A 57,671-nucleotide genomic window follows, 5' to 3' on the forward strand; every position below is an offset into this window, starting at 1 on the left:
GATAATCGCCCCGGCGACACCGCCGACCGCGGCCCCCTTGCCGTCTCCGACTAAAGCACCGACGCCTGCACCAACCAGAGCGCCAGTAACAGTATTTTTCTTCTTGTCGTCCGCTTGAACGGCTGTGGCCAACGCCAAAGCACATGCCACCGCTAGGCTAAGTGATCTGAAATCAATACCTGAATTCGTCATTTCGGAACCCTCCTGTGAAATGACCTCTAAGGTTATTCAGTCAGCCTAGCTGGGCACATCGCTCAAGGCAACAATTCGGTTTGTGGTCAAACTTCCTCGATCTCCGAGATCCCCTCAAGCGATTTGAGGGCACCTTTGATCTGGGGATTGATCGCATAGTTTCGTCCCAGATCCAATTCGACCTCACCCGGCAAACCGGGATCAAGCAGGCAGACGTAAACTGGGCCTTTGGCAGCCCTTTTGGCGTTGCTATCTGCGTCTTCCAACACTTTCGCCATGCTTGGCAAAACCTTTGAATCTTCCACAAATACACGCAGGCCTGTGGCCCCAGCCTCGGCGACCACCACGTCGACCGGACCAACTGACCGACCCAACAGCTTGAGCTGATCCGCCTCCATCGTCGCTTCGGCGGTCAGCACCACCTGCGCGCCGGTTTCCAGAAACTCTCGGGATTTCTCTAGTGTTTCTGAAAATAGCGTGACCTCGAATGCTCCGGTGGGGTCAGAGAGCTGAGCAAATGCGAACCGATTGCCACGCGCCGACTTTCGCTCTTGCCGTCCGGCGACGACACCGGCCATCTTTGCAATAAACGGACCAGAGCGCGCCTTTTCAGTCACCTGATCTAGTGTCAGCACCTGTTTTCGCTTCAATGCAGGCATATAATCATCCAGCGGATGGCCGGACAGATAGAACCCGATGGCCTTGAATTCTTCGCTCAATCTCTCGGCGGGCAGCCAATCTGGTGCGGGTGACAGCCGAGGTTCGGGCAGGTCATCTCCTGCTTCACCAAACAGCGACACCTGGTTTGAGTTTTTCTGATCGTGGATGGCGGCTGAATATTGCACCAGCGGGTCCAGGCTTTCAAACACGCGACGGCGGTTCTTGTCGAGTTCATCGAACGCACCGGCACGCGCCAGCATCTCTAGCGGGCGCTTGCCGACTTTTTTCAGATCAACACGGCGAGCAAAATCGAAGAGGTTCACAAATGGCTTATCCGCGCGCCCATCGACGACGAGGTTCATCGCCTCAACACCCACGTTTTTCAGCGCACCCAGCGCATAGACCAGATGTCCTTCCACCACGTCAAACGTCGCCTGGGATCGGTTCACGCAGGGCGGCACATAGGGCAGTTCCAGTCCCTTTCGGACCTCTTCGAAATAGACAGCCAGCTTGTCGGTCAGATGGATATCGCAGTTCATGACGCCCGCCATGAACTCGACCGGATGGTTGGCCTTCAGCCAGCCGGTCTGGTAGCTGACGACCGCATAGGCGGCAGCGTGGGATTTGTTGAAACCATAGTTGGCGAACTTTTCCAGCAGGTCGAAGACCTCGGAGGCCTTCTTGGCGTCAACCCCATTCTCGCCCGCACCCTTTTCGAATTTGGGGCGTTCGGCGTCCATCGCCTCTTTAATCTTCTTGCCCATAGCACGCCGCAGAAGGTCGGCACCGCCTAGGCTGTACCCCGCCATGACCTGCGCGATCTGCATCACCTGTTCCTGATAGACGATGATGCCTTGGGTTTCCTCAAGGATATGGTCGATCAGAGGATGTACGGATTCGATCTTGCGCAGCCCGTTCTTGACCTCGCAATAGGTCGGGATGTTCTCCATCGGGCCGGGACGATAGAGCGCCACAAGGGCCACGATGTCCTCAATGCAGGTGGGTTTCATACGCTTGAGCGCATCCATCATGCCCGAGGATTCCACCTGGAACACCGCCACGGTCTTGGCCGCCGAATAGAGCTTGTATGTCGCCTCATCATCCAGCGGGATGGCGTTGATCTGGTTCTCGGCACCTTCGGCGGGTTCATAGAGTTCAGTGCCATCGGCAGCGATATGCAAATCCCGCCCAGACTTGAAGATCAAATCCATAGCATTCTGGATCACAGTCAGCGTTTTCAGGCCCAGAAAGTCGAATTTTACTAACCCGGCCTGTTCTACCCATTTCATGTTGAACTGGGTCGCGGGCATGTCCGAGCGCGGATCCTGATAGATCGGCACCAGTGCATCCAAAGGACGGTCGCCAATCACCACACCAGCCGCGTGGGTTGAGGCGTTGCGCAGCAATCCTTCGACCTGCTGGCCGTAAGTTAAAAGCCGGTCGACAACTTCTTCGCTGCGTGCCTCTTCCCGTAGGCGCGGTTCATCCTTCAATGCCTTTTCAATGGAAACGGGTTTAACGCCTTCGACCGGGATCATCTTGGAAAGTCGATCCACCTGCCCGTAGGGCATTTGCAGGACCCGCCCGATATCACGCACGGCAGCTTTCGACAGGAGTGCACCGAAGGTGATAATCTGACCTACCTTGTCGCGCCCGTATTTCTGCTGCACATAGCGGATCACCTCTTCGCGGCGGTCCATGCAGAAATCGATATCAAAGTCTGGCATCGAGACCCGCTCGGGGTTCAGGAACCGTTCGAACAGCAGCGAATAACGTAGTGGGTCAAGGTCGGTAATCGTCAGCGCATAGGCCACCAGCGAGCCCGCACCCGAGCCACGTCCCGGGCCAACCGGGATGTCTTCATCCTTTGCCCATTGGATAAAGTCGGCAACGATCAGGAAATAGCCGGGGAACCCCATGCCTTCAATGATGTCGAGTTCGAAATCCAGACGCTCTTGATATTCTTCCGGTGTCACCGCATGCGGGATCACCGCCAGACGCTTCTGCAGGCCCTCATTCGCAATGCGGCGCAATTCTGCCACTTCGTCATCAGCAAATTTTGGCAGGATCGGATCGCGGCGATAGGCCATAAACGCGCAGCGCTTGGCGATCTCAATCGTGTTTTCAATCGCCTCGGGCAGATCGGCAAACAGGGTCGCCATCTCTTGCTGCGACTTGAAATAGTGCTGTGCGGTCAGGCGGCGGCGGCCTTCCTGCTGGTCAACATAGGCACCTTCGGCGATACAGATCAGCGCGTCATGCGCCTCATACATGTCCGTGGTCGGGAAATAGACGTCGTTTGTGGCGACCAGCGGCAGGTTCTTGGCATAAGCCATCTCGACATGGCCGCGCTCGGTCAGGCGTTCGGCCTCGGGCTGACCATCTTCACCTGGGTGACGCTGCAGTTCGACATATAGCCTGTCTGGGAACATCGCGGCCAGTCGATCCATCAGAGCCTCGGCCGCTGGGCGCTGGCCTTGTTGCAACGACATCCCAACCGGCCCATCTGGCCCACCCGTCAAGCAGATCAAGCCGTCCGAGTGCTTTGACAATTCGTCTAATGTAACCTGCGGCAACTGCCCGCCCTTGTCCACGTAAAGGCACGAGCTGAGCTTCATCAGGTTTTCATAACCGACCTCGGATTGTGCCAGAAGAAGCAAGGGCGCAGGCGCCTTCGGCTTCTCACCCGGCTGTGCTTGTACGTAGGTCAGATCAACTTGACAGCCCATAATCGGCTGAATGCCCGCCCCGCTGGCGGTCACGGCGAACTCCAGCGCCGAGAACATGGAATTGGTGTCGGTCACCGCAACGGCGGGCATTTCCATCTTCTCGCAAAGACCCGGCAGCTTTTTTAGCCGCACGGCACCTTCAAGCAGAGAATATTCGGTGTGAACGCGGAGGTGAATGAATCGGGGATGGCTGCTCATTCCTGCAAGCTATCCCAGCAAACAGGGATGCAAAAGCAGGAACCCACCCCATGGATTCGGCAAAATAATCGCGCGGATTATTCGGATATTTCTGAAGGTGCTTCTGAACTCCCGCAAGCCCGATCCAAGAAAATACTTTAATTTCAGAGCACTGAACGATAGATAGATGCGGCAATTGACCACAATTCGCGCCATATGATGTATCACAGAGACAGTTTTTCTTGCCAGATCGCACAGCCTGTTTCTAACATCAGATGGCAAGCTACACGCCCGCCACTCTTTCTACGTCGCATCGAAGGAGAGCATCCAAAGGGCGCAACTGGGTAACGCGACGGGTTTCACTCATGAATATCACGTTTCTTCTGAACGGAGAGACAGTGGAGCTGGAGGATATCGATCCGACGGCGACCTTGCTGGATTGGTTGCGCGAGGATCGCGGCCTTACCGGCACCAAAGAGGGCTGCAACGAAGGTGATTGCGGAGCCTGCACTGTCATGGTGTCCGATGAGGACGGTGCCAAGGCGGTGAATTCCTGCATCATGTTCCTGCCGCAACTTCACGGTAAAGCGGTGCGCACTGTCGAAGGCGCGAGCGGCCCAGATGGAGACGCTCACCCGGTTCAGAAGACAATGGTGGATCTGCATGGCTCTCAATGCGGGTTCTGTACGCCTGGCTTTGTGATGTCGATGGTGGCAAGTCACACCAATGGCGCGACGGATCACGACACTCAACTGGCCGGTAACCTGTGTCGCTGCACGGGCTATGCACCAATCATCCGGGCGGCTGAGGCCGCCGAAGCACATCCAGTTCCCGTGTGGGTCAAAGATAAGCCGGTGTCTATCCAGTCGACCCCTGCCAGGTTGCCTGGTTCGTCGGATGAACTCGCCAAGATTTACTCTGAAAATCCAGATGCTACTTTAGTTGCCGGGGCAACGGATGTCGGACTTTGGGTCACGAAGCAGCTGCGCGACCTTGATCCCGTAATCTTTCTTAATCGTTGTGAAGATCTGAAAGAGATCACGATCAACGATGAAGAAATCCGCTTTGGCGCAATGGTCGACATGAACCGCATGGGCGATGCGCTTGCCGATCTGCATCCGTCTTATGCAGAAATGGTTCGGCGCTATGCCAGCGTTCAGGTCCGAAACGCGGCAACAGTTGGTGGCAACATCGCCAATGGCTCGCCCATCGGAGATAACCCTCCTGCCCTTATTGCTTTGGGAGCAACACTGCACCTGCGCAAGGGTGACGCCCGCCGGTCAATCCTTTTGGAAGAGTTCTTCATTGACTACGGCAAACAAGATCGCGCGCCGGGCGAGTTTGTCGAGGCCGTCAGCTTCCCGCGTCAGGCTGATCGGTTGAAGTGCTACAAACTCAGCAAACGGTTCGATCAGGATATCTCGGCCGTTTGTGGGTGTTTCAACATCACCGTAACCAACGGCACAGTCGAACAGGTTCGCGTTGCTTTTGGCGGCATGGCTGGAACTCCAAAACGTGCAACGGCAGTCGAGGCTGCGCTAACCGGCCAGCCATGGACGCGCGAAACAATTAACGCCGCATTGCCTGCTTTTGCGGAAGATTACGCGCCGATGACCGATATGCGGGCCTCGGCCACGTATCGTCTGGAAACAGCCAAGGCGATGCTTGTCAGATACTACAACGAAGATCAGGGCAAACTGTCCAATGTACTGGAGGTGTCGGCATGAGTGTCGCCAAATCCCTTCCGCACGACACTGGACCACTGCATGTGGCCGGTACAGCGCGCTATGTCGACGACATCCCGACACCAAAGGGATCGTTGCACCTGGCGTTCGGACTAAGCCCGATCGCCAAAGGTAAAATCAGCGCCATGGATCTGTCTGCCGTAAAGGCTGCTGACGGTGTGGAGACGGTGATCACCGCTGATGACCTGCCCTTTGCAAACGACGTATCCCCATCAATCCACGACGAGCCGCTTTTGTCGGATGGAACGGTGCACTATATCGGTCAACCGGTATTTCTGGTCGTCGCCACCAGCCATCTGGCTGCCAGAAAAGCGGCCCGGCTGGGCAAGATCGACTATGCCGAGGAAGCACCGATTCTGACAGTCGAGGAGGCCCTTGCCGCTGACAGCCGATTCGAGGACGGCCCGCGTATCTACGCCAAGGGCGATGCAGAGGCCGCCATCGCAGGTGCGGCTCATATCGTCGAAGATACGTTTGAGATCGGTGGGCAGGAACATTTCTATCTGGAAAGTCAGGCAGCCCTGGCAGTGCCGAATGAAGGCGCGGATATGCTAGTGCATAGTTCGACTCAGCACCCGACCGAGATACAGCACAAGGTAGCCGATGCACTGGGTGTTCCCATGCACGCAGTCCGGGTTGAAACACGGCGGATGGGCGGAGGTTTTGGCGGCAAGGAGAGCCAAGGCAACGCTTTGGCCGTCGCCTGCGCCATCGCCGCACGTGCGACTGGCAAGGCCTGCAAGATGCGCTATGATCGTGATGACGATATGACGATCACGGGCAAGCGCCATGGCTTCCGGATTTCGTATAAAGCCGGGTTCGATGAAAACGGACATATTCAGGGCGTTTCCTTTTTACACTATGCCTTGTGCGGTTGGGCGCAGGATCTGTCTCTTCCGGTTGCAGATCGCGCCATGCTGCATGCGGACAATTCCTATTTGCTGCCAAATGCCCGGATCGAAAGCCATCGGCTGAAGACCAACATCCAGTCTGCCACGGCCTATCGTGGGTTTGGCGGCCCGCAAGGGATCGTTGGGATTGAACGTGTGATGGACCACGCGTCGCATGTTATGGGGCTGGACCCGATCGAGCTGCGCCGCCGGAACTACTATGAACCGGCGCATGAGGTGGCCGATCCCCCGGTTGCTCAGAAACCTCTGGGCCATCCTGACCCGCATGACGACCTCACCAGCCGAGGCGCGGTCGAGATGGGCGATGCACCGGTTCGCCCGGTACCCGCAGGCGGCAACACCACGCCTTATGGGATGGAAGTCAGCGATTGCGAACTGCATGGCATGACAACAGCTTTGCTGAAGTCTAGCGACTATGCCGCCCGTAAGCAGGCGGTTGACGCGTGGAATGCCGAGAATAGCGTGATCAAGAAGGGAATCGGTTTTTCCCCGGTGAAGTTTGGCATTTCCTTTACACTGACCCACCTGAACCAAGCCGGTGCGCTGGTGCATGTTTATCAGGACGGCTCGGTCCACCTGAACCACGGTGGCACTGAGATGGGCCAGGGGTTGTTCCAGAAGGTCGCTCAGGTTGCAGCGTCGCGTTTTGGCATACCACTTGAGCTGGTGAAAATTACCGCCACCGATACGGCCAAGGTACCGAATACATCTGCCACCGCGGCCTCGTCAGGAAGTGACCTGAACGGCATGGCGGTCAAAGCAGCCTGCGACACCATCCGTGACAGGATGGCGGATTATCTGGCGGAACGACATCAGGCCGACCCCACGATCGTGACATTTGCGGACGGGCAAGTTTCAGTAGGCGAAGAAAGCTATAGCTTCGCCGAAGCCGCAGCGTTGGCCTATCAGGGGCGCATCAGCCTGTCCGCAACCGGATTCTATAAAACTCCGAAGGTCGAATGGGACCGGATCAAAGGCCATGGGCGCCCCTTCTTTTACTTTGCCTATGGCGCAGCCATCACTGAGGTGGCTGTCGATACACTGACCGGTGAAAACCGTATCTTGCGCACCGATATCCTGCATGATGCGGGCGCGTCCCTGAACCCGGCGTTGGATATCGGGCAGGTCGAGGGTGCTTATGTTCAGGGCGCGGGCTGGCTGACGACAGAAGAACTGGTCTGGGACGGCAAAGGCAGTCTACGCACGCACGCACCATCCACCTACAAGATACCGGCCTGTTCTGACCGACCCGATATTTTCAATGTCGCGCTTTGGGATGGAGAGAATCGTGAGGACACGATCTATCGTTCGAAAGCGGTTGGCGAGCCACCCTTCAATCTTGGCATATCAGCTTGGTTGGCCCTATCGAACGCGGTGGCCGCATGTGGAACCAGCTATCCCGCGCTGAATGCGCCTGCCACCGCAGAAGAAGTCTGGCGTGGAATTCAAAGGGTAAAGGGAGATACCTGATGGGATTTGACAGGGAGGCTTTGAGGGAGGCGGTCAAAACCCACGGCAAGGTGGTTCGGGTCGTCATTGCCGGGATCAAGGGATCATCACCGCGCGAAGTTGGCGCTTCGATGCTTGTATGGAAAGATGAGCAAAGCGGCACCATCGGCGGCGGCACGCTGGAATATCAGGCCGCTGAAGCTGCGCGTCGCCAATCCAAACCGTCACGGCTGAGCCAGCATGCACTTGGCCCTGATTTGGGCCAATGCTGCGGCGGAGCGGTTTCGCTGCTTTCGGAAATATATGACAGCGCTTCTTTAACGCATATTGAAGGTACGGTCGTCGCACGACCTGTGACCCAGGAATGCGAAAAAGATGACCCGCTGGATACTCAGGTTCAGCCTATGGCGGTTAAACGCGTATTAGCGCGGTCTCGCGCTCAAGGCGTCGCACCCGAACCTCAGCTGATCGAGGGATGGATGATCGAACCCATCCACGAACCCACCCGCAACATCTGGATTTGGGGGGCAGGCCATGTTGGCCGTTCTCTGGTGGATGTTCTTTCCCCTCTGCCCGATCTTGCAATCACATGGGTTGATACCGGTCCCGAGCGTTTTCCCAGCAGCATTCCGTCGGGGGTGACTGCCGTGCCGGCGGCCAAGCCAGCAGAACTGGTGCGACATGCACCGCCTGAGGCCGAGCATTTGGTGCTTACCTATTCACACAATCTGGACCTGGAACTGTGCAACAGGTTGCTTTTGCACGATTTCCGTTTTGCCGGGCTGATTGGTTCAGCTACTAAATGGGCGCGATTCCGATCGCGGCTGGCGGCGCTGGGACATCTGCCCGCACGTATAGGCCGGATTACCTGCCCGATTGGCGACCCCGATCTGGGCAAACACCCGCAGATGATCGCCGTTGGGGTCGCAGCGCAACTTCTGCGCCCGGCCCGGCAGAATGAACTGAAGAAGGACCTGAGCGCGTGACCACTCCACTTCTAAGTCTTCAAGGGCTGACCAAAGCCTATCCCGGCGTCGTGGCCAATGATCAGGTGTCTTTCGACATCGGTGAGGGCGAGGTTCACGCCTTGCTGGGCGAGAACGGCGCGGGCAAATCAACGCTGGTCAAGATGATCTATGGCCTGGTGAAGCCCGACAGTGGTTCGATGCTACTGCGTGGCCAGACTTTTGCACCGCCTGAACCACGAGCGGCGCGCTCTGACGGAATCGCGATGGTGTTCCAGCACTTTTCACTATTCGATGCCCTGAACGTCGCTGAAAACATCGCGCTTGGTATGGAAAACCCTCCTGCGATGGGTGATCTGGCGTCCCGCATCCGCGAAGTGTCGGAAACCTATGGCCTGCCGCTGGACCCCTATCGTACTGTGGGTGACCTGTCTGCAGGAGAGCGTCAGCGGGTCGAGATCATCCGTTGCCTGCTGCAAGACCCCAAGCTGTTGATTATGGATGAACCAACATCGGTTCTAACCCCTCAGGAAGTCGATATCCTTTTTGAAACGCTGAATAAATTGCGCTCCGAAGGCACCTCGATCCTGTATATCTCACACAAGCTTGAAGAAATCAGAACGCTGTGTGACCACGCCACGATACTACGTCTGGGCAAGAATGTAGGCGAGTGTGTGCCCGCCGAAACCTCCGCCCGCGACATGGCCGAAATGATGGTCGGCTCGACGTTGCAAACACCAGAACGATCCGGTCGGGAGTTTGGCGAAGTTGCGCTGGATGTAAGTGGCCTTTCGGTGCCATCGCCTTCAGAATTTGGCACAGCGTTGCGCAATGTTCACATGACCGTCCGCAAGGGCGAAGTTCTGGGCATCGGTGGCGTTGCCGGAAACGGTCAGGACGAATTGCTGGGTGTTCTGTCAGGAGAGATTTCAACTGCTGCAGATGCGATCAAGTTCAATGGTCAAGCGATTGGCAAGCTCGGTCCGACGGCCCGGCGGAAACTTGGTGTGCTGACAGCCCCCGAAGAACGGCTGGGCCACGCAGCTGCCCCTGATATGAGTCTGACTGAAAATGCCCTGCTGACCGGATCGATCCGCGAAGGGTTGGAAAGCAATGGCTTTCTAAAGTGGAACGAAACCAAAGAGTTCGCCGAGAAGATCATCAGCGCTTTCGACGTTCGGACACCTGGGCCTGAGAATGCAGCACGATCGCTCTCGGGTGGGAACCTGCAAAAGTTCGTTATCGGTCGCGAGGTGTTGCAGAACCCCGATGTGTTGGTAGTGAACCAGCCAACTTGGGGTGTGGACGCCGCTGCCGCTGCCTCGATAAGGCAAGCGATCCTGGATCTTGCGGCCAAGGGAACGGCAGTGATCTGTATTTCCCAAGACCTTGATGAGCTTATGGAAATCTCGGACAGCTTTGCCGCGTTAAACGAAGGGCGTCTGAGTGCGCCGCGTGAAACCACCGGCCTGACGGTTGATGAGATTGGCCTGATGATGGGCGGAGCACATGGCATGGAGGTGGCGCATGTCTGACGCGTTAAACTGCCTTCTACGAGAATATTTTCAAAAAGATGAAGAAAGCGGGGGGATAATCGGGTGATTGTGCTGGAGAAACGGCCTCAGCCATCCAAGGCTTGGTCATATGCGACCCCCTTGGTGGCGGTGTTGGCCACGATGGTTTTTGGCGGATTGCTGTTCGCTATACTGGGCAAAAATCCGGTTGAGGCGATCGGAACGATTTTCTGGGAACCGCTGTTTGGCGAGTTTGCATTCTACTACCGCCCTCAACTGTTGGTCAAAGGTGCGCCTTTGGTGCTGATTGCGATTGGCCTGTCTTTGGGTTTTCGCGCAGGTATCTGGAATATCGGTGCCGAGGGTCAATATATCATGGGAGCCATCTTCGGGGCGGGTGCTGGACTGGCATTCTATCCGATGGATGCGTTCTTCATCTTTCCCATCATGGTGATCGCAGGCGCGTTTGGCGGCTGGCTATGGGCAATGATTCCGGCCTTTCTTAAGGTTCGGTTCGGAACCAACGAAATCCTCGTCTCTCTGATGCTGGTCTATGTGGCCGAGCAGTTTTTGGCCTCGGTTTCGCTGGGTCTGCTCAAGAACCCCGAAGGGTTTGGCTTTCCCGGATCGCGCAACCTGCAAAGTTATGAAAGTGCACACAATGCGGAACTGATCGCAGGTTCAGGTATGCACTGGGGTGTAGTTGCGGCATTTATTGCAGTGATTTTCTCATATGTTCTGCTGAACCGGCACATGCTGGGCTTTCACATTCGTCTGACGGGTGAGGCGCCTCGTGCAGCCAAATTTGCAGGCGTGAACCCAGCACGTTTGATCCTGTTCTGTCTTGGCCTGTCAGGTGCACTTGCCGGTCTGGCAGGTATGTTCGAGGTCTCGGGCCCGTCGGGCGTGGTCAGCATCGACTTTAACGTCGGCTATGGCTTCACCGCGATCATCGTGGCCTTTCTGGGCCGTCTGCATCCGGTGGGGATTCTGCTGGCAGGCGGGCTGATGGCGCTGACCTATATCGGTGGTGAAATTGCGCAGTCTCAACTAGGCCTGCCTGCCGCCGCGATACAGGTGTTTCAGGGAATGCTGCTGTTCTTCTTGTTGGCATTCGATCTTTTGACAAATTACCGCATCCGTGCGGCACGTAGCGAGGTGGCATAATGGACCTTGGTGAGATTAACCCCGTCCTTTTGGTCGCTTCGCTGATGGTGGCCGCAACGCCACTGCTTCTGGCCGCGATTGGTGAACTGGTCGTCGAAAAGGCGGGCGTTCTGAACCTCGGCGTCGAGGGTATGATGATCGTAGGCGCGATCAGTGGTTTTGCGATCTCGGTTGAGACCGGTTCACCCTGGCTGGGCTTTATCGCGGCAGCGATCGGAGGCGCGGTGCTATCGCTGCTATTCGTGCTGTTGACGCAGTTTGCGCTGGCCAATCAGGTCGCCAGCGGTCTTGCCCTGACATTGTTCGGATTGGGCTTCAGCGCGCTCATGGGGCAGAGCTATGTGGGCATCAAACCCCCCAGCATGGGCGATATACATATCCCACTGCTCAGCGACATTCCGGTCGCCGGTCCGATCCTGTTCCAACACGATCCGATCCTCTATGTCGGCATCGCGATAATCGCCGCCGTCTGGGCCACGCTCAAATACACCCGTGTTGGACTTATCCTGCGTGCTGTGGGTGAAAACCATGACGCCGCCCACGCGCTTGGCTACAAAGTCATCAAGATCCGCATCATGGCGATCCTGTTTGGCGGGGCCTGCGCAGGACTTGGCGGTGCCTATATCAGCCTGATCCGAGTCCCTCAGTGGACCGAGGGTATGACCGCCGGTGTTGGTTGGATCGCTCTTGCACTGGTGGTGTTCGCCAGTTGGAAACCATGGCGTGTTCTGCTGGGTGCCTATTTGTTCGGCGGAATCACTGTGTTGCAACTGAATTTACAGGCGGCGGGCGTTGCCATCCCGGTCGAGTATCTGGCAATGTCGCCCTACATTATCACGATCCTTGTGCTTGTGATCCTTTCGGCCGACAAGAGCAGCGCACCTGCCTCACTGGGCCGTACATTCCATGCCTCGCTCTAGGGGCTAACTAAACCAACTTGGGGAGTAACACATGAAATTCACTACACTTTTGGCAAGCGCCGCCATGGCGCTGGGTCTGGCCACCGGTGCCATGGCCCAAGACAAGACCAAAGTCGGGTTCGTCTATGTCGGCCCGGTGGGCGACGGTGGCTGGACCTATGAACACAACAAGGGTCGCCTGGCAGTCGAGGAAGAGTTCGGCGACAAAGTTGAGACTGTGTTTGTTGAATCGGTCCCGGAAGGCCCAGACGCCGAACGCGTGATGACTCAGATGGCGCTGGAAGGTGCTGACCTGATCTTCACCACCTCATTCGGATACATGGACCCGACGATCAACGTGGCCAAGAAATTCCCGAATGTGAAGTTCGAGCACGCGACCGGTTACAAAACGGCAGACAACGTCTCGGTCTACTCGGCGCGTTTCTACGAAGGTCGCGCTGTTCAGGGGCACATCGCGGGCAACATGACAAAGTCCAACATCATTGGCTACATCGGGTCGTACCCGATCCCCGAAGTGATCCGTGGTATCAATTCGGCCTATTTGCACGCCAAAAAGGTGAACCCGGATGTCGAGTTCAAAATCGTCTGGGCCTACACATGGTTTGATCCCGCCAAAGAGGCTGACGCCGCCAAGGTTCTGATCGAACAGGGCGCGGACGTTATTCTGCAGCACACCGACTCGACCGCACCGCAAGCTGCTGCGCAGGAAGCTGGCAATGTGGTAACCTTCGGTCAGGCCTCTGACATGAGCGAATACGCCCCCTTCCCGCGTGTGTCATCGATCATCGATGATTGGGCACCCTACTACATCGCGCGGACACAGGCGGTCATGGATGGCACCTGGGAGAGTGTAAATACCTGGGACGGCATCCGGGAAGGAATGGTCGCAATCGGTGAGATTTCCGACGCGGTACCGGCTGATGTCAAAGAAGAGGCGCTGGCCCTGAAAGCCGCGATGGCGGCAGGTGAATATCACCCCTTCACCGGCCCGATCAACAAACAGGACGGCAGCGCTTGGCTGGCTGAAGGCGAAGTTGCTGATGACGGCACGCTGGCCGGGATGAACTTTTACATCAAGGGGCTGGAAGGCGACATTCCGCAGTAAAGTCTAAACCAGCAAGATAAGATCAAGGCTCGCAGAATCCTGCGGGCCTTTTTTGGTCATCCGTTCAAGCAGACACCATCTGGAAGAAATGGGCTTTCAGCGGTATCGCCGACGGCTCTGAACCAAAACGTACACGCATATTGTGTGCGAGATCACTGGCAATTTCATTATGGTCTCCATCGCGTTCGAGAACCTCAAAATAGGCTGGGCTGCCAAGCATCAGACCCAGCGCAAAATTATCAAAACTCGCAACAGTTGAGGCATGTTCGACGTATTCGTGGCGTGGCTCGACAAACCCTGCTTGCGCAACCTCATCCAGAATCGCGGCAGCATCGTGTAGCGAGAACGGGACTTTCATGAAACCGGGAGGATGACCATCAAATGCAGCAGACAATGTTTCGATGACCAGTTCGGAATATGGGTTCTCAGCGTTCGTGCCCCAGGTCGAAAACAAATAAATGCCACCCGGTTTCAACACCCGGAGCGCTTCGGCATAGGCTTTGGCACGATCGGGGAAGAACATATGACCGAACTGGCAGATGACCGCGTCGAAACTTGCGTCATCGAATGGAAGCTCCTGCGCATCTGCAGTTTGAAAACTCACGTTATCCGTCTCGATGAACTTAGTGCGTGCAATATCAAGCATCGGTTCGTTGAGGTCTGTGACCACAATATGCCCATCTTCCAACGCACTAGACACATGCCGGGTCACGATCCCTGTGCCTGCAGCGAGTTCTAACACCTGTCTGGGCGAAACGGCCGCTGTTTTCTGCGCCATAATGCGGGCCATATGATCGAATATCACCGGCCCCATCTCTCGATCGTAATATCCCGGGATATCTCCTACAAATGCAGAATTTGTATCAACCATCGTAACCTCCATGCACCGATAAAATCCCCAGCCTATCATGGTCAACTGAGGATATGCTGAGGCATCGTAGCACAGACTGCGCAAGTTCAGCGACATAACCACGTTGAACACATGGCTGTCAGGGACAGGGTCATACACGAAGGATTGGTTTAGGATCCGGTATTAGTGTCCAGTCAAAACCAGAGTGTTCACCGGCATCAGGATCAACCGCAACCGCAAGCCCGCAGCGTGGACAACACCGATGGTGTCGACCACATGCAGGAACGACTTTTCCCAGAACCCAAGATTTTCGTCTTCCAGCTTGGCGTGGTTATCCGTGTAGACATTGGCCAGACAGTTGCTTCCCGGCGGCACATCATCGGCCATGCTTTCATAAAGCGGCTCGAGATAGACGAGGATCGAGCCTGGCTTGGTATTGGTCTGGACGTCACGCAATTCATCGGTTGGCCTGATCTGACCTGAAGGGATCACATCCTGTACCTCGACGACGACGACGGGGATCACTGTGAAGGGTTTTGTCATGCACCCGATTTCACCGATCATGCCTGGTTTGATCACTTGCGCTGAAAGCTGGTTGAACGCAGCCTGAAACCGGTCGTGCCCCGAAGAAGACGGCACAAGGATGCCTGCCGGCCGCAATAACGGGCTCACGTAATCGCCGACCTGCAGCCCAAATTGTTCGATGCGACCGGTGACACCTGCGCTGATTATGGTCTTGTCCAGCTCAGTCAATGCCGCGTCAAGCTGAGCATTCGCACTGGCAAGCTGGGCAGGGATCAGTTCCTCGATCTGCTGCACCACTGCAGCGCGCTTGGAAGTGGCAGCCGTGACTTGCGCCTCACGCTCGGCAACCAAATTTTCAAGCCGGTCGATCTCGGCCAGGCGCACGGCACTGGACCCTTCGTCGCGCAGTGTAGTATTCCGCTCGAGATCTTCAAGCGCCTGATCCAATGCCGCGCGTGCACCCGCAATGCCTGCCTCGGCCTCGGCCAGATCGGTTTGCGCCACTTTCAAAGAAGCTTGAACCTGAGCGATTTGCGCATGAGCAGCTTCAACCTGTGCTGTTTGCGTGAAATCCTCAATCCGGAAAATCGGCTGCCCTGCTGTCACCTGCTCATTGTTGCGCACATAAACTTCGGAAACGCGGCCGCCGAGCTGTGGAAGGATCGTGACCGTCCGGAAGTACGAGGCTGCCGTTTTGCTGGCCGGATGGAAATAAAACAAAGTGGTGATCACCGTCAGTGCCAGAATAGCGCAGGTCGTTAACCCCCAACGCAGTTCATACCACATAGTGAACAGAGTAATCTCATGTCCGATCCGTTTGCCTTGAACAAAGCGGCGGAACAGATAGTCGGGAAGCACGGTGATCAGTGCGCACAGCATCGTCTCAATCATGGTTCAGTGCCCCTGCGCTGCCGGTTCTGAGGGTTCGGGCTCAATATCCGGTTCGGGCGGATCAGGAACCACGGCTTTATCCTGCCCCGGTGCCAGGGATCGGATGGCATCTGCAATCGACCGTAACGGAGCAGCAAAATCGGGGAACTGAAAACCCGCGACAAGAATTGCCGCAATCCAGAATATTCCGTTGTGGGTAAACAAAGCCAACAGCGCGAGTATTCCAACCAGCTGAAACTGTGGATGGTTATTCTCATGCGCCATTTTTTCCGGGATCGAATGCAGCGTAAAATACGCAACCCCGATCAGGACCACCAAACCGACGGTGAAAATGACCATAAAGGTAAAGAGGTAGTCGCTACCGTCCGCCTGCGTTACATAAGAGGGTATATGCCCCGTTGCCATCGGGTGAATGTCTGCCGAGTTCACGTCCGCCTCCGAATCTTGCTTTGATTGCACTAAGAGCAGGCTGATCGCTTGCGATCAAGTTTCCTGTGCATGGTGCTTGCTTCTTTTCGTTTGAAGGCACGCGTGCCATGGTCAGCACAGGTCACGGGTATATTATGCGTCACACTGATCATCCCCCGGCCGGAAGCGAAAGAACACGTATGATTGATTTCCTGATAATCGGCGGCGGTATCGCCGGGTTAAGCGTGGGTGCCCGCCTGTCCAAGCACGGCACCGTCACGGTGTTAGAAGCAGAGGATGCGTTGGGCTATCACACCTCAGGTCGGTCCGCCGCCCTGTTTGAAAAGGGATATGGTCCGCCGTCCGTCAAAGCTCTGAACGAAAAGAGCGCTGCTTTCTTTGAAGTCAATGAATACCTGACACCGCGAGGATTGATGCTGGTGGGTGCCAAGGATCAACAAGAGTTGTTCCTGAAGGAAGCTCAAGACCTTGGAGTTCAGCAAATTTCTCTGGACGAGGCCACAAAGCAAATCCCGATCCTGAATGCCGACACCGTAGGACATGTTGCCATCAGCAATACTGCCTTTGACATAGATACGGACCGGATGTTGCAGGATTATGCACGGATCATCCGACGCAACGGTGGATCAGTCCTGACCCGAGAGAAGGTCGGCAGCATTCGCAAGTCCGGTCACTGGGTCGTTGAAGCCTCTGACACCTTTGAAGCCCGCAACTTGGTAAATGCCGCTGGCGCATGGGTGGACGAAGTGGCGCAAATGGCAGAAATCCAGCCAATCGGTATTACTCCATTTCGTCGATCCATGGCCCGCCTACCATCGCCTGGAGGGCATGATGTGAAAAACTGGCCCATGATGCTGGGGGTCGCTGAAACCTGGTATGCCAAACCCGATGCCGGAAAGTTACTCGTTTCACCTTGCGAGACCGACCCGACCTCACCCCATGATGCCTATGCCGACGACATGGTTCTAGCAGAAGGTTTGGCACGGTACGAGGCCATGGTGACAGAACCGGTGACACGTGTTGAAACAAACTGGGCCGGGCTGCGCAGTTTTGTATCGGACGGCACTTTGGTTCTGGGGCCAGATCCCACAGACCGAACCTTTATCTGGACTGCCGCGCAGGGCGGATACGGGTTTCAGACTGCCCCGGCTGCCTCGCAACTTGTGGCAGATCTTGTAACAGGTACTGAACCATCACTTGATGCCACAACTGTGCAAGTGCTGAAGCCCGAAAGGTTGCGCAGATGACACCGCGCCAACTGCCCCCCAATGCAAGCGTCGCCACAGAAGGTGAAGACGGCATGCTTGTCGCCCCAACAGCAAGCCGAAACGCGGCGGTGCTTTGTGATCTGATAGCGCGTGTTGCCCCATCATCGGGCCGCACGTTGGAACTGGCCAGTGGCACAGGTCAGCATGTATCGGCCTTTGCCCGGCGGATGCCCGGACTTCATTGGCAACCCAGCGAAGTCAACTTGGAACGGCGCGCCAGTATTGATGCCTATTCGAAAGGGCTGGGAAACACTTCCCCTGCACTTCATCTGGATGCAACCGCGGCAGGTTGGCACAAAACCATAGCAAGGCAAGATTTGGTTGTGCTGGTCAACCTCTTACATCTGATCAGCTTACCCGAGGCTGAAACCTTGATTGCCGAAGCCGCGCGCGTTTTGAACTTGGGCGGGCGTTTGGTGCTATATGGCCCTTTCAAACGTGATGGGCGCTTGACCAGCGAAGGCGACCAGAGATTTCACGACGCATTGGTTCAACAGGACCCCGAGATTGGGTATAAGGATGACACCCAGATAATGGCGCTGTTCTCTGAAAATGACCTCGATCTGGTCGAGGTCGTTCAGATGCCCGCGAACAACTTGGCATTCATAGGCCAAAAGGCAGCAATCTGATCAGGATCAAAGCCGGTCCCCTTCTTATGCATCATATGCAATTTATCATATGTTTTAAGAAGGATGTTGTAATGAGCTGGCACGAAGCACTGGACGGGACCCGCAAAAGCCTGCGCAATCTCAACGGCGCCATTCCCAATACCGCCCGAGCCTTTGGTGCCTTGGGGAATTCGGTCAAAGAAACTGGGATCCTGGACTACAAAACCAAGGAATTCATCGCGTTAGGCATGTCGATCGCCGTTCGGTGCGAGCCTTGCATCACCCTGCATACCGAGGCGTTGATCAAAACAGGCGCCACTCGCGATGAGGTTTCGGATGTGTTGGCGATGGCGGTGCAGATGGGCGGCGGGCCATCTATGATGTATGCGGCGAAAGCCCTAGACTGCTTTGATGAATTGAACTCATAAAAAAAAAGCCCACCAGAGGCGGGCTTTTTGGGGAAGGCGGTACAGGTTTGTGCCGCCTTTCTAAGTTACTAGCCGTCCTTACGGATGGTTTCATTCTTCGGATCGTAGGGGCTGTCGCATGTGACGACCGCATCCCACAGTTTGTCCTGAATTTTGACCTGAAGCTTAGTACCTTCGACCGCCAGTTCGGGCTTCACATAGCCCATGCCGATGGACTTCTCGAAGGCCACCGAATAGCCACCCGAGGTCAGACGACCGACGCGCTCGCCTTCCGGCGTGTACAGCGCCTCGCGGCCCCATGGATCGGCATCGTCCGGCCCGTCGATCAGCAGAGTGCAGCATTTCACGCGTACGCCGGTCTCTTCCAGCTTGGCCTTGCCGTAGAAGTCTTTCGACAGATCAACAAAGCGTGGCAGGTCAGCTTCCAGAGGGGTTGCGTCACGGCCCAGTTCTGTACCAAACGCGCGATAGGATTTCTCCTGACGCAGCCAGTTCTGGGCGCGCGCGCCGACCAGCTTCATACCGTGCTTCTCACCGGCTTTTTCCAGCAGGTCGAACAGGTAATTCTGCATCTCGATCGGGTGGTGCAGTTCCCAACCCAGTTCACCGGTATAGGCCACACGGATCGCGTTCACGGGGCACATGCCGAGTTCGATCTGACGGGCCGACAACCACGGGAAGCGCTTGTTGGACAGTGCAGTTTCCGGATCGGCGTCCTTGATGACCTCCTTCAGCACGTCACGCGACTTGGGTCCGGCGATGGCGAATACGCCCCACTGGGTGGTCACGTCCTGGATCTCGATATAACCAAACTCCTCCATCTTGTCCTCGGCCGCCTTGCGCAGATAGTCGGCGTCGTACTCGGTCCAGGCACCGGCAGAGACGATGTAGTAGTTGTTCTCGCCGTTGCGGACGATGGTGTATTCGGTGCGGGTGGTGCCGTGCGAAGTCAGCGCGTAGGTCAGGTTGATGCGACCAACTTTGGGCAGCTTGTTGCAGGTGAACCAGTCCAGGAACTGGGTCGCACCGGGGCCTTTGACGACATGCTTGGTAAAGGCCGACGCGTCGATCAGGCCAACGCCTTCTCGGATCGCCTCGGCTTCTTCGACGGCATACTGCCACCAGCCACCACGACGGAACGAGCGGCTTTCCTTGTCGAAGTTGTCTGGCGCCTCGAGCGGGCCGAAATAGTTCGGACGTTCCCAGCCGTTGACCCAGCCAAACTGAGCGCCACGGGCTTTCTGCCGGTCATAAGCCGGAACAGTACGCAGTGGACGGCAGGCTTCACGCTCTTCATCCGGGTGGTGCAGGATGTAGACGTGCTCATAGCACTCTTCGTTCTTGCGCGCCGCAAATTCGGTGGTCATCCAGTTGGACGAGTAACGCTTGGGGTCCAGCGAAGCCATGTCGATCTCGGCTTCGCCATCGACCATCATCTGTGCCAGATAATAGCCGGTGCCGCCCGCGGCGGTGATGCCGAAGCTGAAGCCTTCAGCCAGCCACATGTTGCGCAGGCCCGGAGCCGGACCAACCAGCGGGTTGCCGTCAGGGGTGTAGCAGATTGGACCATTGAAATCGTCTTTCAAACCGGATTCGGCGCAGGAGGGAACACGCTCTGCCATCGCCATGTACTGATCGGCAATCCGGTCCAGATCCAGCGGGAACAGGTCAGCGCGAAAGCTGTCCGGCACGCCATGTTCGAACTGCGCAGGAGCGCCATGTTCGTAGATACCCAGAATCCAGCCGCCGCGTTCTTCGCGGGCATATGACTCGTTGTCGGCATCGCGCACAACCGGATGCTCGGGGTTGCCCGCTTCGCGCCATTTGACCAGTTCAGGGTCTTTGTCCATGACGATGAAGGTATGCTCGACCGGGATGGCAGGCATCTTGATGCCCAACATCTTGGCAGTGCGCTGCGCGTGGTTGCCTGATGCGGTCACCACATGCTCGGCAGTGATCACAACCTGCTCATCTGAAGGAACGAGGTTGCCGCCCTTCTCGACCATCTTGGTGCAGGTGACTTCCCAGTGGGTGCCGTTCCAATGGAACGCATCGGCCTGCATCTTGCGAACAATGTCGACACCGCGTTGACGAGCACCCTTGGCCATCGCCTGCGTCACGTCGGCAGGGTTAATATAGCCGTCCTCGGTGTGATAAATTGCACCCTTCAGGTCCGAGGTTTCGATCAGCGGCCAGCGCTCTTTGATTTGGTCAGGGGTAAGCCATTCGTAGGCAACATCACAGGTCTCGGCTGTGGACGCATAGAGCATGTATTCGTCCATACGCTCTTGCGTCTGTGCCATGCGCAGGTTGCCCACCACAGCGAAACCGGCATTTAGCCCGGTTTCTTCCTCAAGCGTCTTGTAGAAATCGACCGAGTATTTGTGGATATGGGTCGTGGCATAAGACATGTTGAACAACGGCAACAGGCCCGCCGCGTGCCAGGTGGAACCGGATGTCAGTTCGTCCCGCTCGATCAGCATCACATCATCCCAGCCTGCCTTGGCCAGGTGATAGGCAATCGAGGTTCCGACGGCGCCGCCGCCAACAACCAGTGCTTTGACTTGGGTTTTCATAGCCGGGTGTCTCCCCTTGGAATCTGTTGACACCATATGGCGCATTTGTGGCGCCCGGCGCGACATTCATCCGACCAGTGATAATAGAAAAACGACCCGCAATTGATGCAGGTTCGTTATTCGGGCGTGACAATCCGATCAGTTTTTACCGAAGGTGCAGCGTTTAGAGCTTCCACTCATTGCGCAGGAAGATCCTTCGTTTCCCTTTCTAACACGGACGTCTGAGCGTCCTGCGTTTGCTGCAGTAGCGACGGCGCCGCCGCCAAATGCCCCAAAACCGGGGATTTTCTGTAGCAATCCATTGATAAAACCGCCACCCGAGTCAGTCGGGCTGGCGTCGGCTTGACGTTGATCCGAATGCAATATCAACTCAAGCGCCTTTCCATAGGCCATCTGTAAATTGTCCTGATTTTCAAAGACTTTGCCGCCAGTGATATCGGCCAGACCTTCTGCGTTGAAATCCGTCGCTGTAAGCGTGTTCAACATCACAGTTCCGATATCCATGTTCTCGAGTTTCTGCTGTGTCACCTTGTCCTGCATAGCCACCATTTTCCCATAGAGGTCCAGCATTTTTCCTGCCATTTCAGGCTGTTCCTCCAGTGGAACATAAATACCCTGCCCCGTCGCAACCGAGGGAAATTCCAATAGTGCATTCAGCCCGGCCAAATCGACTGAATTCAAAAACTGCCGGATCGTGGCATCGCTTGCATTGGTATGCAGACGCAGCACAACTTCTTCATCAAATCCGATGCGACCTTTGATCTTACGGATGTCGCTTTCTTGAACATCGCCAGAAAGACCCTCGGTCACTTCCGCAAACGCCACGCCATCAATGACGGCATATCCGTTAGAAAACTGCATCGCGTTCATAAAGTCGGCCTGTCGCCCCAGTGCCAGACCAACCAGAGTATTGCGTGCTTTCTTAGGCTTCAAAGTGATGTCGAACCAGACGATTTCACCATCTTTTTCATAAACATAACCGGACTCTGCCAGCTTACGTATCAGACCCTCGCGCCCCTCATTCGTGAGGCGCTGTAATTCAGCCTGACCGGAAATAGAGCTGATCATGGGCGAGATTTCATACCCCGACAGAACCGCCTGAACCGGCTTGCTATCGGCATCTATCAGATCATAGCGGCTCCAACCTTTGGGGGGAGATGGCAAAAAGGATTTTGCGCCCGCATCCCAGCTTTTCTTGCGCGCACGTTCGGCCTGCTTGGCGACCTGCTCGGCCTTATACAAGCCGAAACGATCATTGATCGTTTCGATATAACCTGCAAAGGACAATGTATCGTCGTGCTTTTTATCCTGCTGGTAATAGTCAAGACCCGCGATAACAATCGCCGCGATCAGCAAAAATCCAATGAACCGCAAGGCGCCCATAAGTCAACCTCAGAATCAATTAGTGCTCTGAAGAGATTCAATCCTATGAAATTTGGGCGTGGATATGACCGATCCTTGGAATTATCTGTCCGTCGACATACAGCTTATATACTAAAGAATCTTCCCCGGATTCATGATGTTATCAGGATCCAGCGCCGATTTTATCGCCGCCATATAGGCCGTGGCTGCACCCAGTTCCTTCACCAGATAAGGGCGTTTTCCTTGCCCTATTCCGTGCTCCCCAGTGCAGGTGCCTTCCATCGAAATAGCCATATCGTTCAGCCATCCAACGAAATCCTCAGCGCCCGCGACTTCAGCCGGGTTGTCCATATCGATCAACAACAGAGTATGGAAGTTTCCGTCTCCGACGTGACCCACAATCGGGGCCAGCAATCCCAACTCGGCGGCTTTGTCCTGTGCGGCTGTCACACATTCGGCCAGACGCGAGATCGGAACGCAAACATCCGTTGAAATCCCCTGCGCGCCCGGTCGCAATTGCAGGCTGGCCCAGTACATGTCGTGCCGGGCTTGCCACAGCTTGTTGCGCTCCTCGGTTGTCGAGGTGGTGGTGAAATCGCTGCCACCGAATTCTTCCGCGATTTGCCCAAAGGTCTCGGCCTGCTCAGCCGCTCCGCTGTCGGAACCGTGAAACTCCAACAGCAACAGCGGCGTTTCAGGCAGATCAAGTCCTGAATAGGCGTTTGCCGCTTTGACAGACATCTGATCCAGCAGTTCGATCCGGGCAACAGGAATTCCATATTGAATGGTCATCATAACTGCTTGGCATGCCGCATCCACTGTTGGAAATGAACAACGCGCTGAACTGATGGCCTCGGGTATACCATGCAGACGCAAAGTGATCTCAGTGATGATGCCCAGCGTCCCCTCGGCACCAATCAACAGACGCGTCAGATCATACCCGGCCGAGGACTTGCGGGCCCGATGTCCAGTGCGGATCACTTGCCCGTCAGGCATCACGGCCTCAAGGCTAAGCACGTTGTCTTTCATTGTCCCATAACGCACTGCGTTGGTGCCAGACGCGCGCGTCGCGGCCATGCCACCCAGAGACGCATTCGCGCCAGGATCAATGGGGAAGAACAGCCCCTGATCCCGCAGATGGGTATTCAGATCGGCGCGGGTGACACCCGGCTGTACCACGCAATCCAGATCACCGACATTGACGGCCAGTATCTTGTCCATCTGGCTCAGATCGACGGAAATCCCACCGGCAGGCGCATTCACATGCCCCTCAAGCGAAGTGCCTGTACCGAAAGGGATTACCGGCACTTTATGCGCGGCACAGACCTTAACGATATTCGCAACTTCTTCGGTAGAGTGCGGAAAGACCACCGCATCAGGGCTCTGGTTCTCGATCCAGGTCGTAGTGTGCCCGTGCTGCTCACGGATCGCGGCACCGGTCTGCAGCCGGTCCCCAAATCTTTGTTTCAGAACTCCGACAGCGGTTTCTATTCCGGATTCATTTCGCTGCAAAGCGGCTGCCTGCACCATTGCGTTCCCTTTCCTTCAGGCCGCGGCCTATAGCATTGCAGGCACAACCTGATCAGGCGGTCGATGGCCGTCCTCGAATGTCTTGATGTTGATGATGACCTTCTCACCCATCTCGATCCGACCTTCGAGCGTGGCCGAACCCATATGAGGCAACAAAACTACATTTGGCAGTTGCCGAAGGCGAGGATTTACGTCTGTGCCCTGCTCATAAACATCCAAGCCCGCGCCAGCAATTTCTCCCGCACGGATCATCCGGGTCAACGCGTTTTCGTCTACGACTTCACCACGTGAAGTATTCACGATCACAGCCGAGGGTTTCATCAGCTTCAATCGCCGCGCATTCATCAAGTGAAATGTCGACGGCGTCGACGGGCAATTGATCGAAATGACATCCATTCGTGCAACCATCTGGTCAAGGCTTTCCCAGTAGGTCGCTTCCAACTCTTGTTCAATCTCTGGGCGCAGGCGGCGGCGATTGTGATAGTGCACCTGCATTCCAAAGGCACTTGCACGGCGGGCAACTGCCTGCCCGATCCGGCCCATACCAAGAATACCCAACCGGCGTCCACCAACCCTGCCACCCAGCAAGGCAGTCGGAGCCCACCCGGCCCAATCGCCTTTTTGCATTACGCCCAGCCCCTCAGGGATTCGCCGAGTGACAGCCAGGATCAGTGCCATCGTCATATCTGCGGTATCGTCGGTCAGTACGCCTGGAGTATTCGAAACAAGAATGCCCCGCTGCCGCGCTGTCGCTACATCTATATTGTCGACACCCGCACCGTAGTTCGCAATCAAGCGCAAATTCTCGCCTGCATGCCCCAAAATACCGCCATCAATGGTATCGGTGATGGTTGGGACCAGCACATCTGCTTCTTTCACTGCGGCAGTCAGTTCTTCGCGTGTCATGGGATCATCGTTGTCCCGCAGCTTTACATCGAAAAGCTCGCTCAACCGGGTTTCCACCGCTTCGGGTAACCGTCGCGTAACGACAACACTCAGACGTTCTCTTGGCACCTTAGCCCTCCTACCGCTTTGCAAACAGCCGCGCGCCATGGCATCGTGGCGCAGGATTACACGGGGCACAAGAACCCCTTGGGCATCGTCTCAACCTTTTTTACGCACGATCGACAGGCATAAGAGCAGACAGGCAGTGAGTGCTAGTTTTTCAGTGAATCGCCATTTTGTGGCGTTGATCTCGGTGTTTCTTCTCGCGTTTGGCGTTGTGGCCGCGTCTGCGCAGGAAAAACGTGGCCAAGTCACGAATCTGCCTCTACCCCGATATGTCTCAATGAAAGCGGCCGAGGGTAATGTGCGCCGCGGCCCATCTCTGACCCACCGAATCGACTGGGTGTTCAAGCGACGCGGCATGCCGCTGCAGATCACGGCTGAATACGGAAACTGGCGCAAAGTGCAGGACCACGACGGCGCGGGGGGTTGGGTTCACTACGCTCTGCTTTCAGGCGTGCGGACTGTTCTCATAGAATCCGACTTGCTGCCGGTTTACACCCTGCCCGACTCAAATTCGCAGGTGAACGCGCATTTCGAAACCGGGGTTGTCGCCCGACTAGAGCAATGTACACCGGATTGGTGCCGCATTTCGGCCGGCGGCTATCGTGGCTGGACCCTCAAGAACAATCTTTGGGGGGTCGATCCCTCTGAAATTCGGGAATAACCACCCCTTATCCTGAATTCTGTGTTGGTTAACCCTCGGCTTGCCCGCTGCCGCGCTTGGCCAGTTCCTGATCCAGCAGCAATAGATTCCAGCGATCTCCGTTGGCCGCCTTGGCCTTATCCAAGATCGAAGTGAACAAATCCTCTTCCTCGATCTGCTCTGCCAAGAACCAGTTCAACATATTCTGCGTACTGTATTCCTTGACCTCGTGCGCCAGTTCGAACAACGCATTGATCTGCCCGGTTACTGTCTGTTCTTGCGCCAGAGCCTGTTCGAGCACATCAACAGGCGATTCATATTCCGTTTGCGGCTTGGCGATCCCCTCCAGGTTGATCCGGCCACCCCGCTTGGCGATAAAGTCGAAAATACGCATTGCATGAGTATCTTCTTCTACGGAATGCCCCCGGAACCAACTGGCGAAACCTGGCAGGTCCTGCGCCTCGAAATAGGCCGACATCGCCAGATAGGTATACGAAGCATGAAGCTCATTATTTATTTGCTTGTTCAATGCCTCTGCAACTTGCAAGTTCAGCTTCATAATAGGCTCCTTTTTTGGATAGCGGACAATAATCACCTAGGTGAGTGATCGGGAATTTTCAATCGTCATATTTTTATTTTAACACAATATTTCAACAGGTTAATATGCGCATCATGCAATTGAAACGCAGTCGCAGGTTGAAGTTCATATGCATAAACCAAAAGCTGCGCCTTTGCCAAGAAATCCAAGAAACACTCACCTGAACCAATCCTTGGAATTCACCATCTTTTCAGTATTTCGAACACTTACCAAAGAGCGGTAGACATCACCAAACCGCTGTCAGAAAAATTTGCAGATCGATATGATATTTGTCCAAAAAAGCCCTTGAACCCCGAAAGCAACAGTCGTAGATAGCCGCTCACCGTTGGGGTGTAGCCAAGTGGTAAGGCAGCGGTTTTTGGTACCGTGTATCGTAGGTTCGAATCCTACCACCCCAGCCATAAGAACAAGGGCACCACGCGGTGCCCTTTCTTGTTTGGTGTCCAACTTGGTGTCCAAACGCTCTTTTCAGCGCTTGGTGCGCCTTTAACCAAGCAAAGCTGTCACAACCTCAAAGGATGCCAGACCGCACAGCAGAGCCGATAGCTGCAAACGTGAGTTTGCCCGAGTGTTGAGGCGGATCACCAGTTGGCGGCTGGTGGGCGATGCCCAATACCGGCAACTTAAGTAAGTATTCGTCGCATCTCTCTTTGCAACGCCGCTCTGTTTCCTCGCGAACGTTTGTCTGTTGCCGCGGTGTGATTGATGCCGATCAGACGAGACCTGGCTATAATCTGAGAATTCAGCGAAGCAAGCACGTCAATGCGCGGATTCTTCTTTGGAACGTCCGATTGGATCACGTAGCCTTCTTCGCGAAGCGTGTCCGCTTCAGCACCAAAGTCAGCGATCAACATCGAAATTTGCACCAAATGGATCAGGTCGGAAGGTTTCCAATCGTTGTAGGCGCGCTGTTCCTGCAGCTTTTCAAAAGTGTAATCGCAGTTCTTGCCGCCGAAATAGGCAACCCTTTGGTTATTGTTGGGTCGGGGTCGACCGGCTCACGGCGAGTGTTGGGCAGCCTTATCATGGTTGTTTAGCGGCAATGACGTTGGGACAGGTCTGGCGATCAACCCACTGCTTCAATGTCTGCACCAGTTTCGCCGGCCAGCAATCGACCAAGGTGAAACAAGATCAAGGGGTCGTCTTCGCACTCGGCCAAAAGCGCCGCAAAGGATTGGCGCGCTTTGGGGTCACTCGCCTCTAGCAGCTCATACGCCGCCTTGTAATCTCTCACTTGATCGGTGTCGACAAGCGCCTCTGACAAGGGTTCATAGCAGGTCACCGCTTGCGTTTTGCCTTTCAGCAAGAGTCTTCCAATTGGTCGGCCAGAGAAGTTGTCGATCCCCTTGGCAACACTTTCCGAAGTGCAGATGCGCGTCCCTATCGTCTTGTTGGCCTGTTCCAGCCTTGCCGCAGTGTTCACAGCATCGCCATACGCTGTATAGTCGAAATAGCTCTTGCCGCCGAAATTGCCAATGATCGCATCGCCGCTGTTCACACCTATGCGCGTGTCTCCCAACGCGATGCCGCGATCCAGTAGTTTCTTCTGAAAACCTTGGGCAAATTCGTCGAGCGCCAAGGCGCAGGCCACCGCGTGCGCGGCATGTTCCGGGTCGTCAACTGGCGCACCGAATATTACTTGGATGGCGTCGCCTATGATTTTCATGACTGTTCCGCCGTGCGAAAAGATTGTTCGGGTCATGCCATCTAGGTATTCGTTGAGAATTTCGACGATCAGGTCGGAATCCGAGCTTTCTACCAGCTGAGTGAAATCGGCCAGATCAGTAAATAGAAAGGTTGCTACGCGGCGCTCGCCCTTGGCCTCTATTGCCTCTGGATCACGCGACAACGTCTCAACCACCGTAGGAGAGAAATACCGTGACAGCGTCAATCTCGCTTGCTCAGCTTTATCACGGGCCGTGCGCAATTGGCGGAGCAACTCAAGGTGTTCCAGCGTCTTGGCAATGGTCCGGTCGAGATCTTCGAACTCGATCGGTTTGGTCACGAAATCAAAAGCCCCGCGGTTCATAGCCGCGCGGATATTGTTCATGTCGCCGTAGGCGGAAACCATAACAGTTTGCAGATCAGTTTCCATCTCGCTCAACCGGTCAAGCAAAGTGAGACCATCCATCCTGGGCATGTTTATGTCGGAAAGGACGATATCTATTTTAGGGTTCTCTTCGAGAACTTCGAGGGCGTGTTTGCCGTCATGAGCAAACAATAGATCGAGTTCCCCTTCGCGTACGCGACGCCGAAACTTTTGCGAAATCAACGCTTCAAGGTCGGGCTCGTCATCGACAACAAGAATGCGAGGCGGCGTCACGTCGTATCTCCGACAAATTGTGAGAGCCGCTCTTTCAGTTCAACAAAATCGACGGGCTTGGTCAGGAACTGTTCCGCTCCCAGTTCCCGGACTTTCGCCTCGGTCGCTGCATCAACATAGGCGGTGATCATCATAACCGGTAATTCAGGCCAGCGAGCGCGTAGCTCCTGCAAAAGCTCGATTCCTGACATCCCGGGCATGTTGATGTCCGAAAGCACCAACATCACTTCTTCTTTCGAATGACTTATTGCGTCCAAGGCCGACTCGCCAGACCCGGCAAACCCAAAACTGTAGACTCCTTTTCGTATCTCCCGCCGAAAATTTTGTTGAATCAGGTCTTGTGCGTCGGGTTCGTCATCTACCATCAGAATTTGTCCAGTCATGCTAGGTCCCCCTGAGAATGAACCGGGACCGAAACGTCAAAAATCGTGTGATCCCCTGGCTTACTGTCCACAGTCAATGTTCCACCATGCTGCTTGACGATGGTATCATAGCTCAACGAAAGGCCGAGCCCTGTGCCTTCACCCGCGGGTTTTGTGGTGTAAAACGGTAGAAAAATTTTCTCCCTCATTTCTTCTGGAATGCCCGTACCATTATCGCGAATAGTGACGTTGACGCGGTCACCATTGGCTCGCGTCGATAGCCAGATCGTCGGTGAAAAGTCACCTTCTTCCGCGTCTTTACGTTTGTTGGCCGCATACATGCCGTTGCTGATGAGATTAAGAAAAACACGCATCAAATCCTGCGGATAGCAATCGATTTGGCCAACGTCAGGATCAATGTCGGCTCGTATTTCGACATTGAAACTGGAATCCTCCGCCCGAGCACCGTGATAGGCAAGGTTCAGCGCTTCTTCTGCTATCGGGTTTAGTGCAACACGTTGCAACTCGCTTGGCCCCTCGCGGGAATGCAGAAGCATGTTTTTAACGATGCTGTCAGCACGTTGACCGTGTTGGTTTATCTTGCCCATGTTGCCGCGTACTGTCTGCCATAGGTCCTTAGCTTCCTCGCGATCCTCTTCCTCCAGAGCAGCGATCGGGTCTTCTAATATCTCGTGTAATTCTTCCATCAACTCGCCAGACAATTTGGCAAAGTTGTTGACGAAATTCAGCGGGTTCTTGATCTCGTGGGCAATGCCGGCAGTAAGTTGGCCTAGGCTGGCCATCTTCTCGGACTGGATGAGTCGTTCTTGGGCTTGCCGCAGATCGTTGAGGGCTTGTTCAGCCGCATCACGCGCGTTGGAAATCTCCGCTTCACGCCGTTTTAATTCGGTGATATCGAAATACGTCAGCATGCGACCGCCATCCGGCAGGTCCACGCATTGGAAACTCAACGTCATGCCATCAGCCCGACACAACTCGCCCGGTGGCATGTTTCCTGCCCGTATTGCCTCGACCCGCATGGACAGCCAGTCATCCCAGTCTTTCGGCGCGACATCATAGACTCCTGTGCCCTTGTTGTACTCTATCAGCTCCTGCATAGTTGGGCGCTGGTCGATGAATTTCTGATCGATGTTCCAAATTCGCGCAAATGCCCGATTTATTATACGCGCACGTAAATCCGGTCCCATGAACAGAATTCCATAGTCGACGTGATCGATGACCGCGTTAAATTCTGCCAGTGCCGCTTTCAGAGCTTCGTCAGCGAGTTTGCGGTCCGTAATGTCAGTGTAAGTTGCAACTAGGCCGCCACCTTGGATAGGGTTGCCGATAATCTCAATCACCGTACCATCAGGACGAATACGTTCAAATTTGTGCGGTAAGAATTTTGCGGCCAGTTCCACCCGCTCGCGCACTTGGGTGTCAATGTCGCCCGGCCCATATTCCCCTCGTTCAGCATTGAACCGAAATGCCTCTTCCATTGTGAATCCGGGGCGAAAGCGTTCGCGAGAAAACTCCATGAGGTCGAGAAATTTCGAATTCAACGCAATTGTGCGCAGCTCTTTATCCACCAGCGTAATCCCCTGGCCCATGTTCTCCATTGTTAACTCGAGGATTGCTGATTGTTGTTCGATCTCCAGCTGTTTGGTCTTCAGTTCGGTAATGTCGGTATAGATCGAGACGATGCCACCATCCGAAGTGCGGTGATCCGTAATCTGCAGCCAGTACCCGGCGACTAGCTGTTCGCGTGGTTCGCCCGAGGCTTTCATGCGCTTTTCGGCAATTCTCTCAAGATACCCTTCTACTTCTCCTTCGGAAAGTGGAAATAGGCCGCGCTTGATGCCGGCACCGATGATCTCTTCGAATTTCACGCCGGGTACGACCTTGTCGGCGAGTTCGCTCATGTAGGTGCGGTAGCGCTCATTACATACAGCTAGCCGATCCTCGGCATCCCACAATGCAAAACCAGACGAAATCGCTTCAATTGCGTCTTCAAACCGCTGCCGTGCGGCCTGCGCATCTGCCTCCCTGCGTTTGAATTCGGTTATGTCGTTGTAAACCATGATGCGGCCACCATCAGGCAGGCGACGTTCGTTGAGCATGATCCACACACCGTTGCCCAACTCTAGTTCCCAGTTCGCCTTTGGCTTCTCCCAAGCGACGCGGCGGGCAGCGATCCAACCGTCAACGCCGTCTGGATGTTCGGTAAACATCCCAAGCTCATAGCCGTTGCGGATCATGTCGAAGAATTCGCGGCCCTCATAGATTAGGTTGCTCAAATCGGCGCCGCCAGCGGCGTCGCTGAAGATCTGGACGTAGCGGTCGTTGAATAACTCGACGCGATTTTCAGGTCCCACCAAAAGCAAACCATCGGCGATCGTTTCAATTGCTCCGAGTAGCCGACCTTCAATTCGGGCAATTCGTTCCCGTGCATCCCGGATTTCAGTTATGTCGCGCACGGCACCGACAAGCCGGACGACCCGGCCTTCGGCGTTTCGCACACCAACGCCTCGGTCGTGAACCCAACGGTAACCGCCATCACGCGCCCTCTGCCGGTAGTCACATTCAACAGCATCAGTCTCGCCCTTGAAATGGTTAACGATTGCCTTGACATAAGCGTCGTAATCATCCGGGTGGATCTGCTCGGCCCATCGTTCCGAAGACGAATTGGCCTCGTCCAAACTGAGTAGATCGTTCAGGTCAGCAGAGACAAACAGAACATCATTGGTCACGTCCCAATCATAAATTCCATCGCTGGTAGCTTGAGTGACCAACTGGTATCGTTCCTCACTTGCGGCAAGGGCTGCATCCCGTTCAATCTTGGGTGTAATGTCCCGAATTGCGGCCACCATACGCGTCGCGTAGCCGTTAGTGTCGCGAATCGAGGTGCCGTGATCCGATACCCAGCGCCACTTGCCGTTAGCTACTTTGAGTCGGTACTCACATTCCCATCGTTTCTTCTCGCCGGATATATGCGCCTCCAACTCTGACAAGTAAGAGGGCAAATCGTCGGGATGAATAATGTCTTGCCATACCCACGTTCTCTCTCCCTTAGGACCGGTCTCAAGCCCTAGGAAAGTCTCAAGTCGTGGGGACGCATAAAACTGGTCGTCGGTAATATGCCAATCGTAGATTGCCTCTTCCGCAGCGTCTGAAACAAGCGCGTAGCGCTCCTCACTTTCTCGCAATGCTCTCTCTGCTTTTCGTTCGGCGGTGCGGTCCTGATAGGTGACCATCGTTCCTCCAGAGGCCGTTCTGCGATAGCTGATCGCTAGAACCTGCCCGTCTGCCATCTCATGCTCGAGCGCGCGCTCACCAGAGGCACCAATCTCGTTCATTCGATCGGCCACTAGCCGATCAGTGTTGCCCGCGCCAAAATCTCCGCGTTCGGCATTGAAATGCAGCAAATCTTCTAGACTAACACCACGGCGGCAGAGCTCTTGTGGGTAGCGTCGCATCTCGCGAAATGCGGGGTTGCAGTAAACCAATCGGAGTGCGTCATTGAATATGCCGACACCAACATCCAGAAGCGCAATACCTTCTTCGTACCTGTCTGCTTGGCTTTTTTGGTCAGCGCCATTCATATCCAGTTCCCCCCCGTGGAGAAGAATGACTGAGTCAAAGAGTTTAGTCAAAAAACCAACCGTAAAAGCTTGGTTATAGTGAACACGAGCTCTTGTAGAAAGTTCTTGCAATTCAAAGGGTGACGTAGCTTACCGCTCCAGAGCTTACCAAGCCGACAAACCCGTTCCACCAGCCTTTAGGTCACGTGCGTTAGTTACGGCATCCCCGTAAGGTCCGCTTTGTCCCGCACAGCGGTCATTGAGGCAATACGCAGCGAAGGTTTGCTCTGAGCCCAAATCGACGGATGCTGCGCTGGGGTTAAATGTCCGCTTTCAGCGAGCTAAATCGGCGGTTAGTCTTCCATCGCTTCATAAATGCCTGTTTCGAGTTTGTTTTTAATTACGCTTAGCAGGCGCCTGGCAGCTTGTTCATCGTATGATTTCAGATCTAAAAATTTCACAGCTGCTTCCAGTTCTGCGGCCGCTGCGGCTTTTCCTTTGGGGCCGAGACCTCTGATCTCTGGCGCCAATTTCTTAAACACCAACGACCGCAGCCTTAAGCGCATTTGATCCGCACCTTGTCCACCAGACGAGGTATTATAGTCGACACCGTCCGACCCACCCCCAACAGAGCCAGACGAGGTATTGTAGTCTACGCCGTCCGAACCATCCTCAACAGAGCCAGACGAGGTATTATAGTCGACACCGTCCGACCCACCCCCGACAGAGCCAGACGAGGTATTGTAGTCGACACCGTCCGACCCACCCCCAACAGAGCCAGACGAAGTATTATAGTCAACTCCATCTGCACCCGCCGCCGCACTCGCCGATGGTAGTGGTTGGGTTGGCTTTTTTCGGGCCGGTGGGTCCAGTTTTGAAAACGTCCCGTTTGCAAGCTTGGCCGTAAGCGACTTGATTAAACGCTTCGCGATATCGGCATCGAAGTTTTCTTTATCTATTGCTTTGGCGACTTCGTCCAACTCTGGCTCGGCTTGCGCACGCCCTTTTGGTCCGAGGTCGCGAACCAGCGGTGCAAGTTTACCCATGACCAATCGCACAAGTTTTTGTCGGTCGTCATCGTTGTCTTCGTCGTCTGCTAATATGGCGTTACCATAGTCAGCGGTGGATGTACCTAAAGCACCGGCGCTAGGTAATTTTTGGGTCGGTTGGCGAACCGGGGGTACAACAGAGGCTGCATCTTGGTCGTCAGACAACGAAGCTGCCATGTCAATATTAGCCACCTTTAGAGTGCAAATTCCGCTAAGTTGTTTGTTTAACTTGTCGAGAACCTTCCCTTTAATTTTGTTTGGGTCCTCTGCGCAAAGGGTCACCGTTTTACCTTTTGTCACGATCTTTCCGCGAGTTATTTTTTTTCCTGGTACCGAAACTTTCTCATCGTCGCCAAATGCTACGAGATGAAAGCTGTCTTTCAAAACCTTGTGGTTGGTCAGAATGAAATTAGTCGCACCACCCTTGGTTTTCGCGCCAAACGCTGTCTTTTCTTTGTCTTTCAACCTTTGATCCTTTCATGTCTGCCGCCCATTTCATTCAGTCACGCGTGTCATTTAATCTCAACAGCTTTCTCATAATGATGAAAGGTGAATGTGACTTTGCGAGTGGCTCCCTAGTTCTTCATAAATAATCTCTACTGAGGGCTCAAAAGTCCGTTGATCATTGACGAAGGGGTGAAAAATCGCAGCGGCCACAATAAGAGGCTACTTTCCATATTTCTTAAGCAGCAGATGCATCGGTTAAATGCGCTGCTGCATCCGCTAAGTCCCGACAAGCAAGAACGAAGTAGATCAAGCTTGATCTGAACGCGGAATTTGCGCCCATTGTGCTCAAGTTCGGTTTTGTCCGCTTCGCGGTTGTTCAGATGCACTGCCGCGAACGTCTGCTTCGAGTTTAGAGCTGACTTCGGCGAAGTCCGCGGCATCGGTCGTCAATTGCGGATCAAAGGCATTCTCTTCAGCTGCAAAGCCAACTGATCAATTGAGTGAAAGCTGACACTTGATTTGCCGGAGATCCATGTTCAGCTCTGTCCCGGAATGACAGAAACCATGCTTTCAATCCTCCACGGAGGGTGTCCAAATACTCCGTATTAGAAATTGGCCCTCAATAAGAATAAACTGAGCGCTAGTGCCGATCTCCACCCTGGGCAAGGGCTCAAGTTAGGGCGATGAACGGCCTCGATGCCATGCTGGTTCAACAGTCCGGTTCGTCCGAATGTGAGAAATTGGTGCGCGCGGCAGCGAAGGTGAAGTTTGCGTCCGGCGACAATTTTCCATCGGTAGAACCAGACAGAATGGATATACCTAAGTGTACCCCGCCTCAAAGAAGCTTGAGATCATCCGCACGGTCGAGGCACCGCACCTGCCAACCCGGCAAACCCTGAAGATGCTCGGCATCCCCAGCAGCACATACTACGACTGGTATGCCCGCTGGAGCGATGGTGGTGTCGATGCCCTGGCTGATCGTTCGCCACGGCCCAAGTCAGTGTGGAACCGCATCCCGGACAAGGTACGCGAGGATGTTGTCGATTTTGCCCTTGAGCATGAAGACCTGACGCCGCGCGAACTGGCGGTCAAATACACCGACGAGAAGCGGTACTTCGTCTCGGAAGCATCCGTTTATCGCATTCTCAGCGCCGAGGATTTGATCACGGCACCGGCCCAACGAAACTGTGGCCGTCAAACACTTGCGGCGGCCAGTCGAGCGCCACACCAGTGGCTTCCGCGATCCCGATATGCCAGTTGCGCGAAGCCTGATCGAGCCACATTGTTCCCGCAGCATCGGACGCATCGGTTGCCAGTTCACCATGCAGGCGTGGACCGATGTAGTCTTTGGGCAGCAGGATATGGGCAAGCTGGGCATAGTGACCGGGTTCATTCTGTTTCAGCCAAGAAATTTTGGGGGCAGTAAAACCGGGCAACGGAAGGACACCCGCAATATGACCAATCTGCGGCAGGGCTACGCGTAGTTCATCGCATTCGATTGCGGCCCTGCTGTCATTCCAGAGGATTGCCGGGCGGATTGGGCACAGCGTACGATCCAGCAAAACGGCCCCGTGATCTGTCCGGACAAACCGACGGCCTTCGCCTCTGACAGTGGGATTTGCTCTGCAAGCTGCTTCAATGCGTCGCGCGTCGCCTGCCACCAAAGGTCTGGGTGCTGCTCTGACCAACCGGGTTGCGGCGAGGACGTCTCGATCCCTGCAGAAGATATCGCAAGAATACGATCAGTATCCGCGCAGACAATCTTGACCGCCGACGTTCCGATATCAATCCCGAGATACATTTTTACCCCTCGACCTGCACAAACGTCCGGAACTTGTCTTACTCTTGATTTTTTATCGCGCGTAAAGAATATGTAAAAATAGGATAAGATCAAGACGGCTATGATCCGCAGGCAGACTGGCATGACTAAGATTAAGAATATGGAAGAGTTTGCGGCCCTCAGCGGCATCTCGCGGCCTACGGTATCCAAATACTTCCACGATCCCGACAGCGTTCGCCCAACGACAAGGGCGCGTATCGAAGAGGCGCTCGAACGGTTTGACTATCGCCCGAATATCTATGCTGTAAACCAGAACCGGAAGTTGACCAAGAATATCGGCATCGTCGTGCCCTATCTGGCCGATCCGTTCTTTGCCGAAATCGCGCGCTATCTGGAGCAAAGCTGTATTGCGGCAGGCTATCGCCCTTCCCTTTTTAGCGCCCACGGAGAACAAAAGCTGGAAAACGAAATTCTGGATGGGCTGCAATCCATGAAGCCCGCCGGGGTTTTGTTGGCACCCCTGGGTCGGATTTCAGACCGATCGGCGATTGAGAAGTTCTGCGTCAATGTACCGACTGTTCTGTTTGACAGTAACCTTGATGGGCTGGGTGCCGCGTTTATCGGATCGGACAATTTCAGCTTTGTGTCTCAGACAGTTGAATACATGACCCGGACGGGCGAGCCTCCATCATTCTTTGAAATGCGCACACCTGCGAACCCAAACGCCAACAAACGAAGGAAGGCCTATGTCGCCATGATGGAGCGCCTCGGGTTCGAGCCGCATATCATCAAAGTCGACGGGAAAGGATGGGCTTTCGAAGAGATTGGGCACAGAGGCGCGCTGAAAGTTCTTGAAGAGCGTGAATTGAAAACGAACTCCGTTCTGTGCAGCAATGACCGGCTGGCTATTGGCTTTCTTGCGGCCTGCTATGAACAGGGGATTCGGGTCGGCCGGAAGGAGGGCTGCACGCTGCGCGTGGCCTCAAATGACGATCATCCGTTCGCAAAGTTTACGTGCCCTTCTCTGACGACAGCCGCACATGACTACGACAACGTAGCCAGCCGAAGCGTCGAAACTTTATTCGAACTTATTGAAAACGGTGGAAAATTTGAATCACGAACTGAGACACTTTTCCCCGCTCGACTTGTTTTAAGGGACTCTGCGTAAATCAAAATTTTAACGCGCGTAAAGTTTTTATTGACTGCGCGACAACTTTCACTCTACGCTCCCTGCACGACATCCAAGCTCAGGGAGGACAGGGATGTATCTGAAACACGCACTTCGTGCGGCGACTGCATTGACATTCGTCGCCACGGCAGCAGCCCACGCGCAATCCATCACCATAGCGACCGTGAACAACGGCGATATGATCCGGATGCAGGGCTATACCGACAAATTCACCGAGGCGACCGGCATTGACGTCGAATGGGTGACGTTAGAAGAAAACGTGCTGCGTCAGCGCGTAACGACCGACATCACGACCAAGGGCGGTACGTTCGACATCATGACAATCGGCATGTATGAAACGCCGATCTGGGGCGCAAATGGCTGGCTGGTGCCGCTGGATGGCCTGTCCGAAGAATACGACGTTGGTGACATTCTGCCAGCGATGGCAGGTGGGTTGAGCCATGACGGAACGCTTTTCGCGGCGCCGTTTTATGGTGAAAGCTCGATGATCATGTACCGCACTGACCTTATGGAAATGGCGGGCATGGAAATGCCTGATGCGCCGACCTGGCAGTTCATCAAAGAGGCCGCCGCCGCGATGACCGACCGCGACGCCGAGATCAACGGCATCTGCCTTCGCGGCAAGGCTGGTTGGGGTGAAGGCGGAGCCTTTATCACTGCGATGTCCAATTCATTCGGTGCCCGCTGGTTCGACGAAGAATGGAAGCCTCAGTTCGATCAGCCCGAGTGGGCAGATACACTGAATTTCTACGTTGAAATGATGAACGAGTCCGGTCCTGCCGGCTATGCCACCAATGGGTTTAACGAAAACCTGTCGCTGTTCCAGCAGGGCAAATGCGGCATGTGGATCGACGCGACAGTTGCGGCGTCTTTCGTGACCAACCCTGACGACTCTACGGTCGCGGATCACGTAGGATTTGCGCTGGCACCTGACACAGGATTGGGCAAGCGGTCCAACTGGCTTTGGGCGTGGGCACTGGCTATTCCTGCTGGCACACAGCAAGAAGATGCTGCCAAGCAATTCATCGAATGGGCGACCTCAAAGGACTACATTGAGCTAGTGGCCGAAAGCGAAGGATGGGCAAACGTTCCCCCGGGTGCGCGTACGTCTCTGTACGAGAATCCGGAATACCAAAAGGTTCCGTTCGCCAAGATGACACTGGACTCAATCCTGTCAGCTGATCCGAACAGCCCGACGGTGAAACCCGTCCCGTACGTTGGCATCCAGTTCGCCGCAATCCCGGAATTCGCAGGCATCGCCACACAGGTGAGCCAGGAGTTCTCGGCAGTCTATGCCGGACAGCAATCCGTGGATGAAGCGCTGGCCAAAGCGCAGGCCTTCACCGCAGAAGAAATGGAAGCCGCAGGTTACTGAGGCATCCCTCCCCGCGGGCGGGCAGAGTTCTGCCCCCCGCTCCGCCCTTCCACAACTCGCGTTTTTCTCGCAGGCTGGGTTACGCCTGAACAGAGAGGGTTTGCGTTATGGCTACTCAACATTCCCGATCCGTTGCTCGCCTGATGATGGCACCTGCAGTGGTCCTGCTACTTGGCTGGATGCTCGTGCCGCTGACGATGACGCTGTATTTTTCCTTCAAGAAATACCTACCGCTGCGCGGTGGGGATCTGGGCTGGGTCGGGTTCGACAACTATGTCCGGTTCGTCTCGTCCAGCTCCTTCTGGCCCGCTGTGCAGGCGACGCTGGTGATCGTAGGCGGTGTGCTGGTGATCACAGTGGTGCTGGGCATCCTTCTGGCGATGCTGCTGGACCAGCCCATGTGGGGTCAGGGTGTTGTCCGCATCCTCGTGATCGCACCCTTCTTCGTCATGCCGACGGTTTCTGCGCTGGTCTGGAAGAATATGTTCATGGATCCAGTCAATGGCTTGCTGGCCCATCTGTGGCGCTTTTTCGGGGCCGAGCCAATCTCATGGCTCTCCGAGGCGTCGATGACGTCGATCATCATGATCGTCTCATGGCAGTGGCTGCCCTTCGCGACGCTGATCCTGCTGACCGCAATTCAGTCGCTGGACAGTGAGCAGCTGGAAGCAGCCGAAATGGATGGTGCCCCGGTGCTGAAGCGGTTCTATCACATAGTCCTGCCGCACCTCAGCCGCGCGATAACCATCGTGATCCTGATCCAGACGATCTTTCTTCTGTCGATCTTCGCCGAGATCTTCGTGACCACCGGCGGCGCGTTCGGCACCCGCACCCTCACCTACCTGATCTTCCAGCGCGTGCTGGAAAGCCAGAATGTCGGCCTTGGATCTGCCGGAGGTGTCTACGCCATCATCCTTGCCAATATCGTTGCGATCTTCCTGATGCGCATCGTCGGCAAAAACCTGGACGCGTGAGGAGGAACGACCATGGCCCGCGCCGTCACATCCCGTCGTAAATCGCTGAACACCGCCCTTGCCTGGGCCGTTGGTCTGCTGATCTTTTTCCCGATCCTTTGGACGATCCTGACCAGCTTCAAGACCGAAGCGCAGGCCATCGCAAGCCCGCCCCTATTCTTGAATTTCGACTGGACGCTTGAGAACTACGCCATTGTGCAGGAACGGTCGGACTACATGCGGTTCCTTTGGAACTCGGTCATCATCGCAGGCGGCTCGACCATACTGGGTGTGATCATAGCGGTGCCTGCTGCGTGGGCGATGGCGTTTGTGCCATCCAAACGCACCAAGGACATCCTGCTTTGGATGCTGTCCACTAAGATGCTGCCCGCGGTCGGCGTTTTGTATCCGATCTACCTGCTGTTCATACGTCTGGGCCTGCTGGACACGCGTGGCGGGCTGGTCGTCGTACTGATGCTGATCAACCTGCCGATCATCGTCTGGATGCTTTACACCTATTTCCGCGAAATCCCCGGTGAGATTCTGGAAGCCGCGCGGATGGACGGGGCAACACTGAAAGAGGAAATCCTCTATGTTCTGACGCCCATGGCCGTGCCCGGTATCGCCTCGACGGTCTTGCTGAACTTCATCCTAGCGTGGAATGAAGCGTTTTGGACGCTCAACCTCACCGCTGTCGATGCTGCCCCGCTGACGGCCTTTATCGCCAGCTACTCCAGCCCCGAAGGCTTGTTCTTTGCCAAGCTCAGCGCGGCCTCGACCATGGCGATTGCACCAATTTTGATCCTTGGCTGGTTCAGCCAGAAACAACTTGTCCGCGGCCTGACTTTCGGCGCTGTGAAATAAGGAAGACGACTTATGGGACGTATTCAACTCAAGTCAGTGACCAAAAGCTTCGGCGACGTTGAGGTCATTCCACCGCTGGACTTGACCATAGGAGACGGAGAATTCACCGTCTTCGTCGGCCCCTCGGGTTGCGGCAAGTCCACTCTGCTGCGGCTCATTGCAGGGCTGGAGGATATCACGTCGGGCTCCATCGACATTGATGGCGCGGATGCAACAGACGTGCCGCCCGCCAAACGTGGTCTGGCCATGGTGTTCCAGTCTTATGCTCTGTACCCGCATATGACGGTGCGCAAAAACATCGCCTTTCCCCTGCGCATGGCCAAGCTGGATCAGGCCGAAATCGACAAACGTGTTGAAGGTGCCGCGAGCGTCCTAAACCTGACCGATTATCTGGACCGGCGCCCGGGGCAATTGTCGGGCGGGCAGCGTCAGCGCGTTGCTATAGGCCGGGCTATCGTACGCGAACCCGCCGCGTTCCTGTTCGATGAACCTCTCTCGAACCTCGACGCAGCCTTGCGCGTTGGCATGCGGTTGGAGATCAGCGAACTTCACGAACGCCTGGCGACCACGATGATCTACGTGACCCACGATCAGGTTGAGGCGATGACAATGGCCGACAAGATCGTCGTTCTTCAGGCCGGTGTGATCGAACAGGTCGGCAGCCCGCTTGAGCTGTACCGGACGCCGCGCAACCTGTTTGTTGCAGGGTTCATCGGCTCGCCTAAAATGAACTTCATCGAAGGCCCCGAGGCGGCAAAGCACGGCGCTCAAACCATCGGCATCCGTCCTGAACACATCACCGTTTCCGAGACCGATGGTGAATGGTCAGGAGTGGTCAGCGTCTCTGAGCACCTTGGCTCGGACACCTTCTTTCACGTCCAAGAGACCGGCCTGGCTGAGACAATCACAGTCCGTGCAGATGGCGAAGTGGGCTTCCGCCACGGGGATCGCATTAATATGACACCGCGGGCTGACGTAATCCACCGGTTCGACGCGAAAGGCTTGCGGATCGAATGACACGCTTGGCTGGCAAAACCGCCCTGATCACCGGGGCTGCGCGAGGCATCGGATTGGCCTTTGCCAAAGCTTACGTCACCGAGGGCGCACGTGTTGCCATCGCAGACATCGACATCCAGCGCGCGAGAGACGCAGCTTCTGAAATCGGTGAGGCTGCTTTGGCTATCGAGATGGATGTGACCAACCTGCAGAGCATAGATGAGGCGGTGGCAAACACAGCTGCCCATTTCGGTCTCATTGATATCTTGATAAACAACGCAGCCATCTTCACCGCCGCACCAATCGTTGAGATCGAGCGCATGGATTATGACCGCGTTTTTGACATCAACGTTGCTGGCACCTTGTTCACCATGCAAGCCGTCGCGCGCCACATGATTGAAAAAGGGACCAGAGGCCGGATCATCAATATGGCGTCACAGGCCGGGCGAAGGGGTGAACCTTTGGTCGCTATCTACTGCGCCAGTAAGGCGGCAATCATTTCTCTGACTCAATCGGCGGGGCTGGACCTGATATCTTACGGTATCAACGTGAACGCGATTGCCCCCGGTGTCGTCGATGGCGAACACTGGGACGGCGTAGATGCGTTCTTCGCAAAACACGAAGGCAAACCCCCCGGCCAAAAGAAACGCGAAGTCGCCGCAACCGTCCCTTATGGTCGCATGGGCCGGGCTGATGACCTGACCGGGATGGCTGTATTTCTGGCTTCTGACGATGCCAATTACATCGTCGCACAAACCTACAATGTAGACGGCGGAAACTGGATGAGCTGATGGATCCTGCAGCGAATGCAAAAACTCCGGTGCGACTGCGACTCGACAGCCTTGCAGACCTGCCCGCTAATGTCAGGCACCCTGCCTATCAGCGTTCGGACCTGACGCCGGGAATTGTCCATATCGGGCTTGGCAATTTTCACCGTGCGCATCAAGCGTGGTACATTCACCAGTTAATGCAGCAAGGCCAAGCCCATGATTGGGCGATCATCGGGGCCGGCATACGAAACTACGACGCGGAGATGAGAGAGCGTCTGCTGGCTCAGGACTGTCTGACCACGTTGATTGAGCTAGACCCTACAAGGACATCCGCCGAGGTCATTGGTCCGATGGTTGACTATTTACCGATTGAGGCAGGTAATGTTGCCTTAATCCGGAAGATGGCCGACCCTGCCGTTCGTATTGTTTCTCTCACAGTTACCGAAGGCGGGTACTATCTGATCTCCAACACCGGTGCGCTTAACACCGATCACCAAGATATCCGCTACGATGCCGCAAACCCCAACCTGCCTCGAACGGCGTTTGGCTCCATAGTCGCGGCACTCAAACAGCGCCGAGCAAATGGCCTCAAACCCTTCACCGCGCTAAGCTGCGACAACCTACAGGGCAACGGCACAATCCTGCGGAACTGCGTAGTTGGCTTGGCGCGCATGTCTGATCCTGATCTGGCCACCTGGATTGATCAAAACGGCGCGTTTCCCAACTCGATGGTAGATTGCATCGTGCCAGCAACGACTGACGAGTTGGTATCGCAATGCCACATCCTTGGTGTGGATGACCGCGCTCCTGTCTCGCACGAGAACTTTCGTCAATGGGTGATCGAGGATGAATTCTGCGCCGGGCGACCACCCCTTGAGCAGGTTGGGGTAACGCTGACCCAGAATGTTCACAGCTATGAGTCAATGAAACTCCGCATTTTGAACGGAGGCCACCAACTTCTCGCAAACGTTGGGGAAATTTTGAATGTCCCGACGATTTCATCCTGCATGCAGGATCCGGACATCCTGGCATTCTTCAGAACGGTTCAGATCGAAGAGATTCTGCCTCATGTCGAGGCTGTCCCCGAAACGACAGCGAAAGAGTACCTTGAGTTGGTTGAGAGGCGATTTGCAAACACAGCGATTCATGACACAACGCGCAGGGTCGCGTTCGACGGATCGGCGCGGCATCCGGGATTTCTACTGCCATCGCTACGCGATGCACTTGCATCGGGCTCTTCAGTAATTGGGCTTGCGCTGGCCGAAGCATTCTGGTGCCGGATGTGTGCGGGGGTTCGTGAAGACGGTTCCGAAATCGCCCCGAATGATCCCCTTTGGGAAAATCTATGTGAAACCGCGTTGGCTGCCAGAACCGATCCAGGACTGTGGCTCGAACAAAGTCTGTACAGCGGTGACTTTGACCGCGGCACACAATTTTCCAACGCCTTTGCCTCGTGGCTAACCAAGATCTGGCAACGTGGTAGCCGAGCAGTATTAGCTGAGTATGTCGCGACCAATTCATTGTCGCACTAACTTCGCGTTACTTCGATCAATGGGTCGCGGACACACATTGTTGTTTTAGGATGGATCGGCAATGTCCGCCTCAGACACTCGGCCTTCGAAAAATACTGTTACAGCCACAGCCTGCTTCCCTCCGATCCCGCAAAACATCGAATGACCGACAAGGCACCAAATACCAAAGTGATCAAAAGCAGAAATGTGCGACACGAAACTCGACTCAAACCGACTTACGAGCACTGCCAATTGAGCAAAATTCCTTTATATTGTTAAATTTCAATATGTTGACAATAGACCCTGCCACTCCAGCCACGAATGCACGAAAACCAATGAAACCTAGGGGCAAAATCTGTGCCTGACACGCAGTGTGTACCAGTCCTCAGCCACTGTAGATTAGAGTGCAACGCACCCCAATGCGCGAAAGCGCGCTGACACGTCCGGTCAATATCTAATCACAGCTCTGATCTTTGAATCCGTCGAGCGGCCGGTCGAAATGGCACCGGAGAGAGAAATCGTGCTCGTTCAGTCCAGCATGTGAGGACGCGGAGTTGAATTAGCAACTTGATGCGCCGCTGAGAACCGAGGTTTCAAGCACCAGACAAACTCAAATCTTAAGTCGCGATCACGCCAGGCGAATTGAATCTTACCTGACTGGGCCTAGCCCCATCCGACCGCGTGCAGTTAGCGACGCATCGATTGTCCGTTGTGGAACAGGTGCACCTTTTTCGGAGGGGCAGTGACGGATACGCTTTGCCCTCGCAGATTGCGCTGAACGCCCGGCAGTTTAGCGATCACTGCCTCTCGTCCCTCGGGCGCTGCAAAGTAAAGCAATGTAACCTCACCCAGAGCTTCGGTAAAATCCACAACACCTGAGTAGATCGCGTCGGCCTCAGTCATCTCCAGATCTTCGGGCCGAACGCCGATATTGACCTGTTTGCCTTCATCCGCTGCCTCTGTCGGGATGGATGAGACCGCAACACCGCCGTCGTCCAGTGTTACGGTCGTCGTCTCTCCGGTCGAGGTGATAGTACCCGGCAACAGGTTCATTGCGGGCGAGCCAATGAACTGCGCAACGAATTCATTGTCAGGCGTCTCATACAATTCCAGCGGAGTACCAACCTGAGCGATTCCTTTGTTGGCCAGAACGACGATGCGGCTGGCGAGCGTCATCGCCTCAACCTGATCGTGGGTGACGTAGATCATCGTGCTGTCAGGCATCGCTTCTTTCAGACGAGCGATCTCGATTCGCGTAGCTACGCGTAGGGCGGCATCCAAGTTCGAAAGCGGCTCGTCAAACAGATAGACTTTCGGATCGCGAACAATGGCACGACCGATGGCTACGCGCTGACGCTGACCGCCGGACAACGCTTTGGGCAGGCGATCTAGCAAGGGCTCAAGCTGCAAGATCTGCGCCGCACGCTCCACGGCGGCATCAACCTCGGCACTGGGCAACTTGGCGATCTTGAGCGCGAAGGCCATGTTTTCGCGCACCGTCATATGCGGATAAAGCGCATAGGACTGGAACACCATCGCGATGCCTCGCTGTGCGGGCGGTACGTCATTGACCACCTGCCCTTCGATCTCAAGCGTTCCGCCCGTGATCTTTTCAAGGCCCGCGATCATCCGCAGCAGAGTAGACTTGCCGCAACCTGATGGTCCGACGAAGACAATCAATTCGCCTTGCTCAATCTCGAGATCGATATGTTTCAGAACATCGACCGGGCCATAGGATTTGGCCACATCTGTAAGCTTGAGTTCCGACATGGTTTACCTCTTTTCCCGAGCCAATAGACAGAATTGTGCGGCGTTCAACATCAACGTGCCTTCCCCGCGAACGCCGCCCAACATCTCCCCGATTACTTTCCAGTCGCCTTCTGGCAGTGTCACGTCCACCGGATCGTCACCCAGATTGAAGGCGCAGAAAACCTGCTCTGATTCATCCTCGCGGGTGAAGGTCAAGACCGAACCTATTTGTGACATCCCTGTCTGCTTGCCGGACATCAGTGCCGAGTGCGCATGGCGCAAAGCAATCGCATGGCGGTAGTGGTGTAGCATCGACGCCGGGTCTTGTTCCAACCGGTCAACCGCCCGCTCAGCTTGAGTGGCACTGACCGGCAACCAGGGGCGACCCGCGCTGAACCCGGATTGTTCGTCCTGCGCGACCCAGACCATTGGTGTGCGACATCCGTCACGGCCTTTGAATTCAGGCCAGAATTCGATGCCATAGGGGTCTTGCAAATCCTCAAACGCAACATCCGCCTCGGGAAGACCCAGTTCCTCTCCCTGATACAGGCAGGCCGAGCCACGCAGGCACATCATGAGAACAGCGTGCTGCCGGACAGCTGCATCGTCCAAACCCCAACGCGAAGCATGGCGTTGCACGTCGTGGTTCGAGAAGGCCCAACAGGGCCATGCATCACCTGCCTTGTCCTCAAGCTGGTCAAAAACCTGCTTTGCGTAAGCTGCCGTCAAAGCCCGCTTTTCAAGGAATTCGAAGGCATAGCACATGTGCATCCGCTTATCACCACTGGTGTATTCCCCCATGATCTCCAACCCGCGCTGTGCGTCACCGACCTCACCCAGACAGGCGCGGCCTTCATATTCGTCAGTCAGGGCGCGCAGCCGTTCTAGGAAGGCGATATTCTCGGGCTGGCTTTTGGAATAGAGGTGGTCCTGATGGTTATACGGGTTCACCATCGGGGCAATTGACGCGTTGCGTTGATCCATCGGCAGGCCGGGATTGTCGCGCAGCTGGGCATCGTGGAAATAGAAGTTGATCGTGTCCAGACGAAACCCATCGACTCCCAAATCCAACCAGAACCGAGCGACATCCAGCAGGGCATCCTGAACATCCTTGCAATGGAAGTTCAGATCGGGCTGTGACGTGAGGAAGTTGTGCAGATAATACTGCAACCGCCGGGCATCCCACTGCCACGCCGAGCCACCAAAGATCGAAAGCCAGTTATTCGGAGGTGTCCCGTCCGGCTTGGGATCAGCCCAGACATACCAATCGGATTTCGGATTCTCTCGGCTTGCGCGGCTTTCTTTGAACCATGGGTGTTGATCCGACGTATGCGAAAGCACGAGGTCGATCATCACCTTCAGCCCATGCGCATGAGCCTGATCCAAAAGTTCTTTGAAATCCGCCATGGTGCCGAACATCGGATCGACATCGCGGTAGTCGCTGACGTCATAACCGAAATCCTTCATCGGAGATTTGAAGAACGGCGATATCCAGATCGCATCAACCCCCAGCGAGGCGATATAGCCAAGCCGCTGTGTGATGCCCTTGAGGTCTCCGATCCCGTCGCCATTGCTGTCCTGAAAGCTGCGCGGATAGATCTGATAGATTACCCCGCCCCGCCACCAGTCTGACGCCGCTTTGGTTGCTTCAAATGCTGTCGCGTTAGTCTGCACGTTCATCACACGCCCTTATTTTACGGAACCGGCCAGCAAGCCGCGAACCAGATATTTCTGCATTGCAAAGAAGACTGCCAACGGCACCGCGATTGAGACAAACGCCGCCGTGGCCAGGATTTCCCAGTTACCACCCCGCGTGCCCAAGAGCTCGACGATGCGGTTGGTCATCACCGTTGTCTGGCCGCTGGCATCGATCAGGAACACTTTAGCGACCAGCAGATCGTTCCATGTCCACAGGAACTGGAAGATCGCAAAGGATGCCAGTGCCGGGAAGCTGAGCGGCAGGATAAGCTTGGTGAATATCTGAAACTCAGTCGCACCATCGACCCGCGCGTTCTCGATCAGATCACGCGGCAGCCCGGCCATGTAGTTCCGCAACAGATAGATCGCCAGCGGCATCCCGAACCCGGTATGGGCCATCCAGACACCCAGATATCCTTTGCCTATGCCGATATTGAGATGCAGCTTCAGCAAAGGGATCAGTGCCAATTGCAATGGCACCACCAACAGGCCAACCACCGCAGCAATCAGAAGCGCCCGCCCAGGGAAATCCATCCAGGCCAGCGCATAGGCCGCAAAAGCCGCAACAAGGATCGGGATGATCGTCGCCGGGATCGTCACCGTCAGAGTATTAAAGAAGGCCTTGCCCATACTGTCTGAACTATTTGCGTTGAACAGAACATGGGCATAGTTCTCGAAGGTGAATTCTGGTGGCAGAGTTGTGGTCACAAAGACCCGGGGGCCGCGCTTACCCGAAAATTCTTCGGTGTTTTCCATGCGATAGTCGCCATTGGCCTGAACCGTGATCGTCCCGCCGCGACGCAGCTCGGCTTTTTCACCCGGAGCAAAGGCATCAATCGCGCGCGAATTCACACCCCATCGCGAAATGTCCGAGGCCCGTTCACCATCGAAGATATTGCCTTCGATCACATAGAGACCATCCTGCAAAACTTGCGTTTCAGGTGCAGCAGCACGCAGAGTCAGGTTTTGTTCAGACGGGAACAGTGCCCGCCACCAACCGCTACTGGCAATTTGATCCCCTGTTCTGAAGGACGAAATCAACAAACCCAGCGTAGGGAATACCCAAAGTACGACCAGCAATACAACCGAGGCGTGTACAACCCATCTAAGGGCTGGGCGGGTTCCTGCAATATCGCTCATATCCCCAACCTCCTACTGCATTTCTTTGCGCGCATTGCGCACGTTCCAGATCAGGATCGGTGTCACCAGCAACATGATCACCATGGCGGATGCCGACCCCACGCCCCAGTCATTGGCGCGGAACATCTTGTCGTACATGTAATTGGCCAGAACCTGCGTCTCCCACTGGCCATTGGTCATGGCAAAGACGATGTCAAAGACCTTGAGCACAACGATTGTAATGGTGGTCCAAACCACCATGATCGTGGTCTTGATCTGTGGCACTTTGATCTTAAAGAAAATCTGAAACGGGTTGGCCCCGTCCAAAATGGCGGCCTCAATGGTCTCTTCCGGGATACCGCGCAAGGCAGCAGACAAGATGACCATGGCAAAGCCGGTTTGAATCCAGACCAGCACAATCATCAGGAAAAAATTGTTCCAGAATGGAAGCGTCAGCCAAGTATGCGTCTCGGTTCCACCAAAGAAGATATAGATCGCGTTCAGAACGCCGATCTGATCCTGATCGGGTGGGCGCGCGTCATAGACCAATTTCCAGATCACCGAGGCACCCACGAAGGAAATCGCCATCGGCATAAAGATCAGCGACTTAGCGACATTGCCCCAACGAATGCGATCCGTGAGCTGCGCGACTAACAGGCCAAAGCCAGTGGACATCGCAGGCACAACAATCAGCCAAAGCATGTTGTTGCGCATTGCCTCCCAGAATTTGGGCTCGGCGAGCATTTGGGAGTAGTTATCGAAACCCGCCCATTCGTATCCGCCACCGGCTACGCGATCGGTCAGCGAAAGGCGCAGTGTTTCGAACACCGGATAGGCAAGATAGACCCCAAGCGCGAGGATCGCGGGAAGCAGGAACAACCAGGGCCGGATCATGTTCGCGCAGTTGATATTACGCCCCGCATTAGGACCACGCGCAGGAAACAGGACCTTATCCAAGAACTGGTTGGACAGATAGAAATAGCCCACGCATCCCGACACACCGATTACGATTGTTAGCAGGCCCTGAATTGCCGGATTCATGGCGTCCTCTCCCTTGCTAGGGTTCCGGGCAACCTGAATGATAGGTTGCCCAAAGGTTCAGTGGTTTACTTGAGTGCGTCCCAGGACGACTGGATTTCGCTGGTGACATCTTCGGCAGATTTACCTCCGGTGTAGTCGACCATCCCGGTCCAGAATGTACCCGCACCCACGGCGCCCGGCATCAGGTCAGATCCATCAAAGCGGAAGGTCGTCGCACCCAACAGAATGTCACCCAGACCACGCAGAGTATCGTCCTTGTAGGCTTCGGTGTTCACGCCTTTATGCGGGGTCAGGAAACCGGTTTGCGCCATCATCACCTCATGCGCGATTGGCTGCTTCAGGAACTCCATGAACGCGCTAGTCGCATCCGAGGGATCACTGACGGCCATCAGCGTACCACCGCCTAGAACCGGGTTACCCAAGTCTTTGTCGGCGAAAGACGGCATGTAGAAGAAGTCTGCATCGAGACCGAACTCAACATCTTCGGGGAAAAAGGCCGGAACGAACGAGGCCTGACGGTGCATGTAGCATTGCGGCGGCGATGAGAACATGCCTTTGGGGCTGTCGCGGAAGTCAGTCGAGGCCACGGCCCCTGCCCCACCAGAAACCTTCGCGTCATCGCGTGCAAACCAGCCAAATTCTTCGATTGCGGCGATCACGCGTGGATCATCAAACGGTATCTCATTTGTCACCCACTGGTCATAAACTTCAGGTGGCTGCGTGCGCAGCATCATGTCTTCCACCCAGTCAGTCGCTGGCCAGCCCGTGGCGGCACCCGATCCTAGACCAATGCACCAAGGTGTCTCACCGTCAGCGACGATCTGTTCGGTCAGTGCTTTCAGTTCCTCCATGGTCGTTGGTACTTCGTACCCGGCATCCTCGAAATTCTCCGGGTTGTACCAAACCAGAGACTTGACGTTCACGTTGTAGAAGAAGCCGTACATCTGGTCATTGCCATCGGCATCTTTATAGGTGCCCAGGTCAACCCATGAATTTCCGGCCGCATAGTTGTCGCCAACCCAACTGGCCATGTCTTTACCCAAAGGCGTTAGTTGTCCTTTGGAGGCCATGATCGCCGCCAGTCCGGGCTGAGGGAATACGGCGATGTTCGGGGCGGAACCCGCTTCGGCATCGATAACGATCTGCTGCTCGAAACTGTCAGAGCCAGTGTAGATCACATCCGCGCCGGTCGCCGCCTCGAAATAGGCAGTCATGTTGTTGAAATAACCATCTTCCGGTGTCAACCAAGGACCAGCGATAGTGACGGTCTGACCGCTCAGATCAGGCGCACTTTCAGCCCAGGCTTTATAGCTATCCCAGTTGAACGGCCCTTCACCAGGTGTGAAGGCCAAGTCTTCGGCACACGCGGTCCCTGCCAGCAGAGCGGTCACTGCCGCACCTGCATAAAGCGAGCGTTTCATGAATTTTCCTCCCAGACTTTACGGCGCAAACAAGATTCGTTTTCAAAGCGCTTTGGATAGATCACTTTATCCGCTAACATTCCGAGTCTGTCAACATCTCGCAAATAGTTGCCGTAATATTGAGTTATTAGGCTCAAATATCAAAACGGGTTGACGGAACCTGAAATTCCAAACAAAACAATAGGACCGCAACTTGAAAGCGCTTTGAATGCTATGAACCTAAAGAAACTCTCAGAGATTCTTGGTCTTTCACAGACAACCGTCAGCCGAGCGCTGAACGGTTATCCCGAAGTGAATGAGGAAACGCGTATCCGGGTTCAGGCTGCCGCTACTAAACACGGATACCGCCCAAATAGCCGCGCCAAAGGACTGGCGACAGGGCGATCCATGGTAATTGGGCACGTGATCCCGTTCTCTTCTCAGCACGAGATGGTCAATCCGATATTTGGTGATTTTGTTGCAGGTGCTGCGCGCACTTACGCACAGAATAACTATGATATGATGTTCACGCACGCGCCTGACACCTCAGTCGAAGACTCCTATCGAAGCCTGTTCAACCGAGGGGTCGTGGACGGCGTCGTGCTTCAAGGCCCCAAAGTCAACGAGCCGCGGATATCCGCCCTGTCGCAAATGGGGGTGCCGTTCATTGTACATGGTCGTTCTACGGGTGCCGACGTTCCTTACGACTGGATCGACGTGAACAATCAGCGCTCATTCGAGAGGGCGACACAATTTTTGATCGATCTCGGCCACCGGCGCATTGCACTGATCAACGGGCTGGAAGAGATGGACTTTGCTCAGCGCCGTCGGAATGGATACGTCTCAGCGTTGAAACACTCGGGAATTGAGATTGCACCGGAGCTGTTGCGCAGCGCCGAGATGACAGAAATTTACGGGCATCAAACCGCCTGCGACATGCTGGATCTGGGCGATCCGCCGACGGCCATTCTGGCCTCGTCAATCATCTCAGCCGTTGGTGTCCGGAGGGCCCTGGAAAATCGCGGCCTGAAGATGGGGCGGGATATTTCAGTCATCGCGCACGATGACGAACTGTCCTACATGCGCAACGGCATAGATGTACCGATATTCACCGCCACGCGGTCCTCGGTCAGACATGCCGGAGAGTTGGCTGCTGAAATGCTGATTGGACGGATCAACGCCCCCAACGACCCACCCAAAACACGCCTGTTAGAGGCCGAGCTTGTTGTTGGCAGCTCAACCGGTCCAGCTCCACAAAGGATGTGAAATGAAACACAAACGCTCGGATTTTCCGGTAGATTTTCAGTTTGGCGTTGCAACGTCGGCCTACCAGATTGAGGGTCATGCTCAGGGTGGCGCAGGAAAGACCCATTGGGACAGTTTTGCGGCCACTCCGGGAAACGTCGTAAACGCTGAAAACGGCGATTTGGCCTGCGACCACTACAATCGATATGAACAGGATTTGGATCTGATCCAGGACGCTGGGTTCGACTGCTATCGTTTCTCGACCAGCTGGGCTCGAATCTTGCCCGAGGGACGCGGGCCAGCCAATCAACAAGGCCTTGATTTCTATGATCGTTTAGTTGACGCCCTACTTGAACGCGGCATCAAACCCTGCGCAACGCTGTATCACTGGGAACTCCCCTCGCCGCTTGCTGACTTAGGCGGCTGGCGAAACCGAGATATCGCGAATTGGTTCGCTGATTTTACAGAAATCATCATGGGCCGTATCGGCGATCGCATGTTCAGCGTGGCATCCATCAACGAGCCCTGGTGCGTAAGCTGGCTCAGTCATTTCGAGGGCCAACATGCCCCTGGCTTGCGTGATATCCGCGCCACTGCCCGTGCCATGCATCATGTCTTGCTTGCCCATGGTCGCGCAATCGAGGTTATGCGTGGATTGGGTATGTCCAATCTGGGTGCGGTGTTCAATCTGGAATGGTCGGAACCCGCCGATGATAGCACCGAAGCACAATCTGCGGCGGCGCTATATGACGGGATCTACAACCGGTTCTTCTTGAGCGGGGTCTTTAACAAATCTTACCCCGAGAATGTTCTGGAGGGTTTATCACCGCACTTACCCAAGGGTTGGCAGGACGATTTTGAGACCATCGGCAGTCCGGTCGATTGGTGCGGGCTGAATTTCTATACGCGCAAGCTGATTACACACTCTGACTCGGCCTGGCCCGCTTTAAAAGAGGTTCCAGGCCCGCTGCCCAAAACGCAGATGGGGTGGGAAATTGATCCTTCGGCGCTTTCGCGATTTTTGATCCGAACTGCACGCGATTACACGGGCGATCTATCGATATATGTCACTGAAAACGGTATGGCGAGCGTTGAGCGCCAACAGGATGAGGATCGAATTGATTATCTGGATCAACATCTGGCTGAAGTGCGTCGGGCTTTGGATCACGGTGTGCCGATCAAAGGATATTTTGTCTGGTCGTTACTGGACAATTACGAATGGGCGCTGGGGTATGAAAAACGCTTTGGACTGGTCGATGTAGATTTCAAAACGTTGGAGCGAACACCCAAAGCATCATATTTTGCCTTGAAAAACGCGTTGACGCAAAACTAACGCACACTAGTCCTGCAGGGTCAGCACCGGCTGATCGCGATACACCGTATAGCTGAAGGCGCCTTCGACCGAAATCAAACTGATGTCCAGTTTCTGAGCGTCGGGAAATAATTCAAAATAGGTGAACCGGATCGACGTCACCAAATCTATTTCCTCGCATTCCAACACATAGTCCGCTTGAAATTCGGCGTGTTCTCTGGTGTGATTTTCGGTTTTGTCATCCACTTGCCCAAAACCAACCCCAACAAGAGCCACATTCGCAGACGCGGTTTCGCATCCAGCTTCTGATGGCAAATTGAACAACCTCAACGGTTCTGAGAAATCCGATATCGCGGCCGCAACTTCTGCCCGTTCTTCGTCGTTTTCTGCTGAGTGCTCAAAGCCCACAACATCCATGCCCGGGGCCGCAAGAATCACGGCGAACTCATTACTATCCATTGATATTGCCACTCGCCCAACACCGTGGGTATGCGCTTCGACCGCAGCCAACTTTTGAGCCATTGGTATGGTTGGCAAGAGCATTAACAGTACTGCCGCGCATTTCATCTCAAACACCATTAAACAAACAAATCTCGTATTATTTTAGTCTAATTACCCTCCTGCGCAATTGGCTTACATGCATTTCAACCCCACCAGATATGGGGAGGCAAATTCAGACTTTATATCTGACAATAAAAGTCAGGTTGACTTTGTTGACTGATTAACTCAGATATTTCCACGTCCACCCCGTACCTGTGCGGGAACCGAACCCGTTGAGAAGGAATGAATTCCAAATGACCAAATTATTCACTGCGATCAGCGCCCTTACGTTGAGCATCGCAGGTGCAGCTGTCGCCGACGCCCCGTCTAAAGCAGATATTCTGAGCACCTATGCCAACATCGCGGAAGCCAAGTTTGACGACAGCCTGATTGCCGCGAAGAAGCTGCAAGCTGCCGTCAACGCTCTGATCGCTGACCCGTCTGATGCCACGCTGAACGCCGCCCGCGCCGCATGGGTCGCCGCGCGCGTGCCTTATCAGCAGACCGAGGTTTATCGCTTTGGCAACGCTATCGTCGACGACTGGGAAGGCAAACTGAATGCCTGGCCATTGGACGAAGGCCTGATCGACTATGTGGACGCGTCGTACGGAGGCCCGAGCGATGAGAACGAGTTCGCCGTGCTGAACGTCATCGCCAACCCCAGCTTTGAACTATCTGGCCAAACCATCGACGCCAGTGATATCACTCCGACCCTGTTGTCGGACACGCTGCACGAAGCTGACGGGATCGAAGCAAACGTCGCGACCGGTTATCACGCCATCGAATTCCTGCTTTGGGGCCAGGACCTTAACGGTCATGAGGCGGGTGCAGGCAACCGTCCTTACACCGACTATGTAGACGGTGACGGCTGCACTGGCGGTAATTGCGATCGTCGGGCCCAGTATCTGAGCGCCGCAACCGATCTGCTGATCAGCGATCTTGAATGGATGACGGCCCAGTGGGCAGAAGGCGGTGATGCGCGTGCCGCACTGGCAGCAGACGAGACTGCCGGTGTAAGTGCAATCCTGACCGGCATGGGCTCGCTGTCCTATGGTGAACAGGCGGGTGAACGCATGCGCTTGGGCCTGATGCTGAACGATCCCGAAGAAGAGCATGATTGCTTTGCCGACAACACCCATAACAGCCACTATTACGATGGTCTGGGCATCCAGAACGTGTATCTGGGAAGCTACACCCGCATTGATGGCACTCCCGTATCTGGTGCATCGTTGTCCGATCTGGTTGTCGCAACCGATCCGTCGTTGGATGCAGAGATGAAAGCCAAGCTCGCGAGCACCATGAAAGCTTTGGGCAACATCAAGTCGACTGCCGAGGCTGGTTTTGCTTATGATCAGATGCTGGAGCGCGGCAACGAAGGCGGTGAAGCTCTGATCATGGGTGGCGTGAATGGACTGATCGACCAAACCAAAACCATTGAACGTATCGTGACTCTGCTGGAACTTGACCAGATCGAGTTCGAAGGCTCGGACAGCCTAGATAATCCTGACGCGGTATTCCATTAAACGCTATGGCCGGGCGCGATGGAATTGCGCTCTGCCCCTTCTACGAAATGGGTGTGGCGTCTTGACACTGGACGCAAAACTAAAAACCAACTATTTCACTAAGAATAACGAAATCAGGCTGAGTCGCCATGATTATATGCCACTGTACCAATATCTCAGACCACGACATCCGCGCCGCGATCAGTTGGATGCGCACCGCAGACCCGCAGACCATAATCACCCCTGGCAAGATCTATCATGCCCTTGGTAAATCAGCGGATTGCGGCGGATGTATGCCTCTTTTCCTAGACACAATGCGTTCTGACGATAATCTGGAAGTCCCCATGCAGCTTCGAACATTGCGGTCCGGAGCATCACAGGAGAAGTCACATGAAAGGCGATCCCAAGGTTATCGAATATCTAAACAAATCACTGCGGCATGAACTGACGGCTGTTAGCCAGTACTGGTTGCACTATCGCCTGCAGGAAGATTGGGGGCTTGGCCATATGGCTAAGAAAAGTCGCGAAGAATCCATCGAAGAGATGGAGCACGCGGACAAGCTGATTGAACGTATTATTTTTCTCGAAGGTCACCCCAACCTGCAAAAACTTGATCCATTGCGGATCGGCCAGACACCCAAGGAAACTCTTGAATGCGATCTGGCAGCCGAAATTGATGCAAGAGCTCTTTATAAGGAAGCGCGCGAGTATTGCCGGGATGCCGGCGACTACGTGTCGATGTCTCTGTTTGAGAAATTGATGTCCGATGAAGAGGACCATATCGACTTTCTCGAAACGCAGCTCGACCTCTATGAAAGGATTGGCGAAGCCAACTATGCGCAACTCAACGCATCAACCATGGACGAGGGCGAGTAGGCTCGCCCTGGCATCGGTGGCCGCACTGTCGGCCACCCCCTCCCTCGCGACCGAGCTAAGGGACCCACATCTAAACTTCATTCCCAGAACAGACGAAGAGCGTGCGCGGATTGCTGCGGTGACAGCCTCACCCGAAAAGTTCAGTGCACCCCAGCGGTTCGAAGAATTATCCGCTGGCGCGGCGACTGTACGCGTTCGTACCGATGCCGATGCGTTTTCTCAGCCCTCCGCCAACATTAGTTTCGAACAGGAACTGGATTTCAAAGTAGGCAATGGATTGTTCAAGAAAATCTGGGTCTCATCGCCCTCCTCAACACTCGCCTCAGACGGGCTAGGGCCGCTCTATAACGCCCGCTCCTGCCAGCGATGCCACATCAAGGATGGACGGGGCCATACACCTAATGGACCGGATGACAACGCCGTCTCGATGTTTCTGAGGGTCTCGATCCCCGGCAACCCAGAGGATGCTCCTGCCAAGATTGAGGACTATATCGCCACCTTGCCCGACCCAATTTATGGCGGGCAGATGCAGGATTTCGCACTGGCCGGCCGTCCGGCAGAATATCGGTTGAGCATCACATACGAAGAAGACCCAATCGAGCTGTCCGACGGTGAAATTGCTTCGCTTCGCCGCCCGACCTACCATGCGGCCGACTTGGGGTATGGCCGATTGCATCCCGACGCCATGCTCAGCCCCCGAATCGCGCCACAGATGATCGGCTTGGGATTGCTCGAATCCATCCCGGTTGAGGACCTGTTGGCACGGGCCGATCCTGATGATGAAGATGGCGACGGGATATCGGGGCGACCAAACATCGTGTGGTCGTTAGAATTTGGCGAACCGATGATGGGCCGCTTTGGCCACAAGGCCGGAATGCCTACGGTGATGGAGCAATCATCGGCAGCATTTTCGGGTGATATTGGCATTTCTAGCCCGCTTTACCCTGCCCCCTTCGGCGATTGTACCGAACTGCAGACCAACTGCATAGATGCCCCGCACGGTGACTCTGATGTGCGCGGGTTTGAGATTGACCAAATCGGCATGGATCTCGTCGCTTTTTACAGCCGCAATTTGGGTGTCCCCGCCCGGCGTGAGACTGATGATCCACAGGTTCTGCGCGGCAAAGAAGTATTCCACACATCTGGCTGTGCCTCTTGTCACGCACCTGTCTATGTTACCCATCGAATGCCCGACCGAACCGAACACAGTTTTCAATTGATCTGGCCCTACACTGACCTGCTGCTGCACGACATGGGTGAAGGACTGGCCGATAACCGCCCCGAGGCCCGCGCCACGGGCCGAGAATGGCGTACTCCACCGCTGTGGGGGATTGGATTGACAGAACGTGTCTCGGGCCACACCCAATTCCTGCACGACGGTCGGGCACGCTCTCTGCTCGAGGCTGTCTTATGGCATGGCGGAGAAGCCCAAGCCGCCCGCGACACGGTGGTATCAATGCCTAAAGCTGACCGTGATGCGCTGATCCAATTTCTAGAGAGCCTGTAATTGATGCGAAGCCTTACCCTATTCACCGCTTTGTTGATCCCATTCGGCGCCTATGCGCAGGATCGCGCGCCGATTCTGATGGATGTGACTGAAACACATATTCTGCCGCGCTTTGCGCAATTGGCGGATGCGACCGACACCTTGGCCACCACCGTGCAGGCCGATTGTGAGCCACAATCGGATACCCTGCGCGCAGCCTATTCTGCAGCATTCGATAGCTGGATCTCAGCCA

46 protein-coding genes, 1 tRNA gene and 2 pseudogenes (2 of these 49 cut by a window edge) are annotated in these 57,671 nt (G+C 55.2%); 27 read left to right on the top strand and 22 right to left on the bottom strand.

Features of this window, described 5'->3' with window-relative positions; genetic code table 11:
* Together G7G_RS0120255 and dnaE are read right to left on the bottom strand one after the other, a co-directional pair.
* On the bottom strand, window positions 1-192 hold the 5' portion of the coding sequence (locus G7G_RS0120255; protein WP_010443296.1) for a YMGG-like glycine zipper-containing protein. It extends 18 nt beyond the left edge of the window; the window shows 192 of its 210 coding nt (coding positions 1-192); its start codon is at window positions 190-192; its stop codon lies beyond the left edge, outside the window.
* Between the two features lie 86 nt (window positions 193-278).
* On the bottom strand, window positions 279-3,779 hold the full coding sequence (gene dnaE / locus G7G_RS0120260) for a DNA polymerase III subunit alpha (protein WP_010443297.1): 3,501 nt from the start codon (window positions 3,777-3,779) through the stop codon (window positions 279-281).
* A gap of 344 nt (window positions 3,780-4,123) precedes the next feature.
* Here dnaE and xdhA point away from each other — a divergent pair, with 344 nt between their 5' ends.
* The 7 genes from xdhA to G7G_RS0120295 all read left to right on the top strand — a co-directional run bounded on the left by xdhA (window position 4,124) and on the right by G7G_RS0120295 (window position 13,534).
* Window positions 4,124-5,485 (top strand): xanthine dehydrogenase small subunit, encoded by a 1,362-nt coding sequence (xdhA, locus tag G7G_RS0120265; protein ID WP_010443298.1) that lies wholly within the window; start codon window positions 4,124-4,126, stop codon window positions 5,483-5,485.
* Complete coding sequence (gene xdhB, locus G7G_RS0120270; RefSeq protein WP_010443299.1) at window positions 5,482-7,884, top strand: xanthine dehydrogenase molybdopterin binding subunit; 2,403 nt, start codon at window positions 5,482-5,484, stop codon at window positions 7,882-7,884. Before xdhA ends, xdhB begins: the two co-directional genes overlap by 4 nt.
* On the top strand, window positions 7,884-8,849 hold the full coding sequence (gene xdhC, locus G7G_RS0120275) for a xanthine dehydrogenase accessory protein XdhC (RefSeq protein WP_010443300.1): 966 nt from the start codon (window positions 7,884-7,886) through the stop codon (window positions 8,847-8,849). The genes xdhB and xdhC overlap by 1 nt, the downstream gene beginning before the upstream one ends.
* On the top strand, window positions 8,846-10,363 hold the full coding sequence (locus G7G_RS0120280) for an ABC transporter ATP-binding protein (RefSeq protein WP_010443301.1): 1,518 nt from the start codon (window positions 8,846-8,848) through the stop codon (window positions 10,361-10,363). The genes xdhC and G7G_RS0120280 overlap by 4 nt, the downstream gene beginning before the upstream one ends.
* A gap of 63 nt (window positions 10,364-10,426) precedes the next feature.
* Complete coding sequence (locus G7G_RS0120285) at window positions 10,427-11,509, top strand: ABC transporter permease (protein WP_010443302.1); 1,083 nt, start codon at window positions 10,427-10,429, stop codon at window positions 11,507-11,509.
* On the top strand, window positions 11,509-12,429 hold the full coding sequence (locus G7G_RS0120290; RefSeq protein WP_010443303.1) for an ABC transporter permease: 921 nt from the start codon (window positions 11,509-11,511) through the stop codon (window positions 12,427-12,429). The genes G7G_RS0120285 and G7G_RS0120290 overlap by 1 nt, the downstream gene beginning before the upstream one ends.
* Before the next feature lie 31 nt (window positions 12,430-12,460).
* Window positions 12,461-13,534 carry a BMP family ABC transporter substrate-binding protein gene (locus tag G7G_RS0120295; RefSeq protein WP_010443304.1) on the top strand — a complete coding sequence of 358 codons (1,074 nt, stop codon included), beginning with the start codon at window positions 12,461-12,463 and terminating at the stop codon, window positions 13,532-13,534.
* A gap of 64 nt (window positions 13,535-13,598) precedes the next feature.
* Here G7G_RS0120295 and G7G_RS0120300 read toward each other — a convergent pair whose 3' ends face one another.
* The 3 genes from G7G_RS0120300 to G7G_RS0120310 form a co-directional block, all read right to left on the bottom strand.
* The gene (locus tag G7G_RS0120300; RefSeq protein ID WP_010443305.1) at window positions 13,599-14,405 is read right to left on the bottom strand and encodes a class I SAM-dependent methyltransferase; all 807 of its coding nucleotides are present in this window, start codon (window positions 14,403-14,405) and stop codon (window positions 13,599-13,601) included.
* Between the two features lie 162 nt (window positions 14,406-14,567).
* The gene (locus tag G7G_RS0120305; protein ID WP_010443306.1) at window positions 14,568-15,800 is read right to left on the bottom strand and encodes an HlyD family secretion protein; all 1,233 of its coding nucleotides are present in this window, start codon (window positions 15,798-15,800) and stop codon (window positions 14,568-14,570) included.
* Between the two features lie 3 nt (window positions 15,801-15,803).
* A complete protein-coding gene (locus G7G_RS0120310) occupies window positions 15,804-16,229 on the bottom strand; it encodes a hypothetical protein (protein ID WP_010443307.1) in 426 nt (141 codons plus the stop codon).
* Between the two features lie 179 nt (window positions 16,230-16,408).
* On the opposite strand from G7G_RS0120310, the gene G7G_RS0120315 reads away from it, so the two are divergent.
* From G7G_RS0120315 to G7G_RS0120325, 3 genes are all read left to right on the top strand, one after another.
* Window positions 16,409-17,476 carry an NAD(P)/FAD-dependent oxidoreductase gene (locus G7G_RS0120315; RefSeq protein ID WP_010443308.1) on the top strand — a complete coding sequence of 356 codons (1,068 nt, stop codon included), beginning with the start codon at window positions 16,409-16,411 and terminating at the stop codon, window positions 17,474-17,476.
* Window positions 17,473-18,126: a DUF938 domain-containing protein gene (locus G7G_RS0120320; protein WP_010443309.1), complete on the top strand. Its 654-nt coding sequence runs from the start codon at window positions 17,473-17,475 to the stop codon at window positions 18,124-18,126. Before G7G_RS0120315 ends, G7G_RS0120320 begins: the two co-directional genes overlap by 4 nt.
* A gap of 71 nt (window positions 18,127-18,197) precedes the next feature.
* Window positions 18,198-18,533, top strand: a complete 336-nt coding sequence (locus G7G_RS0120325; RefSeq protein WP_010443310.1) for a carboxymuconolactone decarboxylase family protein — start codon at window positions 18,198-18,200, stop codon at window positions 18,531-18,533.
* A gap of 68 nt (window positions 18,534-18,601) precedes the next feature.
* On the opposite strand, the gene G7G_RS0120330 is transcribed toward G7G_RS0120325, so the two are convergent.
* The 4 genes from G7G_RS0120330 to G7G_RS0120345 form a co-directional block, all read right to left on the bottom strand.
* Window positions 18,602-21,109 (bottom strand): GcvT family protein, encoded by a 2,508-nt coding sequence (locus G7G_RS0120330; RefSeq protein WP_010443311.1) that lies wholly within the window; start codon window positions 21,107-21,109, stop codon window positions 18,602-18,604.
* Window positions 21,110-21,247: 138 nt separating this feature from the next.
* Complete coding sequence (locus G7G_RS0120335) at window positions 21,248-22,492, bottom strand: hypothetical protein (protein WP_010443312.1); 1,245 nt, start codon at window positions 22,490-22,492, stop codon at window positions 21,248-21,250.
* 111 nt (window positions 22,493-22,603) lie between these two features.
* Window positions 22,604-24,001: an FAD-binding oxidoreductase gene (locus tag G7G_RS0120340; protein WP_010443313.1), complete on the bottom strand. Its 1,398-nt coding sequence runs from the start codon at window positions 23,999-24,001 to the stop codon at window positions 22,604-22,606.
* Between the two features lie 27 nt (window positions 24,002-24,028).
* On the bottom strand, window positions 24,029-25,015 hold the full coding sequence (locus tag G7G_RS0120345) for a 2-hydroxyacid dehydrogenase (protein ID WP_010443314.1): 987 nt from the start codon (window positions 25,013-25,015) through the stop codon (window positions 24,029-24,031).
* 154 nt (window positions 25,016-25,169) lie between these two features.
* Between G7G_RS0120345 and G7G_RS0120350 the strand changes: the two genes are divergently transcribed.
* Window positions 25,170-25,673, top strand: a complete 504-nt coding sequence (locus G7G_RS0120350; RefSeq protein WP_010443315.1) for an SH3 domain-containing protein — start codon at window positions 25,170-25,172, stop codon at window positions 25,671-25,673.
* A gap of 28 nt (window positions 25,674-25,701) precedes the next feature.
* On the opposite strand, the gene G7G_RS0120355 is transcribed toward G7G_RS0120350, so the two are convergent.
* The gene (locus G7G_RS0120355) at window positions 25,702-26,211 is read right to left on the bottom strand and encodes a ferritin (RefSeq protein ID WP_010443316.1); all 510 of its coding nucleotides are present in this window, start codon (window positions 26,209-26,211) and stop codon (window positions 25,702-25,704) included.
* Window positions 26,212-26,576: 365 nt separating this feature from the next.
* Between G7G_RS0120355 and G7G_RS0120360 the strand changes: the two genes are divergently transcribed.
* A tRNA-Gln gene (locus G7G_RS0120360) sits at window positions 26,577-26,651 on the top strand.
* 222 nt (window positions 26,652-26,873) lie between these two features.
* Here the strand turns inward: G7G_RS0120360 and G7G_RS0120365 are convergent.
* The 5 genes from G7G_RS0120365 to G7G_RS0120390 form a co-directional block, all read right to left on the bottom strand.
* Complete coding sequence (locus tag G7G_RS0120365) at window positions 26,874-27,104, bottom strand: hypothetical protein (protein WP_029622222.1); 231 nt, start codon at window positions 27,102-27,104, stop codon at window positions 26,874-26,876.
* A 212-nt stretch (window positions 27,105-27,316) separates the two neighbouring features.
* Entirely contained in the window at window positions 27,317-28,573 is a 1,257-nt protein-coding gene (locus G7G_RS0120375) for an adenylate/guanylate cyclase domain-containing protein (RefSeq protein ID WP_010443319.1), read from the bottom strand.
* Complete coding sequence (locus G7G_RS0120380; protein ID WP_010443320.1) at window positions 28,570-28,956, bottom strand: response regulator; 387 nt, start codon at window positions 28,954-28,956, stop codon at window positions 28,570-28,572. The genes G7G_RS0120375 and G7G_RS0120380 overlap by 4 nt, the downstream gene beginning before the upstream one ends.
* Window positions 28,953-32,537 carry a PAS-domain containing protein gene (locus G7G_RS23780; protein WP_010443321.1) on the bottom strand — a complete coding sequence of 1,195 codons (3,585 nt, stop codon included), beginning with the start codon at window positions 32,535-32,537 and terminating at the stop codon, window positions 28,953-28,955. The genes G7G_RS0120380 and G7G_RS23780 overlap by 4 nt, the downstream gene beginning before the upstream one ends.
* Before the next feature lie 332 nt (window positions 32,538-32,869).
* Window positions 32,870-34,030 carry a hypothetical protein gene (locus tag G7G_RS0120390; protein ID WP_010443322.1) on the bottom strand — a complete coding sequence of 387 codons (1,161 nt, stop codon included), beginning with the start codon at window positions 34,028-34,030 and terminating at the stop codon, window positions 32,870-32,872.
* A gap of 808 nt (window positions 34,031-34,838) precedes the next feature.
* On the opposite strand from G7G_RS0120390, the pseudogene G7G_RS24775 reads away from it, so the two are divergent.
* A pseudogene (locus G7G_RS24775) lies at window positions 34,839-35,189 on the top strand (helix-turn-helix domain-containing protein); the annotation flags it as partial.
* Here G7G_RS24775 and G7G_RS25025 read toward each other — a convergent pair.
* Window positions 35,176-35,981, bottom strand: a pseudogene (locus G7G_RS25025) (FGGY family carbohydrate kinase). The pseudogenes G7G_RS24775 and G7G_RS25025 overlap by 14 nt on opposite strands.
* Here G7G_RS25025 and G7G_RS0120405 point away from each other — a divergent pair.
* The 7 genes from G7G_RS0120405 (at window position 35,935) to G7G_RS0120435 (ending at window position 43,471) form a co-directional block, all read left to right on the top strand.
* The gene (locus G7G_RS0120405; RefSeq protein WP_010443325.1) at window positions 35,935-36,960 is read left to right on the top strand and encodes a LacI family DNA-binding transcriptional regulator; all 1,026 of its coding nucleotides are present in this window, start codon (window positions 35,935-35,937) and stop codon (window positions 36,958-36,960) included. The pseudogene G7G_RS25025 and the gene G7G_RS0120405 overlap by 47 nt on opposite strands.
* 94 nt (window positions 36,961-37,054) lie before the next feature.
* Window positions 37,055-38,356 carry an ABC transporter substrate-binding protein gene (locus G7G_RS0120410; protein ID WP_010443326.1) on the top strand — a complete coding sequence of 434 codons (1,302 nt, stop codon included), beginning with the start codon at window positions 37,055-37,057 and terminating at the stop codon, window positions 38,354-38,356.
* Window positions 38,357-38,463: 107 nt separating this feature from the next.
* On the top strand, window positions 38,464-39,330 hold the full coding sequence (locus tag G7G_RS0120415) for a carbohydrate ABC transporter permease (protein WP_010443327.1): 867 nt from the start codon (window positions 38,464-38,466) through the stop codon (window positions 39,328-39,330).
* A gap of 12 nt (window positions 39,331-39,342) precedes the next feature.
* Entirely contained in the window at window positions 39,343-40,173 is an 831-nt protein-coding gene (locus G7G_RS0120420; protein ID WP_010443328.1) for a carbohydrate ABC transporter permease, read from the top strand.
* A 12-nt stretch (window positions 40,174-40,185) separates the two neighbouring features.
* Window positions 40,186-41,190: an ABC transporter ATP-binding protein gene (locus G7G_RS0120425; protein ID WP_010443329.1), complete on the top strand. Its 1,005-nt coding sequence runs from the start codon at window positions 40,186-40,188 to the stop codon at window positions 41,188-41,190.
* Entirely contained in the window at window positions 41,187-41,960 is a 774-nt protein-coding gene (locus G7G_RS0120430; protein ID WP_010443330.1) for an L-iditol 2-dehydrogenase, read from the top strand. The genes G7G_RS0120425 and G7G_RS0120430 overlap by 4 nt, the downstream gene beginning before the upstream one ends.
* Window positions 41,960-43,471, top strand: coding sequence for a mannitol dehydrogenase family protein (locus G7G_RS0120435; protein WP_010443331.1), 1,512 nt, complete (start codon window positions 41,960-41,962; stop codon window positions 43,469-43,471). Before G7G_RS0120430 ends, G7G_RS0120435 begins: the two co-directional genes overlap by 1 nt.
* 666 nt (window positions 43,472-44,137) lie before the next feature.
* Here G7G_RS0120435 and G7G_RS0120440 read toward each other — a convergent pair.
* From G7G_RS0120440 to G7G_RS0120460, 5 genes are all read right to left on the bottom strand, one after another.
* Window positions 44,138-45,220: an ABC transporter ATP-binding protein gene (locus tag G7G_RS0120440; protein ID WP_010443332.1), complete on the bottom strand. Its 1,083-nt coding sequence runs from the start codon at window positions 45,218-45,220 to the stop codon at window positions 44,138-44,140.
* Window positions 45,221-45,223: 3 nt separating this feature from the next.
* Window positions 45,224-46,879 carry an alpha-glucosidase gene (locus G7G_RS0120445; RefSeq protein ID WP_010443333.1) on the bottom strand — a complete coding sequence of 552 codons (1,656 nt, stop codon included), beginning with the start codon at window positions 46,877-46,879 and terminating at the stop codon, window positions 45,224-45,226.
* A 9-nt stretch (window positions 46,880-46,888) separates the two neighbouring features.
* Window positions 46,889-48,037, bottom strand: coding sequence for a carbohydrate ABC transporter permease (locus G7G_RS0120450; RefSeq protein WP_010443334.1), 1,149 nt, complete (start codon window positions 48,035-48,037; stop codon window positions 46,889-46,891).
* A gap of 12 nt (window positions 48,038-48,049) precedes the next feature.
* Window positions 48,050-49,057, bottom strand: coding sequence for a carbohydrate ABC transporter permease (locus G7G_RS0120455; RefSeq protein ID WP_010443335.1), 1,008 nt, complete (start codon window positions 49,055-49,057; stop codon window positions 48,050-48,052).
* A gap of 65 nt (window positions 49,058-49,122) precedes the next feature.
* Window positions 49,123-50,478, bottom strand: coding sequence for an ABC transporter substrate-binding protein (locus G7G_RS0120460; protein WP_010443336.1), 1,356 nt, complete (start codon window positions 50,476-50,478; stop codon window positions 49,123-49,125).
* Between the two features lie 213 nt (window positions 50,479-50,691).
* Here G7G_RS0120460 and G7G_RS0120465 point away from each other — a divergent pair, with 213 nt between their 5' ends.
* Together G7G_RS0120465 and G7G_RS0120470 are read left to right on the top strand one after the other, a co-directional pair.
* On the top strand, window positions 50,692-51,723 hold the full coding sequence (locus G7G_RS0120465) for a LacI family DNA-binding transcriptional regulator (RefSeq protein ID WP_010443337.1): 1,032 nt from the start codon (window positions 50,692-50,694) through the stop codon (window positions 51,721-51,723).
* 1 nt (window position 51,724) lies between these two features.
* On the top strand, window positions 51,725-53,035 hold the full coding sequence (locus tag G7G_RS0120470; protein WP_010443338.1) for a GH1 family beta-glucosidase: 1,311 nt from the start codon (window positions 51,725-51,727) through the stop codon (window positions 53,033-53,035).
* Window positions 53,036-53,041: 6 nt separating this feature from the next.
* Here G7G_RS0120470 and G7G_RS23785 read toward each other — a convergent pair whose 3' ends face one another.
* A complete protein-coding gene (locus G7G_RS23785; protein ID WP_158005284.1) occupies window positions 53,042-53,536 on the bottom strand; it encodes a ZrgA family zinc uptake protein in 495 nt (164 codons plus the stop codon).
* Between the two features lie 272 nt (window positions 53,537-53,808).
* Here G7G_RS23785 and G7G_RS0120480 point away from each other — a divergent pair, with 272 nt between their 5' ends.
* The 5 genes from G7G_RS0120480 to G7G_RS0120495 form a co-directional block, all read left to right on the top strand.
* Window positions 53,809-55,077: an imelysin family protein gene (locus G7G_RS0120480; protein WP_010443340.1), complete on the top strand. Its 1,269-nt coding sequence runs from the start codon at window positions 53,809-53,811 to the stop codon at window positions 55,075-55,077.
* Window positions 55,078-55,205: 128 nt separating this feature from the next.
* Complete coding sequence (locus G7G_RS24060; RefSeq protein WP_010443341.1) at window positions 55,206-55,499, top strand: (2Fe-2S)-binding protein; 294 nt, start codon at window positions 55,206-55,208, stop codon at window positions 55,497-55,499.
* Window positions 55,447-55,932 (top strand): bacterioferritin, encoded by a 486-nt coding sequence (bfr, locus tag G7G_RS0120485; protein WP_010443342.1) that lies wholly within the window; start codon window positions 55,447-55,449, stop codon window positions 55,930-55,932. The genes G7G_RS24060 and bfr overlap by 53 nt, the downstream gene beginning before the upstream one ends.
* 16 nt (window positions 55,933-55,948) lie before the next feature.
* Complete coding sequence (locus G7G_RS0120490; RefSeq protein WP_010443343.1) at window positions 55,949-57,439, top strand: di-heme oxidoreductase family protein; 1,491 nt, start codon at window positions 55,949-55,951, stop codon at window positions 57,437-57,439.
* Window positions 57,440-57,442: 3 nt separating this feature from the next.
* Window positions 57,443-57,671, top strand: the beginning of a protein-coding gene (locus G7G_RS0120495) for an imelysin family protein (RefSeq protein WP_010443344.1). It continues 782 nt past the right edge of the window; 229 of the gene's 1,011 nt are visible here — the first part of the coding sequence; its start codon is at window positions 57,443-57,445; its stop codon lies beyond the right edge, outside the window.

Origin of the sequence: Ruegeria conchae, from assembly GCF_000192475.1 — a bacterium.
Lineage (GTDB): Bacteria > Pseudomonadota > Alphaproteobacteria > Rhodobacterales > Rhodobacteraceae > Ruegeria > Ruegeria conchae.

Coding starts and splice junctions, on each gene's coding strand:
- dnaE (WP_010443297.1), bottom strand. CDS start 3,779: ATGAGCAGCCATCCCCGATTCATTCACCTCCGCGTTCACACCGAATAT.
- xdhA (WP_010443298.1), top strand. CDS start 4,124: ATGAATATCACGTTTCTTCTGAACGGAGAGACAGTGGAGCTGGAGGAT.
- xdhB (WP_010443299.1), top strand. CDS start 5,482: ATGAGTGTCGCCAAATCCCTTCCGCACGACACTGGACCACTGCATGTG.
- xdhC (WP_010443300.1), top strand. CDS start 7,884: ATGGGATTTGACAGGGAGGCTTTGAGGGAGGCGGTCAAAACCCACGGC.
- G7G_RS0120290 (WP_010443303.1), top strand. CDS start 11,509: ATGGACCTTGGTGAGATTAACCCCGTCCTTTTGGTCGCTTCGCTGATG.
- G7G_RS0120295 (WP_010443304.1), top strand. CDS start 12,461: ATGAAATTCACTACACTTTTGGCAAGCGCCGCCATGGCGCTGGGTCTG.
- G7G_RS0120300 (WP_010443305.1), bottom strand. CDS start 14,405: ATGGTTGATACAAATTCTGCATTTGTAGGAGATATCCCGGGATATTAC.
- G7G_RS0120305 (WP_010443306.1), bottom strand. CDS start 15,800: ATGATTGAGACGATGCTGTGCGCACTGATCACCGTGCTTCCCGACTAT.
- G7G_RS0120315 (WP_010443308.1), top strand. CDS start 16,409: ATGATTGATTTCCTGATAATCGGCGGCGGTATCGCCGGGTTAAGCGTG.
- G7G_RS0120320 (WP_010443309.1), top strand. CDS start 17,473: ATGACACCGCGCCAACTGCCCCCCAATGCAAGCGTCGCCACAGAAGGT.
- G7G_RS0120325 (WP_010443310.1), top strand. CDS start 18,198: ATGAGCTGGCACGAAGCACTGGACGGGACCCGCAAAAGCCTGCGCAAT.
- G7G_RS0120330 (WP_010443311.1), bottom strand. CDS start 21,109: ATGAAAACCCAAGTCAAAGCACTGGTTGTTGGCGGCGGCGCCGTCGGA.
- G7G_RS0120335 (WP_010443312.1), bottom strand. CDS start 22,492: ATGGGCGCCTTGCGGTTCATTGGATTTTTGCTGATCGCGGCGATTGTT.
- G7G_RS0120340 (WP_010443313.1), bottom strand. CDS start 24,001: ATGGTGCAGGCAGCCGCTTTGCAGCGAAATGAATCCGGAATAGAAACC.
- G7G_RS0120355 (WP_010443316.1), bottom strand. CDS start 26,211: ATGAAGCTGAACTTGCAAGTTGCAGAGGCATTGAACAAGCAAATAAAT.
- G7G_RS0120365 (WP_029622222.1), bottom strand. CDS start 27,104: ATGTTGATCGCTGACTTTGGTGCTGAAGCGGACACGCTTCGCGAAGAA.
- G7G_RS0120380 (WP_010443320.1), bottom strand. CDS start 28,956: ATGACTGGACAAATTCTGATGGTAGATGACGAACCCGACGCACAAGAC.
- G7G_RS23780 (WP_010443321.1), bottom strand. CDS start 32,537: ATGAATGGCGCTGACCAAAAAAGCCAAGCAGACAGGTACGAAGAAGGT.
- G7G_RS0120405 (WP_010443325.1), top strand. CDS start 35,935: ATGACTAAGATTAAGAATATGGAAGAGTTTGCGGCCCTCAGCGGCATC.
- G7G_RS0120410 (WP_010443326.1), top strand. CDS start 37,055: ATGTATCTGAAACACGCACTTCGTGCGGCGACTGCATTGACATTCGTC.
- G7G_RS0120415 (WP_010443327.1), top strand. CDS start 38,464: ATGGCTACTCAACATTCCCGATCCGTTGCTCGCCTGATGATGGCACCT.
- G7G_RS0120420 (WP_010443328.1), top strand. CDS start 39,343: ATGGCCCGCGCCGTCACATCCCGTCGTAAATCGCTGAACACCGCCCTT.
- G7G_RS0120425 (WP_010443329.1), top strand. CDS start 40,186: ATGGGACGTATTCAACTCAAGTCAGTGACCAAAAGCTTCGGCGACGTT.
- G7G_RS0120430 (WP_010443330.1), top strand. CDS start 41,187: ATGACACGCTTGGCTGGCAAAACCGCCCTGATCACCGGGGCTGCGCGA.
- G7G_RS0120435 (WP_010443331.1), top strand. CDS start 41,960: ATGGATCCTGCAGCGAATGCAAAAACTCCGGTGCGACTGCGACTCGAC.
- G7G_RS0120440 (WP_010443332.1), bottom strand. CDS start 45,220: ATGTCGGAACTCAAGCTTACAGATGTGGCCAAATCCTATGGCCCGGTC.
- G7G_RS0120445 (WP_010443333.1), bottom strand. CDS start 46,879: ATGAACGTGCAGACTAACGCGACAGCATTTGAAGCAACCAAAGCGGCG.
- G7G_RS0120450 (WP_010443334.1), bottom strand. CDS start 48,037: ATGAGCGATATTGCAGGAACCCGCCCAGCCCTTAGATGGGTTGTACAC.
- G7G_RS0120455 (WP_010443335.1), bottom strand. CDS start 49,057: ATGAATCCGGCAATTCAGGGCCTGCTAACAATCGTAATCGGTGTGTCG.
- G7G_RS0120460 (WP_010443336.1), bottom strand. CDS start 50,478: ATGAAACGCTCGCTTTATGCAGGTGCGGCAGTGACCGCTCTGCTGGCA.
- G7G_RS0120465 (WP_010443337.1), top strand. CDS start 50,692: ATGAACCTAAAGAAACTCTCAGAGATTCTTGGTCTTTCACAGACAACC.
- G7G_RS0120470 (WP_010443338.1), top strand. CDS start 51,725: ATGAAACACAAACGCTCGGATTTTCCGGTAGATTTTCAGTTTGGCGTT.
- G7G_RS23785 (WP_158005284.1), bottom strand. CDS start 53,536: ATGGCTCAAAAGTTGGCTGCGGTCGAAGCGCATACCCACGGTGTTGGG.
- G7G_RS0120480 (WP_010443340.1), top strand. CDS start 53,809: ATGACCAAATTATTCACTGCGATCAGCGCCCTTACGTTGAGCATCGCA.
- G7G_RS24060 (WP_010443341.1), top strand. CDS start 55,206: ATGATTATATGCCACTGTACCAATATCTCAGACCACGACATCCGCGCC.
- bfr (WP_010443342.1), top strand. CDS start 55,447: ATGAAAGGCGATCCCAAGGTTATCGAATATCTAAACAAATCACTGCGG.